The organism is Actinopolymorpha sp. NPDC004070, assembly GCF_040610475.1.
Taxonomy (GTDB): domain Bacteria; phylum Actinomycetota; class Actinomycetes; order Propionibacteriales; family Actinopolymorphaceae; genus Actinopolymorpha.
Genome location: NZ_JBEXMJ010000003.1, coordinates 224,044 through 280,591, shown reverse-complemented (window position 1 = coordinate 280,591; position 56,548 = coordinate 224,044). Strand labels below are relative to the sequence as shown.

General features: G+C 71.6%; 55 protein-coding genes (2 of these 55 running past the window's edge). 16 read left to right on the top strand and 39 right to left on the bottom strand.

The features are described from left to right. The 3 genes in view from ABZV93_RS07840 to ABZV93_RS07830 are tightly spaced (at most 9 nt apart) and all read left to right on the top strand, a layout consistent with a single transcriptional unit that may run on beyond the window. A protein-coding gene (locus tag ABZV93_RS07840; RefSeq protein ID WP_354932163.1) for an ABC transporter substrate-binding protein crosses the window boundary here: on the top strand, window positions 1–476 show its final stretch. The gene continues 481 nt to the left of window position 1, outside the view; 476 of the gene's 957 nt are visible here — the last part of the coding sequence; its start codon lies beyond the left edge, outside the window; the stop codon is at window positions 474–476. Window positions 477–485: 9 nt separating this feature from the next. Then, the gene (locus tag ABZV93_RS07835; protein WP_354932160.1) at window positions 486–1,400 is read left to right on the top strand and encodes an amino acid ABC transporter permease; all 915 of its coding nucleotides are present in this window, start codon (window positions 486–488) and stop codon (window positions 1,398–1,400) included. Continuing rightward, a complete protein-coding gene (locus tag ABZV93_RS07830) occupies window positions 1,397–2,155 on the top strand; it encodes an amino acid ABC transporter ATP-binding protein (protein ID WP_354932157.1) in 759 nt (252 codons plus the stop codon). Before ABZV93_RS07835 ends, ABZV93_RS07830 begins: the two co-directional genes overlap by 4 nt. A 56-nt stretch (window positions 2,156–2,211) precedes the next feature. Here ABZV93_RS07830 and ABZV93_RS07825 read toward each other — a convergent pair whose 3' ends face one another. The 4 genes from ABZV93_RS07825 to ABZV93_RS07810 all read right to left on the bottom strand — a co-directional run bounded on the left by ABZV93_RS07825 (window position 2,212) and on the right by ABZV93_RS07810 (window position 6,588). After that, entirely contained in the window at window positions 2,212–3,321 is a 1,110-nt protein-coding gene (locus ABZV93_RS07825) for a PLP-dependent aminotransferase family protein (RefSeq protein ID WP_354932154.1), read from the bottom strand. 267 nt (window positions 3,322–3,588) lie between these two features. Next, window positions 3,589–4,158: a histidine phosphatase family protein gene (locus tag ABZV93_RS07820; protein WP_354932151.1), complete on the bottom strand. Its 570-nt coding sequence runs from the start codon at window positions 4,156–4,158 to the stop codon at window positions 3,589–3,591. Between the two features lie 109 nt (window positions 4,159–4,267). Then, window positions 4,268–4,741: a DUF1203 domain-containing protein gene (locus ABZV93_RS07815; RefSeq protein WP_354932148.1), complete on the bottom strand. Its 474-nt coding sequence runs from the start codon at window positions 4,739–4,741 to the stop codon at window positions 4,268–4,270. A 134-nt stretch (window positions 4,742–4,875) separates the two neighbouring features. Continuing rightward, window positions 4,876–6,588 carry an ABC transporter substrate-binding protein gene (locus ABZV93_RS07810; RefSeq protein ID WP_354932145.1) on the bottom strand — a complete coding sequence of 571 codons (1,713 nt, stop codon included), beginning with the start codon at window positions 6,586–6,588 and terminating at the stop codon, window positions 4,876–4,878. Window positions 6,589–6,921: 333 nt separating this feature from the next. Between ABZV93_RS07810 and ABZV93_RS07805 the strand changes: the two genes are divergently transcribed. The 4 genes from ABZV93_RS07805 to ABZV93_RS07790 are packed head-to-tail and all read left to right on the top strand — an operon-like array spanning window position 6,922 to window position 11,572. Continuing rightward, window positions 6,922–8,814, top strand: a complete 1,893-nt coding sequence (locus ABZV93_RS07805; RefSeq protein WP_354932142.1) for a 2-oxoacid:acceptor oxidoreductase subunit alpha — start codon at window positions 6,922–6,924, stop codon at window positions 8,812–8,814. After that, window positions 8,811–9,914 (top strand): 2-oxoacid:ferredoxin oxidoreductase subunit beta, encoded by a 1,104-nt coding sequence (locus tag ABZV93_RS07800; protein ID WP_354932139.1) that lies wholly within the window; start codon window positions 8,811–8,813, stop codon window positions 9,912–9,914. The genes ABZV93_RS07805 and ABZV93_RS07800 overlap by 4 nt, the downstream gene beginning before the upstream one ends. Beyond that, on the top strand, window positions 9,911–10,924 hold the full coding sequence (gene rarD, locus ABZV93_RS07795; RefSeq protein WP_354932137.1) for an EamA family transporter RarD: 1,014 nt from the start codon (window positions 9,911–9,913) through the stop codon (window positions 10,922–10,924). Before ABZV93_RS07800 ends, rarD begins: the two co-directional genes overlap by 4 nt. Before the next feature lie 48 nt (window positions 10,925–10,972). Continuing rightward, window positions 10,973–11,572, top strand: coding sequence for an MOSC domain-containing protein (locus tag ABZV93_RS07790; protein ID WP_354932134.1), 600 nt, complete (start codon window positions 10,973–10,975; stop codon window positions 11,570–11,572). 78 nt (window positions 11,573–11,650) lie between these two features. On the opposite strand, the gene ABZV93_RS07785 is transcribed toward ABZV93_RS07790, so the two are convergent. Beyond that, window positions 11,651–12,352, bottom strand: a complete 702-nt coding sequence (locus ABZV93_RS07785; RefSeq protein ID WP_354932131.1) for an SDR family oxidoreductase — start codon at window positions 12,350–12,352, stop codon at window positions 11,651–11,653. Between the two features lie 190 nt (window positions 12,353–12,542). Then, window positions 12,543–13,241: a sulfotransferase family protein gene (locus ABZV93_RS07780; RefSeq protein WP_354932128.1), complete on the bottom strand. Its 699-nt coding sequence runs from the start codon at window positions 13,239–13,241 to the stop codon at window positions 12,543–12,545. A gap of 241 nt (window positions 13,242–13,482) precedes the next feature. Here ABZV93_RS07780 and ABZV93_RS07775 point away from each other — a divergent pair, with 241 nt between their 5' ends. From ABZV93_RS07775 to ABZV93_RS07760, 4 genes are all read left to right on the top strand, one after another. After that, entirely contained in the window at window positions 13,483–13,848 is a 366-nt protein-coding gene (locus ABZV93_RS07775; protein ID WP_354932125.1) for a DUF427 domain-containing protein, read from the top strand. A gap of 111 nt (window positions 13,849–13,959) precedes the next feature. Continuing rightward, complete coding sequence (locus ABZV93_RS07770) at window positions 13,960–14,877, top strand: alkaline phosphatase PhoX (RefSeq protein WP_354932122.1); 918 nt, start codon at window positions 13,960–13,962, stop codon at window positions 14,875–14,877. A gap of 4 nt (window positions 14,878–14,881) precedes the next feature. Further along, window positions 14,882–15,487 (top strand): nucleotidyltransferase family protein, encoded by a 606-nt coding sequence (locus tag ABZV93_RS07765; RefSeq protein ID WP_354932119.1) that lies wholly within the window; start codon window positions 14,882–14,884, stop codon window positions 15,485–15,487. Window positions 15,488–16,101: 614 nt separating this feature from the next. Then, window positions 16,102–18,288, top strand: coding sequence for a bifunctional polysaccharide deacetylase/glycosyltransferase family 2 protein (locus ABZV93_RS07760; protein WP_354932116.1), 2,187 nt, complete (start codon window positions 16,102–16,104; stop codon window positions 18,286–18,288). Window positions 18,289–18,319: 31 nt separating this feature from the next. Here the strand turns inward: ABZV93_RS07760 and ABZV93_RS07755 are convergent, their stop codons facing one another. The 19 genes from ABZV93_RS07755 to ABZV93_RS07665 all read right to left on the bottom strand — a co-directional run bounded on the left by ABZV93_RS07755 (window position 18,320) and on the right by ABZV93_RS07665 (window position 38,886). Next, the gene (locus tag ABZV93_RS07755) at window positions 18,320–19,321 is read right to left on the bottom strand and encodes a polyprenyl synthetase family protein (RefSeq protein WP_354932113.1); all 1,002 of its coding nucleotides are present in this window, start codon (window positions 19,319–19,321) and stop codon (window positions 18,320–18,322) included. Between the two features lie 58 nt (window positions 19,322–19,379). Then, complete coding sequence (gene nuoN, locus ABZV93_RS07750) at window positions 19,380–20,942, bottom strand: NADH-quinone oxidoreductase subunit NuoN (RefSeq protein WP_354932110.1); 1,563 nt, start codon at window positions 20,940–20,942, stop codon at window positions 19,380–19,382. Continuing rightward, on the bottom strand, window positions 20,939–22,567 hold the full coding sequence (locus tag ABZV93_RS07745) for an NADH-quinone oxidoreductase subunit M (RefSeq protein ID WP_354932107.1): 1,629 nt from the start codon (window positions 22,565–22,567) through the stop codon (window positions 20,939–20,941). Before ABZV93_RS07745 ends, nuoN begins: the two co-directional genes overlap by 4 nt. Beyond that, complete coding sequence (gene nuoL / locus ABZV93_RS07740) at window positions 22,564–24,477, bottom strand: NADH-quinone oxidoreductase subunit L (protein WP_354932575.1); 1,914 nt, start codon at window positions 24,475–24,477, stop codon at window positions 22,564–22,566. Before nuoL ends, ABZV93_RS07745 begins: the two co-directional genes overlap by 4 nt. An 82-nt stretch (window positions 24,478–24,559) precedes the next feature. Further along, complete coding sequence (gene nuoK / locus ABZV93_RS07735; protein ID WP_354932104.1) at window positions 24,560–24,859, bottom strand: NADH-quinone oxidoreductase subunit NuoK; 300 nt, start codon at window positions 24,857–24,859, stop codon at window positions 24,560–24,562. Beyond that, window positions 24,856–25,812, bottom strand: coding sequence for an NADH-quinone oxidoreductase subunit J (locus ABZV93_RS07730; RefSeq protein WP_354932101.1), 957 nt, complete (start codon window positions 25,810–25,812; stop codon window positions 24,856–24,858). Before ABZV93_RS07730 ends, nuoK begins: the two co-directional genes overlap by 4 nt. Next, window positions 25,809–26,408: an NADH-quinone oxidoreductase subunit NuoI gene (gene nuoI, locus ABZV93_RS07725; protein WP_354932098.1), complete on the bottom strand. Its 600-nt coding sequence runs from the start codon at window positions 26,406–26,408 to the stop codon at window positions 25,809–25,811. The genes ABZV93_RS07730 and nuoI overlap by 4 nt, the downstream gene beginning before the upstream one ends. Next, window positions 26,401–27,825 carry an NADH-quinone oxidoreductase subunit NuoH gene (gene nuoH / locus ABZV93_RS07720; RefSeq protein WP_354932095.1) on the bottom strand — a complete coding sequence of 475 codons (1,425 nt, stop codon included), beginning with the start codon at window positions 27,823–27,825 and terminating at the stop codon, window positions 26,401–26,403. The genes nuoI and nuoH overlap by 8 nt, the downstream gene beginning before the upstream one ends. Beyond that, window positions 27,822–30,353 carry an NADH-quinone oxidoreductase subunit G gene (locus ABZV93_RS07715; protein ID WP_354932092.1) on the bottom strand — a complete coding sequence of 844 codons (2,532 nt, stop codon included), beginning with the start codon at window positions 30,351–30,353 and terminating at the stop codon, window positions 27,822–27,824. The genes nuoH and ABZV93_RS07715 overlap by 4 nt, the downstream gene beginning before the upstream one ends. Next, on the bottom strand, window positions 30,350–31,672 hold the full coding sequence (nuoF, locus tag ABZV93_RS07710; protein ID WP_354932089.1) for an NADH-quinone oxidoreductase subunit NuoF: 1,323 nt from the start codon (window positions 31,670–31,672) through the stop codon (window positions 30,350–30,352). The genes ABZV93_RS07715 and nuoF overlap by 4 nt, the downstream gene beginning before the upstream one ends. Further along, window positions 31,669–32,544 carry an NADH-quinone oxidoreductase subunit NuoE gene (gene nuoE, locus ABZV93_RS07705; RefSeq protein ID WP_354932086.1) on the bottom strand — a complete coding sequence of 292 codons (876 nt, stop codon included), beginning with the start codon at window positions 32,542–32,544 and terminating at the stop codon, window positions 31,669–31,671. Before nuoE ends, nuoF begins: the two co-directional genes overlap by 4 nt. After that, window positions 32,541–33,911, bottom strand: a complete 1,371-nt coding sequence (locus ABZV93_RS07700) for an NADH-quinone oxidoreductase subunit D (protein ID WP_354932083.1) — start codon at window positions 33,909–33,911, stop codon at window positions 32,541–32,543. The genes nuoE and ABZV93_RS07700 overlap by 4 nt, the downstream gene beginning before the upstream one ends. Further along, window positions 33,911–34,657, bottom strand: a complete 747-nt coding sequence (locus ABZV93_RS07695) for an NADH-quinone oxidoreductase subunit C (RefSeq protein WP_354932080.1) — start codon at window positions 34,655–34,657, stop codon at window positions 33,911–33,913. Before ABZV93_RS07695 ends, ABZV93_RS07700 begins: the two co-directional genes overlap by 1 nt. Further along, entirely contained in the window at window positions 34,654–35,208 is a 555-nt protein-coding gene (locus ABZV93_RS07690; RefSeq protein ID WP_354932077.1) for an NADH-quinone oxidoreductase subunit B family protein, read from the bottom strand. The genes ABZV93_RS07695 and ABZV93_RS07690 overlap by 4 nt, the downstream gene beginning before the upstream one ends. Window positions 35,209–35,254: 46 nt before the next feature. Further along, on the bottom strand, window positions 35,255–35,614 hold the full coding sequence (locus ABZV93_RS07685; RefSeq protein WP_092652806.1) for an NADH-quinone oxidoreductase subunit A: 360 nt from the start codon (window positions 35,612–35,614) through the stop codon (window positions 35,255–35,257). Between the two features lie 146 nt (window positions 35,615–35,760). Continuing rightward, window positions 35,761–37,074, bottom strand: coding sequence for a geranylgeranyl reductase family protein (locus tag ABZV93_RS07680; RefSeq protein ID WP_354932074.1), 1,314 nt, complete (start codon window positions 37,072–37,074; stop codon window positions 35,761–35,763). Between the two features lie 321 nt (window positions 37,075–37,395). Continuing rightward, window positions 37,396–37,764: a DUF5615 family PIN-like protein gene (locus ABZV93_RS07675; protein ID WP_354932071.1), complete on the bottom strand. Its 369-nt coding sequence runs from the start codon at window positions 37,762–37,764 to the stop codon at window positions 37,396–37,398. Next, window positions 37,761–37,988, bottom strand: coding sequence for a DUF433 domain-containing protein (locus tag ABZV93_RS07670; RefSeq protein ID WP_354932068.1), 228 nt, complete (start codon window positions 37,986–37,988; stop codon window positions 37,761–37,763). Before ABZV93_RS07670 ends, ABZV93_RS07675 begins: the two co-directional genes overlap by 4 nt. 205 nt (window positions 37,989–38,193) lie before the next feature. After that, a complete protein-coding gene (locus ABZV93_RS07665; protein WP_354932066.1) occupies window positions 38,194–38,886 on the bottom strand; it encodes a demethylmenaquinone methyltransferase in 693 nt (230 codons plus the stop codon). Between the two features lie 63 nt (window positions 38,887–38,949). Between ABZV93_RS07665 and ABZV93_RS07660 the strand changes: the two genes are divergently transcribed. Next, window positions 38,950–40,272: an isochorismate synthase gene (locus tag ABZV93_RS07660; protein ID WP_354932063.1), complete on the top strand. Its 1,323-nt coding sequence runs from the start codon at window positions 38,950–38,952 to the stop codon at window positions 40,270–40,272. Between the two features lie 41 nt (window positions 40,273–40,313). Here ABZV93_RS07660 and ABZV93_RS07655 read toward each other — a convergent pair whose 3' ends face one another. From ABZV93_RS07655 to ABZV93_RS07630, 6 genes are all read right to left on the bottom strand, one after another. Continuing rightward, window positions 40,314–41,000, bottom strand: coding sequence for a hemolysin III family protein (locus ABZV93_RS07655; protein ID WP_354932060.1), 687 nt, complete (start codon window positions 40,998–41,000; stop codon window positions 40,314–40,316). 69 nt (window positions 41,001–41,069) lie between these two features. Further along, window positions 41,070–42,725, bottom strand: coding sequence for an ABC-F family ATP-binding cassette domain-containing protein (locus ABZV93_RS07650; protein ID WP_354932057.1), 1,656 nt, complete (start codon window positions 42,723–42,725; stop codon window positions 41,070–41,072). 192 nt (window positions 42,726–42,917) lie between these two features. Next, window positions 42,918–44,144: a DUF2207 domain-containing protein gene (locus ABZV93_RS07645; protein WP_354932054.1), complete on the bottom strand. Its 1,227-nt coding sequence runs from the start codon at window positions 44,142–44,144 to the stop codon at window positions 42,918–42,920. A gap of 47 nt (window positions 44,145–44,191) precedes the next feature. Continuing rightward, window positions 44,192–45,109, bottom strand: a complete 918-nt coding sequence (locus tag ABZV93_RS07640; RefSeq protein ID WP_354932051.1) for a GNAT family N-acetyltransferase — start codon at window positions 45,107–45,109, stop codon at window positions 44,192–44,194. 72 nt (window positions 45,110–45,181) lie between these two features. Continuing rightward, the gene (gene menD / locus ABZV93_RS07635; RefSeq protein WP_354932048.1) at window positions 45,182–46,957 is read right to left on the bottom strand and encodes a 2-succinyl-5-enolpyruvyl-6-hydroxy-3-cyclohexene-1-carboxylic-acid synthase; all 1,776 of its coding nucleotides are present in this window, start codon (window positions 46,955–46,957) and stop codon (window positions 45,182–45,184) included. Continuing rightward, a complete protein-coding gene (locus ABZV93_RS07630) occupies window positions 46,954–47,916 on the bottom strand; it encodes an o-succinylbenzoate synthase (RefSeq protein WP_354932045.1) in 963 nt (320 codons plus the stop codon). The genes menD and ABZV93_RS07630 overlap by 4 nt, the downstream gene beginning before the upstream one ends. A gap of 98 nt (window positions 47,917–48,014) precedes the next feature. Between ABZV93_RS07630 and ABZV93_RS07625 the strand changes: the two genes are divergently transcribed. Continuing rightward, complete coding sequence (locus ABZV93_RS07625; RefSeq protein ID WP_354932042.1) at window positions 48,015–49,259, top strand: AMP-binding protein; 1,245 nt, start codon at window positions 48,015–48,017, stop codon at window positions 49,257–49,259. A 22-nt stretch (window positions 49,260–49,281) separates the two neighbouring features. Here ABZV93_RS07625 and ABZV93_RS07620 read toward each other — a convergent pair whose 3' ends face one another. Beyond that, window positions 49,282–50,085, bottom strand: a complete 804-nt coding sequence (locus ABZV93_RS07620) for a GNAT family N-acetyltransferase (RefSeq protein WP_354932039.1) — start codon at window positions 50,083–50,085, stop codon at window positions 49,282–49,284. 80 nt (window positions 50,086–50,165) lie between these two features. Between ABZV93_RS07620 and ABZV93_RS07615 the strand changes: the two genes are divergently transcribed. Continuing rightward, window positions 50,166–51,038: a 1,4-dihydroxy-2-naphthoate polyprenyltransferase gene (locus ABZV93_RS07615; protein WP_354932036.1), complete on the top strand. Its 873-nt coding sequence runs from the start codon at window positions 50,166–50,168 to the stop codon at window positions 51,036–51,038. Window positions 51,039–51,059: 21 nt separating this feature from the next. Here ABZV93_RS07615 and ABZV93_RS07610 read toward each other — a convergent pair whose 3' ends face one another. The 7 genes from ABZV93_RS07610 to ABZV93_RS07580 all read right to left on the bottom strand — a co-directional run bounded on the left by ABZV93_RS07610 (window position 51,060) and on the right by ABZV93_RS07580 (window position 55,928). Further along, window positions 51,060–51,278: a hypothetical protein gene (locus ABZV93_RS07610; protein ID WP_354932034.1), complete on the bottom strand. Its 219-nt coding sequence runs from the start codon at window positions 51,276–51,278 to the stop codon at window positions 51,060–51,062. 84 nt (window positions 51,279–51,362) lie between these two features. Next, window positions 51,363–52,439 (bottom strand): PLP-dependent cysteine synthase family protein, encoded by a 1,077-nt coding sequence (locus ABZV93_RS07605; protein WP_354932573.1) that lies wholly within the window; start codon window positions 52,437–52,439, stop codon window positions 51,363–51,365. A 57-nt stretch (window positions 52,440–52,496) separates the two neighbouring features. Next, complete coding sequence (locus tag ABZV93_RS07600) at window positions 52,497–53,510, bottom strand: hypothetical protein (protein ID WP_354932031.1); 1,014 nt, start codon at window positions 53,508–53,510, stop codon at window positions 52,497–52,499. A gap of 65 nt (window positions 53,511–53,575) precedes the next feature. Further along, entirely contained in the window at window positions 53,576–54,103 is a 528-nt protein-coding gene (locus ABZV93_RS07595) for a TetR family transcriptional regulator (RefSeq protein ID WP_354932571.1), read from the bottom strand. An 80-nt stretch (window positions 54,104–54,183) separates the two neighbouring features. Next, on the bottom strand, window positions 54,184–54,507 hold the full coding sequence (locus ABZV93_RS07590; RefSeq protein ID WP_354932028.1) for a multidrug efflux SMR transporter: 324 nt from the start codon (window positions 54,505–54,507) through the stop codon (window positions 54,184–54,186). Window positions 54,508–54,693: 186 nt separating this feature from the next. Continuing rightward, window positions 54,694–54,948, bottom strand: coding sequence for a DUF4229 domain-containing protein (locus tag ABZV93_RS07585; RefSeq protein ID WP_354932025.1), 255 nt, complete (start codon window positions 54,946–54,948; stop codon window positions 54,694–54,696). Between the two features lie 17 nt (window positions 54,949–54,965). After that, window positions 54,966–55,928: a threonine/serine dehydratase gene (locus ABZV93_RS07580; RefSeq protein WP_354932022.1), complete on the bottom strand. Its 963-nt coding sequence runs from the start codon at window positions 55,926–55,928 to the stop codon at window positions 54,966–54,968. A 175-nt stretch (window positions 55,929–56,103) separates the two neighbouring features. Between ABZV93_RS07580 and ABZV93_RS07575 the strand changes: the two genes are divergently transcribed. Next, window positions 56,104–56,496: a PLD nuclease N-terminal domain-containing protein gene (locus ABZV93_RS07575; protein WP_354932019.1), complete on the top strand. Its 393-nt coding sequence runs from the start codon at window positions 56,104–56,106 to the stop codon at window positions 56,494–56,496. A gap of 50 nt (window positions 56,497–56,546) precedes the next feature. Beyond that, on the top strand, window positions 56,547–56,548 hold a 2-nt sliver of the coding sequence (locus ABZV93_RS07570; protein ID WP_354932016.1) for a hypothetical protein. Its footprint extends 1,324 nt past the window's final position; a 2-nt sliver of its 1,326-nt coding sequence is all that appears in the window; only part of the start codon is in view: it crosses the right edge, with 2 bases visible at window positions 56,547–56,548; its stop codon lies beyond the right edge, outside the window.

Genomic DNA, 56,548 nt, shown 5'->3' with positions numbered 1-56,548 from the left:
TCGACTTCAGTTCCTCCTACTACGACGCCACCCAGGCCGTGGTGGCGCTGAAGTCGTCCCCGATCGCGAACGCGAAGTCGGTCGCCGGGCTGAAGAGCGCCAAGCTCGGCGCCCAGGTCAACACCACCAGCTACGAGGTGATCAACGCCGTCGTGCAGCCCAGCAAGCAGGCCCAGGTGTTCCGCAGCAACGACGACGCCCGCCAGGCGCTGTCCAACGGCTCCATCGACGGGCTGGTCGTCGACCTGCCCACCGCGTTCTACATGACCGCCGCCCAGCTCAAGGGCGCCACGATCGTGGGCCAACTGGAGCAGAAGTCCGGTACGCCGGAGCAGTTCGGCCTGGTCCTGGACAAGGGCTCGCCGCTGACCGCCTGCGTCACCCGCGCCGTGGACGCACTGCGGGCCGACGGCACGCTGGACGACCTGGCGAAGACCTGGCTGGCCGACGTCGCCGGCGCACCGGTCCTGAACTGACGTACGCCCATGTCCTCCGCCACCTCCTCCGGCCGCGTGCCTGGCACCGGCCCGGATCCCCGCCGCGACGCCGGCCACACCGGCCACGTCCAGAGCCCTTTGCAGGTCCAGCGCGACCGCTACCGCTCCCGGCAGACCGTCCGGTCGGTACTGGTCGCCGCCGTCTCCACCGCGGTGCTCGGCGTGGTCCTCTACGTCGCCCTCACCGGCGCACCCGGCTGGGAGCGGGTCCGGGAGTCGTTCCTCGACCCGCAGGTGGCCCGGCAGGCGCTGCCGCACATCCTGTCCGGGCTGTGGCTCAACCTCCGGCTCCTGCTGGCCTGCGCGGCGTGCTCGCTGCTGCTGGGGTTGCTGATCGCGTTCCTGCGCACACTCCGCGGCCCGGTGGCCTTCCCGATCCGGGCACTGTCGACGGGCTACACCTACGCCTTCCGCGGCGTACCCCTCATCATCGTCATCTACGTCATGGCGCTCGGCGTCCCCGGCCTGCGACTGCACGGCACGCCCGGCGTCATCGTGCTCGGTGCGGCCGCCATCATCCTCACCTACAGCGCCTACCTCGCCGAGGTGTTCCGCGCGGGCATCGAGTCGGTGCACCCGAGCCAGCGGGCGGCCGCGCGTTCGCTCGGGCTGAGCTACCGGCAGACGATGCGGTACGTCGTACTCCCGCAGGCCGTGCGCCGGGTCAGCCCGCCCCTGCTGAACGACCTGGTGGCGATGCAGAAGGACGTCGGCCTGATCTCGCTGGCCGGGCCGATCGACGCGGTGCGCGCGGCGGAGATCTCCGTGGGCACGACGTACAACTTCACGCCGTATGTCGTGGCCGGTGCGTTGTTCGTCGCGCTGGCCATCCCGCTGGTCGCCGTCACCGACGCGGTGACCGTACGCGCCGCCCGACGGCAGTCCGCGGAGGGATCGGCATGAGCGCTGTGCTGGAGTGCCGCGACGTGTGGAAGGTGTTCGGCCGCCGGTCGGCCACCGTGGAGGTGCTGCGCGGCATCGACCTCACCGTCGCCGAGCACGAGGTCGTCGTCCTCATCGGCGCGTCCGGCTCGGGCAAGTCGACCCTGCTGCGCTGCGTCAACCTGCTCGAACGCGTCAGCGACGGGACGATCCACCTCGACGGCACCGACATCACCGACCCGCGCGTGGACGCCGACGCCTACCGGCAGCAGATCGGGATGGTGTTCCAGTCGTACAACCTGTTCCCGCATCTGACCGTGCTGGACAACGTGACCCTGGCGCCCCGCCGGGTGCACCGACGGTCGAAGGAGGACGCCGAGCAGGCTGCACTCGACCTCCTCGCCCGGGTGGGGCTGGCCGACAAGGCCCGCGAGTACCCCGACCGGCTGTCCGGCGGGCAACAGCAGCGTGCCGCGATCGTGCGCGCCCTGGTCAACTCGCCGCGGCTGATGCTGTTCGACGAGGTGACGTCCGCCCTCGACCCCGAACTCGTCGGCGAGGTGCTCGCACTGGTCGCCGACCTGTGCCGGGACGGGATGACGATGGTGATCGCCACCCACGAGATGGGCTTCGCCCGCCGGGTCGCGGACCGGGTGTGCTTCCTCGACCGCGGCGTCATCGCCGAGCAGGGACCGCCCGAGCAGGTGCTCGACGACCCGGTGGAGCCGCGCACCCGGCAGTTCCTGCACCGCCTGGTCGACGCCGACCAGACCTGACGCGCGGCCACACCGGCGGCGTCCCCGCGCCCTCCCGAAGCGCGCGGGGCCCGACGTCAGCGTGCGGGCACACCCTCTCTCACCTGGTCCAGCGCCTGGGCGAGCCGGGCCACCCCCTCCGCGACGTCGCTCGCCGGCACCGGCGCGAACGACAGGCGCAGGCTCGAGGATCCGCCCTCGAGCATGAAGTCGGGACCCGCCACGAACGTGACGCCCAGCATCCGGGCCTGGGCGAGCAACGCCTTGGAGTCGACCTTGCCTTCGCCGTTGAGGTCGAGCCAGAGGAAGTAGCCACCTGCCGGGACGACGAACTCCGCCTCGGGGATGTACTTGTGCAGAGCCTCCACCAGCGCGTCCCTGCGCTCGCGAAGCGCGGCGTTCACCACCTTGAGGTTCTCGTCGAGGCCACCCGACCGGCAGAACTCGAAGACGATCGACTCCGCCAGCATGTTCGGCGAGATGTACTGCTCGTTCGCCCTCTTCGCGAACGTCGCGATCTGGTCGGCCGGACCGACGAGGTAGCCGACCCGCACGCCCGGGCTGATCGACTTCGAGAACGAGGAGGCGTGGATCACCCGGTCCGCGCCGTCCAGGTCGAGCATCGTCGGCGCCTGCGCGTCGTCGAAGGAGATCAGCCGGTACGGGTCGTCCTCGAAGAGTATGAAGCCGTTGTCGGCCGCGAGCTTCACCAGCCTGGAGCGCTTCTCCGCCGAGAGCGTGCAGCCGGCGGGGTTGTGGAAGTTCGGGATCACGTGGGCCAGCCGGACCCCGCCCTCGGCGCAGGCGGCCTCGATCGTGGCCGGGTCGATGCCGTCGGACTCCAGCGGCGCGCCCACGAGTTCGGCGCCGGCCTGCTGGAGCAGGAGCAGCGTGCGGTCGTAGGTGGGCTGCTCGACCACGACGCGATCGCCGGCGGAGACGAGATGGCGGAAGAGGAGCGCCGCCCCTTCCATCGAGCCGTTGGTGATCATCACCTGCTCGGGCTGGACGCCGTGTCGCTCGGCGATCCACTCGCACAGTCCTGGGTGCCCCCGGCCTGTTCCGTAGCTGAGCGCGTTCTCCCAGTCCGACTCCAGGGCCCGCGTGGCCGCCTCGCGTACGCCCTCGTGCGGGAGGATGTCGGCGCTCGGCGCGCCGCGAGCAAAGCTGATCGTCCGTTCGGCCATTGGCGTGACACCTCGCTGTCGATGATTCGAGTTGACGGTCCAGTGTCGACTCTCGACGGCGTACGAGGAAAGTCCTTAACGCGGATCTTGCCGAGTGTGAGGTAGCGGCACACAATGCCCCGCAGTACTCGACCGATCATCGAGCAGGCCGACGAACTCGCCCGGCAATTCGAGGACTTCGAGCCTGACGCTGCCGGCCGCGAACACGCGGAGGCGTTGGCGTTGTTGCGGCGAAGCGCCCGCCCATAAGCGACGCGAGGCCCGTTCTCAGCCGGCCGATGTCGCTGCGCTGTGGTGACCGAGCATCGTCACGGTGCCGGTCGCGAACTCCAGCTGGTACCACCCACCGCGGCCGACGACTTCGGGCAACGGTCTGTCGTACATCCCGGCGACAAAGGACAGGAAAGCCGGGATGACGTCTCCGTGGGAACTCGCGACCACTCTCCCGCCAGGATGGTCGCGGGCCATCAGAGCAAGGGCCCGTACGACCCGTCCGGCCGACCACGCACCACCGATCGCCATTCCGACCGGCGTGTAGATCCCCTCGGTCCACCCGCTCGGTTCCCCGAACCCCGCCGCCTCGTCGAGTTCGGACAGTTCGGTGACCGCCAGCCCGGCCGCGTCGGCCAACGGCTGCACCGTCTGCCGGCACCTCAGCGCCGGGCTGCTGTAAACCGCGTCGACGCGTGTACCGAGGGCTTTGACCAGGGCACCGGCCTGCGCATGGCCTTCCTCGTTGAGCGGACGGACCCGATGCTCAGCGGTCCAGCCCTGCCGGCGCACCGACGAACAGTGCGGCACGAGCTCCAGCATGAAACCGTCGAGCGTGGGAACCATGCCGTGGATCGTACGACGGCCCGCGTACCGTCCACGACCACCGCAAGCGCGGGTTGCGCGGACGGTGATGCCGGTCCCGGCCGGAGCGTTGCCGGGACCGGCGGGTGCCTTATCGGGCTGGGCGCGCCTCGAAGGCGAGGCACCCCGCGGCGACGCTGCGCACGTGCACGAGCGCCACCTCGGGCCGGCCCAGCAGTTCGGCCAGCGTCTCCTCGTAGGAGTCACCGGGCGAGACGAACGTGATGTGGTCGTAGGCCCGGTTACCTGCTGAATCGAAGGTGTTGAACATGCACTTGCCGCGCGCCATGTTCTCCGGATAGCGATCCGGCGTCAGGTAGCCCGCGCACCGCTCGGCGTGCACGAACACCGGACCGGCCTCCATCCACGGGCTCGGCTCGGTCCACGGCGTGTAGCAGATCAGGGCGATCGCCTCACCCGGCTCGGACTTGCGCAGGCAGCACCGCAGCGGCTCCCAGCCCTCCGCGGGAAATGCCTTCCAGTCGTTGCCGAACTCGTCCTCGCCCTTCCCGCGCATCGCGCCCAGCCGCTCGGGGTCGATCGGAACGATCTCGAATGTGCTCATGCGGGCAATCGTGTCCCGGCACGGCCGCCGTCACCGGCGGGATTCGGACGTCGCGTACGGCGGTGCGGTGCGCAAGCCCGGCTTGCCCCGCGCCACGTCAACCAGCGCTTGCGCGCCGCCCGTCCCGCGTAGGCCTATCTCACGTAGATCTGGCTGAAGTCCGGCATGCCGCCCACCGAGTCGATGATGACGTTGCCCACCCGGGAGCCGTGCAGCACCGTCGTACCGCCCTCGCCGAGCGGAACCGCCGGGAGGTACTTCTCCATGATCGTCTTGTCCAGCCGGCCCCACTCGTTCAGCGCCTTCTGCGCCGGCAGGTCGCTGATCCGGTCGATCTCGTCGTTGACCGCGCTCACGTTGAGGAACGACGGAACCGGCGCACCCGGCAGGTCGGCCTTCTTGCCGTCCAGGATCGCCGGAAGCACCGAGTCTCCGCTGGCCCAGTCCATGCACCAGCTGCCCTGGCGCAGGTTGGCCGGACGGATCGAGTCGTCGGACAGGTCGCGCGACAGAGACGACGGCGCCGGCATCGCCTTGACGGTGAAGCCCGCCCCGGTAAGCGCCTTCTTCCGTACGGCGGCGATCCTGGACTCCAGCTCGTCGTCGGAGGAGTAGTAGAACGACAGCTCGAAGCCGAGCTGGCCCGCGTCGGTGAGCATCTTCTTCGCGGCCGCGGGGTCGCCGTTGCCCTCGCCCTTGTTGCCGATCACGTCGTAGTCCTGCCAGCCCGGGGTGGCCGACGGCATGATCGTCGTGGCGGGCCGCCAGGTCAGCCCGGGAATCTCGCCGCCGGCGCGGTTCTCCCCGGCCAGCGGCCACGCCTTGGCCACCGCCCGGCGTACCTCCAGCGGGATCTTCCGGGTGTCCATCCACATGTAGTTGCTGCACGGGCTGGGCCCGGTCACCAGTCGCTTGCGGGCGCCCGTGCCGCGGATCTCGTCGTAGTTGGACGCCAGGATGTCGGCATACGTCAGCGCGGTCTGGTCCTCGCCCTTGTCGGCGATGACCCGCCGCTGCACCTCGTTGGTGTCCAGTCCGAACTCGAACACCATCTGGTCGACGTACTGGTGGCGGTTCGGGTCGGTCTTCGGGTCCCATTCGGGATTCTTCACCAGCACGAGCTTCTTGCCCGGGTCGTAGCTGCCGAACTTGTAGGGCCCGGTGGCCAGCGGGTGGTTGCCGTAGGCGTCGCGGGTGTCCTTGGACGCAGGGATCGGCGCGAACGTCGGCAGCGAGGTGTAGTAGCGCATCGACGGAAAGGGCTTTCGCATCTTCACGACGACGGTCTTCTCGTCGGGGGTGTCCACCCCTTCGAAGTCGTCACCGCTCTTGTACGGGCCCTTGTAGGAGTCGCCGCCGAGGTAGTAGTCCAGGCCGTACGTCGGACCGCCGGACAGCTCGTCCTGCGCGAGCTGGCGTTTGATCGCGTACGCCACGTCGGCCGCCTTCACCGGCGAGCCGTCCTCGTACTTCACCCCGTCCCGCAGGGTGAACTCCCACCGGGTGAAGTCGGCGTTCGGCCGGCCGAGGTCGGTGGCGAGGTCGGGCACCAGCACCGGCTTGCCCTTGACGTACCGCGTCTGGGTGAGGCCACGGGTGACCATCCGCATGATGGCGAGCGTGTCCAGGTGATAGACCCGGGTCGGGTCGAACGTGTGCGGCGTCGCGGAGGACAGCACGTGCAGCGTCCCGCCGCTGCGCGCGTCCGGCACCGCCGGTGCGGGCGCCTTCGCCTTCTCGTCCTGCGCCTCGTCGTAGGTCGACACGCGCCGGGGTTTCGAGGACTCCTCGTCGGAGGATCCGCCGGGCAGCAGGCTGCACGCGGTCATCGCCGACGTCATCGCCATCGCGGCGACCGTGACCGCGCACGCCGTAAGATGACGTCGCGGACCGAATCCGGACATGGGTCGACGTGCGGCTCGGATGGGTCGTCGCATCGAGGGGTCCTCCCTGTCGCTGCCCGGGCGTGGGCCGCCGCGAACACCCGAGGTTGCCGATCCGGCACCCTTCCCGAACACCGAGAGTTACAGTCGATGCGCGCACTGCAAGGGTGTTCCACAGTGCGGTCGCCCCCACGGCACACCACGGCCCGGACGTAGCATAGAAGTACCAAATGGGATTGCGCCGCACAGGACGGCGGAGAACATTCCTGCGCGGGCGTCGAGGAGGTCGTTCACCCAGTGACCAAACAGGTCCTGCAGGTCGACCGTGTCATCATCCGATTTGCCGGTGACTCCGGAGATGGGATGCAGCTGGCCGGTGACCGGTTCACCCAGGAAACCGCGTCGTTCGGAAACGATCTTTCGACGCTCCCCAACTTCCCGGCCGAAATCCGGGCACCTGCCGGCACCCTGCCGGGAGTCTCGTCCTTCCAGATCCACTTCGCCGACCACGACATCCTGACCCCGGGCGACGCCCCGGACGTCCTGGTGGCGATGAACCCCGCGGCCCTCAAGGCAAACTTGCCGGAGCTGCCGCGCGGGGCCACGCTGATCGTCGACTCCGACGAGTTCACCAAGCGCAACCTCGCCCGGGTGGGCTACGACGCCAACCCGCTCGAGGACGGCTCACTGGACGCGTACCAAACGCACTCCTTCCCGCTGACCAGCGCGACCGCCGAGGCGGTCAAGGAGTTCGGGCTGACCCGCAAGGACGCGTCGCGGTCGAAGAACATGTACGCCCTGGGCCTGGTGTCCTGGCTCTACAACCGCCCGACCGAGTCGACCCTGTCGTTCCTGCATGCGAAGTTCGCCCGCAATCCCGCTGTCCGGGACGCGAACGTCGCGGCGTTCCGCGCGGGGTGGAACTTCGGCGAGACCGCGGAGGCGTTCGCCGTCTCCTACCAGGTCAAGCCGGCGGAGATGAAGTCCGGCCAGTACCGCAACATCTCCGGCAACCTCGCCCTGGCGTACGGCCTGATCGCCGGCGCCCGGCGGGCCGACCTGCCGATGTTCCTCGGCTCCTACCCGATCACCCCGGCCAGCGACGTCCTGCACGAGCTGAGCAAGCACAAGCGGTTCGGCGTCACGACGTTCCAGGCCGAGGACGAGATCGCCGGGGTGACCGCGGCCCTCGGTGCGGCGTTCGGCGGCTCCCTCGGCGTCACCACGACGTCCGGGCCGGGCATGGCGCTGAAGGCGGAGACCATCGGCCTCGCGGTGGCGCTGGAGCTGCCGCTGGTCGTGTGCGACATCCAGCGCGCCGGCCCGTCCACCGGCATGCCCACCAAGACCGAGCAGGCCGACCTGCTGCAGTCGATGTACGGCCGCAACGGCGAGGCGCCGCTGCCGATCGTGGCACCTCAGTCGCCGGCGGACTGCTTCGACGCCGCGATCGAGGCCGTCCGGATCGCGGTCACCTACCGCACGCCGGTGATCCTGCTGTCCGACGGCTACCTCGCCAACGGCTCCGAGCCGTGGCGGATCCCGAAGACCGCGGAGCTGCCGGAGATCCGGGTCGACTTCGCCACCGAGCCCAATCACCAGACCGAGAACGGCGACAGCACGTTCTGGCCGTACAAGCGTGATCCGGAGACCCTCGCCCGTCCCTGGGCGGTGCCCGGCACGCCCGGCCTCGAACACCGCGTCGGCGGACTGGAGAAGGCCGACGGCCACGGCAACATCTCCTACGACGCGGCCAACCACGAGCTGATGGTGCGCACCAGGCAGGCCAAGGTGGACGCCGTGGCCCGCTCGATCGCGCCGCTGGAGGTGGACGACCCCACCTCCGACGCGCGGATCCTGGTGCTCGGCTGGGGTTCGACGTACGGCCCGATCGGTGCCGCCTGCCGGGCGGTGCGCGAGCACGGCATCCCGGTCGCCCAGGCGCACCTGCGCCACCTGAACCCCTTCCCGCCCGACCTCGGTGAGGTCCTGCGCAGCTACGACCGCGTGCTGGTCCCGGAGATGAACCTCGGCCAGCTGTCCATGCTGCTGCGCGCCCGCTACCTCGTCGACGTCGTGAGCTACAACCGCGTGCGCGGCCTGCCGTTCAGCGCGAGCGAGCTCACCGGCGCCATCACCGAACTCGCGGGATCGCTCGACCTCGAGCACACGGAGGAGTCCCCCCGATGAGCGCAACCGAACTACCCGTTCCCGGTCTGCGCGGCGTCACCACCACCGACCTGCCGCAGAACCGCAAGGACTTCACCTCCGACCAGGAGGTGCGCTGGTGCCCCGGCTGCGGCGACTACGCCATCCTCGCCGCGGTACAGGGCTTCCTGCCCGAGCTGAACGTCCCCCGCGAGAACATCGTGTTCGTCTCCGGGATCGGCTGCTCCAGCAGGTTCCCGTACTACCTGAACACCTACGGCATGCACAGCATCCACGGTAGGGCGCCGGCAATCGCCACCGGTCTGGCGACGTCGCGGCCCGACCTGTCGGTGTGGGTGATCACCGGTGACGGCGACGGCCTGTCCATCGGCGGCAACCACCTGATCCACGCGCTGCGCCGCAACGTCAACCTCAACATCCTGCTGTTCAACAACCGCATCTACGGCCTCACCAAGGGGCAGTACTCCCCCACGTCCGAACGCGGCAAGATCACCAAGTCGACGCCGATGGGCTCGCTGGACTCGCCGTTCAACCCCGTCTCGCTGGCGCTCGGCGCCGAGGCGACGTTCGTGGGGCGGACGCTGGACACCGACCGCAAGCACCTCACCTCGGTGCTGCGCGCGGCCGTCGCCCACCGGGGCACGTCGCTGGTGGAGATCTACCAGAACTGCAACATCTACAACGACGGCGCGTTCGACCTGCTCAAGGACAAGGACACCCAGGACGAGTCGGTGATCCGGCTCGAGCACGGGCAGCCGATCAGGTTCGGCGCCGGTGGCGAGCTCGGGGTGGTACGCGACCCGGCGTCCGGGGCGCTCAAGGTGGTGCCGGTCGCCGAGGTCGGCACCGACGCGCTCCTCGTGCACGACGCGCACGCCGACGACCCGACGACCGCGTTCGCGCTGTCCCGGCTGTCCGACGCGCAGACGTTGGCGCGTACGCCGATCGGCATCTTCCGCGACGTGGACCGGCCGTCGTACGACGACCTCGCCCGCGAGCAGCTCCGGCTGGCCCGTGACCAGCACGGCACGCCCACCGACACCGGCTCCGAGGTCGGCAACGCAGACCTCGACCAGCTCCTGCGCGGGTCCGACACCTGGACCGTCGGCGCGGACGCGTGAGTACGGGCCTGTCGGAGGAGTCCGCAGGCGCGCCCTCCCACCGCACCGCGTCACCCACGTCACCCGCACCGGCCCCCGTCGACGAGAACCGCCGGGGGCTGGTCTTCGGGGCGGCCGCCTACGCCGCGTGGGGACTCTTCCCGCTCTACTGGCCGCTGCTGCAACCCGCCGGGTCGCTGGAGATCCTCGCCCACCGGATGGTGTGGTCGCTGCTGTTCGCGGTCGTCGTCCTGCTCGTCCGGCCCCGCAAGGGCTGGTGGACGCGGCTGCGGCAGACCCCGGCCACCATCGGCTACCTCGCCGTCGCCGGCCTGGTCATCACGGTCAACTGGGGCACCTACATCTGGGCGGTCAACCACGACCACGTGGTGGAGACCGCGCTCGGCTACTACATCAACCCGCTGGTGATCGTGCTGGTCGGCGTGGCGCTGCTCGGCGAACGCCTCAACCGCGTGCAGTGGACGGCGATCGGCCTGGCCGGCGTGGCGGTGGTCATCCTCACGGTGTCGCACGGGCGGCCGCCCTGGGTGGCGTTCATCCTGGCGCTGAGCTTCACGACGTACGCCTACTGCAAGAAGAAGGCGAACGTCGCCGCCATCGAGAGCCTGATGGTGGAGACCTCGGTGGTGACCCCGCTCGCCCTCGGCTACCTGCTCTGGCTCCAGGTGCAGGGGACGGCGGCGTTCGGGCACCACGGCGCCGGGCAGGCGGTGCTGCTCGCCGGAGCCGGAGTGGTGACGGCGATCCCGCTGCTGCTGTTCGCCGGCGCGGCCACCCGGGTGCCGATGACGCTGCTCGGCATCCTGCAGTACCTCGCGCCGACGCTGCAGTTCCTGCTCGGCGTGCTCGTGTTCCACGAGCCGATGCCGCCGGACCGGCTGGTGGGCTTCGGTTTCGTATGGTTGGCGGTGATCGTGTTCACCTGGGACGGGCTGCGCGGGCGGCGTCGTACGGCCGTCGAGAGGGCCGAACGCGCCGCGGTTCCGGTGCCGGTCACCGAGCCGGACTGAGCTCAAGTCAGTCCGACCGATCGAGAAAGCCGTGACGAGGGGACCGGAATGACGGACGGGAAGGCGGCGGGGATGCCCGCCGGGACGAGCACCGGAGCGAGCACAGCCGACGGTGTCGTACGGGCGGTCAGCAGCAGCGGGAAGCACACCTTCAGCAAGCCGGGCCGCGACCGCATCCGGCTGCTCGCCGGGCTGGGCGTGGAGGGCGACGCGCACCTGGGCACGACCGTGAAGCACTGCTCCCGGGTGGCCCGCGACCCCAGCCAGCCGAACCTCCGCCAGGTCCACCTCATCCACGCCGAGCTCCTCGCCGAGGTCAACCAGGAGGGGTACGACGTGGCGCCCGGCCAGCTCGGGGAGAACGTCACCACCGAGGGCATCGACCTGCTCGGCCTACCGACCGGGACGGTCCTCCGGCTGGGCGAGGAGGCGGAGGTCGAGGTGACCGGACTGCGCAACCCCTGCACCCAGATCGAGAACTTCCGCACCGGCCTGCTCGCCCGGGTGGTCGGCCGGGCCGAGGACGGGTCGATCGTCCGCCGGGCCGGCATCATGGGCATCGTGCGGACCGGCGGCGAGGTGGCGCCGGGCGACCCGATCGTGGTCACCCTTCCGCCGCCACCCCACCGCCCGCTGGAACGCGTCTGACCCGGCGCTGACCCGCCGCCCCCCTGAGCCCGAGGTGGCGGGGGGTCGCGGCCCGGGCAGGCGTCGGCCCGGTCCGGCTCATCTCGGCTGCCCGATCGGCCGGACGACGACCGTGTTGACATCGACGCCCGCCGGTTGGCCGACTGCCCACGCGATGGACTCGGCCACGTGGTCGGCAGTCAGCATCGGCCCTTCCGGCGCTGCGCCGTACCGATCCCAGAACGGCGTCTCCACCCGGCCTGGCGCGATCAGCGTCACGCCGATCCCGTCGCCGGTCACCATCCGTCTGGTGTTCTCCGCGAGTCCGGTGACCGCCCACTTGGTCGCGCCGTAGAGGCTGCCCGGGATGTGGATGAACCCCGCCACGCTGCCGACCAGCACGATCCGCCCGCGGGTCTCGCGCAGCGCGGGCAGGCCGGCCCGGACGAGCAGTGCAGGCCCCAGCACGTTGGTCAGGACCATGTCCCGCCACGCCGCCGGGTCACCGTCGGCCAGGCTTCCTCCGGGGGAGAAGCCCGCGTTCGCGACCGCGGTGTCCAGCCGTCCGAACGCCGAGACGGTCTCCCGGACCGCCCCGGCCACCTGGTCGTAGTCGCTCGCGTCCGCGACGAACGTACGGAGGCCGGCCGGTCGTCCGAGGGACTCCGCGGCCCGCTCCAGGCGGGCATGGTCCCGGCCGGTCACCGCGACCCGGTGGCCGCGGGCCAACAACAGACGGGCGGCCGCGGCGCCGATGCCGCTGGAACCGCCGGTGATCAAAGTCACAGGAGAGTCGGTCATGGCGCCGACCGTACGATGTGCAGCCGACTCCAGGTCAACTTTCCTGCCGGGCTCAAGGACAGATTCCCCGGCCCGGCCCGTCATCACCCACAAGGTGCGGGTGTACGAGGAGCACCTCGGTGCGGGGACCGCCGGCTCGCTGTGGACGTCTGCCCCCGCCGACGGATGAGCAGGCCCCGGCCCAGGGGCGTCACGTGCCGGGCTTGCGCATGTCCTCCAGGGTGAGCCCCGCCGGGAGGTCGCCGCTGCGGGCGCGTTCGGCCATCCGCCGCATGGTGTCCCCGTCGTTCAGGTGCGGGTAACCCGAGTCCGGTTCGGGCACGCCGAGGAAGTCGCACAGCGGCTCCCACCCGTCGCGGGCCTCGTGCACGAGCAGCCGGTCGGCGGGAACGGTCTCGCGTACCGTCGCGACGTGGCGTTCGAACACCGCCACCGCGTGGTCCTCGGCCGGCATCTCCTCCCCCATCTCCTCACCGAACGTCCCGGCCCACAGGCGCCCGAGGACCGGTCCGATCGGGTTCACCTGGGCCAGCCCGGCCGCCTCGGCCCGCGCGCCCTCACGGGCGAAGGTGAAGATCGTGTCGCGCACACTGGCGTACCACCGGTGCGGGTCGCGCACCGTCAACAGGACCTTGGCATCCGGGAACGCGGCCATCAGCTCCCGCCAGTAGTACGCGCTCGGCCAGTCCACCGACGACTGGTAGCCCTCCATCGCCCAGCCCCAGTCGACGGAGCCCTCGTTCTCGATGACCTGCCGCCACTTCCGGACCTGCTCCGGATGCTGGATCACCTCGAACATGTGGTGGCAGGGGCCGAAGCCCAACTGCTCCAGCGCGGCCTTCATCGACGTCGTGCCGGTCCGTGGAAACCCCGCACCGATGACCTTCATCGCCCACCTTCCCCGTACGTCGGCGTTGCCTGCTTCGCGACTGCTTCGCGATCGCTTCCGTCCGGACAACGAGATCAACTCGGGCCGGGTGCCCACCCAAAGGGATGATCCGGACCAGTGCCGGACATCCGGTCCGACCTTCCGATCGCCCCGGACCTACCCGCAGGCGCCCGTACGGTGGAGAGGAAGCCACCTGCCCCAAGCCACTCGACAAGGCGATCCACGCAGGACGGAGATCCCCATGGCCGTACGCAATCTGTTCCACAAGGTCAGCGTCGCGCCGACCACCCAGCACGTGCGGATCGAGCGCGGCGGCCAGGTCGTCGCGGAGACCGACCGGGCCCTGGTGCTGACCGAGACCGGTCTGGACGACCGTCTCTACCTGCCCACCGAGGACGTGCGGATGGACCTGATGGCGGCCACCGACTCCCACACGACCTGCCCCTTCAAGGGGGTCGCGTCGTACTGGGCGTTCGCCGACGACGAGTCGGCCAGGGACGTGGCGTGGGCCTATCCCGACCCCAAGGAGGACGTGGCGCAGATCAGGGACCACCTGTCGTTCTACGGCGAGGCGGTCGAGACCTACGTCGACGGGGTACGCCGGTAGCCGGAGTACGCCGGCACGACCCCGTCCGTTCAGCTTCCGGCCGTCGGCCGGCCGTCACGGACGCCTAGCGTCGCGATCGGTGTCACCCCGATCCGACCTGGAGGCGCCCGGATGAATCCCCTCTCGTCCCTGCTGCCGCGGCAGTTCTCCCGGGCGCCGCAGCCCGACTCCGCCGGTGACGGCACGTTCGTACTCCCCCTGGAGTGGTCCCGGGGCCGAAGCTGCCACCGCGGCGCCGGGCAGGGCCTGATGGTGGCGGGACGCGAGGCGGTCGACGCCTCCACCGGGACCCCGACCAACCTGTGCGAACTGTCGGTGGTGGCGGTCCGGCGGACCGGCTCCGGAGAGCCCTGGCAGGAGGTCGCCTCCGGCGGCCGCGCGTACGACCGCCGGTTCACCGAGACGGCGCCGTTCGTCCTCACCGGGCCGGCCGCCGGGCACCGCCTGCTGCGGACCGTCGCGGACCCCTCCGGCCGCCGCGTCCTGGGCACGTCGGCCCGTGCGTGCCTGGCCGTCACGCCGTGGGGTACGACGCTGCACGGTGAGCGGACCCTGCGCCCGAGCGCCGACCAGAGCGTCCGACGGGACCCGCACGAGGCCAACCGGTTCGGCTGGCTGGTCGAACTCGACCCCTACGACCCGGACGCGACGCCGCGCAAGCGCACCATGCCGGGACGGTTCGAGCGCGAGCGGATGGCGATCTCGCTCACCTCCGACGGGCGGGTCGCGATCGACATGGTCGGTGTGGGGGGCGCGGCCGGGACGGGCGCTGCCGAGCCGGGCGCCGCGCGGTACCGGTTCGTCTCCCGCGACCGGGTACGCCCGGGCACCACCGCCGCCGAGCACCGCCACAACATGGGCCTGCTCGACCACGGCACCTTGTACGCCGCGGGTGGTCCCGGTCGTACGGAAGGCTGGGTCCGGCTGTGCGACGACGAGCAGTCGTACGTGCCCGGCCGGTCGGTCACCGAGGTGCTGCTCGCTCCACGGTCGTCGGACCGGGCGGACGACGCGCTGCCGCTACTGTGACGGGATGACCGTTGCCGGGTTGCTGCTCGCTGCCGGTGAGGGGCGTCGGTTCGGCCGCCCCAAGGCGCTGGCCGACCTGGGCGGGCGACTGCTCGTCGAGCGCGGCCTGGACACGCTGGCCGCCGGCGGCTGCGCTCCGGTCCACGTGGTCCTGGGCGCGGCCCTCGACGAGGTGCTCGCCACCGCCGACCTGACCGGCGCGACTGTCGTACCCAACCCGGACTGGCGGGCCGGCCTGGCCTCGTCCCTGCGGGCCGGCCTCGCCTCGTTGCCACCGGACGTGGACGCCGTCGTCGTCGCCCTGGTGGACCAGCCGCTGGTCACCCCCGAGGTGGTCCGCCGGCTGCGGCAGGCGTACGACAGCGGAGCAGTCGCGGCGGTCGCGACGTACGAGGAAAAGCCGCGCAACCCGGTCCTGCTCGCCCGGACGACCTGGGCCGGCGTCGCCGCGCAGGCATCCGGCGACATCGGCGCCCGGGCCTACCTGCGCAGCCACGCCGACGTCACCACCGCGGTCCCCTGCGACGACGCGGGTGCGCCCGACGACGTGGACACCCCCGAGGACCTGGCCACGCTGCGGCGACGACTGCTGGCCCAGCGTCAACCCTGACCAGGTCCTGGAGTCCGACCGTGCCAAATCGGTCCAACCACTCCTACACTGGGCCGCCGTGCGAAACCATCCAGGCGGAAAACACGCGGTGTTCGTGGACGACTCCGGACGCCGGCGTCGTCGTGTCCGCACGGCTGGGCTGATCCTCGGCGGAGTCGTGGTGGTCTCGCTGGCCCTGTTGTGCATCAGTCTGGTGAGCGGGTCCGGGCTGCCGTCGACGCCGTGGAGCCTCGGCCGGCCCGCCTCCGTACCGGAGCAGAAGGCGAAGCCCACACCGTCCCCCTCGACGAGTTCGCGGATCTCCGAGCGCACCCGGAATGCGCGGACCCCCACGCCGGACGCGCGCCCCACCCGGGCCACCCGTACGGCCTCGCCGGTCCCGACGGCGGCCCGGCGAAGCCCGGCCCCCGCACCCACGCCCACCGTGACGAGGGCACCCACCACGCGGCCCGGACCGACCCCGACGCCCACCCGCACGTCCGCGCCCACACCGACCCCCACGCCTACCTCGGCGCCTCGCCGCAGCACCACCCCGACCGCGAAGCCGGAACCGCGCGGGCGAGCGTCGCACTCGCCCACCCCGACCCCCCGGCCGAAGCCGTAGCCCCACCGACATGGCCAGGCACCTCCGGATCCGCGAACCCCGCCACCACTGGCTGCTGGTCGGACTGCTGCTGGCCACGCTGGTCGGCGTCCTGCTGGTGCAGGGGTACGTCCAGCGCAGTTGGACCGACCTCACCGACGCGCCCCGGACGACCGGCGCGGGTGAGCGGGCTCCCCGCGAGGTCCTGGCGGACGGACGGCCGGTCCTCGACCTCAGCGGCGACCGTCCGACCACCGCCGCGATGCCGGACCGCACCGTCGCCCTCACCTTCGACGACGGGCCGGACCCGCGATGGACGCCGCGGATCCTGGAGGTTCTGCGGCGCCACCATGCCAGGGCGACGTTCTTCGTCCTCGGCTCCAAGGTCGCCGCCCATCCCCCGCTGGCCCGGCGGATCGTTGCCGAGGGGCACGAGATCGGCTCGCACACCTACACCCACGTCGACCTCGCCCGTACGCCCACCTGGCAACGCGGGCTGGAGCTCGGCCTGACCCAGAAGGCGCTCGCCGGCGCCCTCGGCCTGCACACACACCTGCTGCGGCCGCCGTACTCCGCCAAGCCGTCCGAACTCACCGCCGCCGACTACGCCGCGGCGCGCGACGCCGGTCGCGCCGGCTACCTCGTGGTGCTCGCCGACCACGACACCAAGGACTGGTCCGGCCTGACCGAGAAGCAGATCGTGGCGAGGGCGATGCCGTCCGGGCAGCGCGGTGCCGTCGTCCTGATGCACGACGGTGGCGGCGACCGGTCCACCACCGTCGCTGCCCTGGACCGGCTGCTGACCCGTCTGGACGACCGCGGATACCGCGCCACCACGGTCTCGGACGCGCTGCGGCTTCGGCACACGACCGTGCCGGTGAGCCTTCCGGAACGGATCGCGGGACGTACCGTCGTCGCCGCGCAACAGGTCGGCCGGATCGCCGCGGTCGGGCTCACGTACGCGCTCGCCGCCGCCGGGGTGCTCACGGTGGCGCGGGTGGTGATCCTGGCCGCCATCGCCCGGCTGCACGTGGGCCGGACCCGCCGCAGCCGCCGGCGGCGACGGCCGGAGAACGAGCCGGAGTGGTACTACCCGCCGGTCTCGGTCGTCGTGCCCGCGTACAACGAGGCGGCCGGCATCGCCGCGACCGTCGGCTCGCTCGTACGGACCACCTACCCCGGCCCGGTCGAGGTGATCGTGGTGGACGACGGCTCGACCGACGACACTGCCCGGATCGCCCGCGAGCTCGACCTGCCCGGGGTGACCGTCCTGTCCCAGGCCAACGCCGGCAAGCCGGCCGCGCTCAACACCGGCATCGCCTACGCCCGGCACGAGCTCCTGGTCCTGGTCGACGGCGACACGGTGTTCCAGCCGGACACCATCGCCCACCTGGTCGCACCGTTCGCCAATCCCACCGTCGGCGCGGTCAGCGGCAACACCAAGGTGGGCAACGCCGGCGGCATCCTGGGCCGCTGGCAGCACATCGAGTACGTCATCGGCTTCAACCTCGACCGGCGGATGTACGACGTTCTGGAGTGCATGCCGACCGTGCCGGGCGCGATCGGTGCCTTCCGGCGGCAGGCCCTGGCCGACGCGGCCGGCCCCGAGGGGCCTGGCAGCACGTACGCGATGGCCGGTCCGGTGAGCGTCGACACCCTGGCCGAGGACACCGACCTGACGATGGCGGTCTGCCGGGCCGGCTGGCGCGTGGTCTACGAGGAGTCCGCGCTGGCCTGGACGGAGGCGCCCAGCTCGCTGCGGCAGCTGTGGCGGCAGCGGTACCGCTGGTGCTACGGCACGTTGCAGTCGATGTGGAAGCACCGGCACGCGCTGGTCGAACGCGGCCCGTCCGGGCGGTTCGGCCGCCGGGCGCTTCCCTACCTCGCCGTCTTCCAGGTCGCGCTACCGCTGCTGGCGCCCGGGGTCGACATCTTCGCGCTGTACGGCCTGATCTTCGGGGAGCCGGCGCGGGTGATCGGGGTCTGGTCGGCGTTCGTGGCGGTGCAGGCCCTGGTGGGGGCGTACGCGCTCCACCTGGACGGTGAACGCCTCACGCCACTGTGGACGCTGCCGCTGCAGCAGTTCGTCTACCGCCAGCTGATGTACCTCGTGGTGATCCAGTCGGTGGTCACGGCGGTCGCGGGAGCGCCACTGCGCTGGCACGCGATCCGGCGGGAAGGTACGTTCGCGCGGCGTGACCCGGCCTCGGCGGTGTGAACCCCCCGCCGAGGCACGCGTTCGAGGCTGCTCAGCCAGTACGCGAGACCACGAGGTCGCACAGCCCGGCCAGCGCGTCCCGGGCGGGAATGTCGGGCAGGTAGCGCAGCGTCGCGCGGGCCTCGTCGGCCCACTGCTGCACGATCGCCCGCGCCTGGTCCATCGCCGGGTGCGCTCGCAGCAGGGACAGCGCCTCGGCATGCCGGGCGTCCTCGGGCAGCGGGCCGGACAACAGCTCCAGCAGCCCGGCGTCGGCCGGGTCGGTGGAACGCCGCGCCAGCAGCACCGGCAGCGTCGGGATGCCCTCGCGCAGGTCGGTGCCGGGCGTCTTGCCGGACTGGTCGGCGTCGCTGGCGATGTCGAGGACGTCGTCGGAGAGCTGGAACGCGATCCCGATCTTCTCGCCGTACTCCGTCATCACGCGTTCGATGTCACCCGGGGCGCCGGCGACCTTGGCCCCGAGCCGCGCCGAGGTGGCGATCAGCGAGCCGGTCTTGTCGGCCAGCACGGCGAGGTAGTGGTCGAGCTGGTCCTCGTCCTCGGTCGGCCCGAGCGTCTCCCGGATCTGCCCCTCGACCAGCCGGGCGAACGTCTGCGACTGGATGCGGACCGCCTCCAGGCCGAGGTCGACCATCCGGTCCGAGGCCCGGGCGAAAAGGTAGTCGCCGGTGAGGATCGCGACGGTGTTGTCCCACCGGGCGTTCGCGCTGGGGGCTCCGCGGCGCAGCGCCGCCTCGTCCATCACGTCGTCGTGGTGCAGGGTCGCCAGGTGGATCAGCTCCAGCGCGGTGGCCACCGCCACGACGTCACCCGAAGCCGAGGACGGCTTCCCGAACTCCGCGCCCAGCACCACCAGCAGCGGCCGGAACCGCTTGCCGCCGGCGTGGATCAGGTGCTGGGCCGCCTCGGTGACGAAGTCGAACTCGCTGGCCGCCACCCGGTCGAGCTCGTCCTCCACCTCGGCCAGTCGGCGGCGTACCCGAAGGTCGAGGTCGCCCTCGACCGAAGGCAACGTGAGACCGGCCATGCTCATCGACGTCCCCTCCCTCCGGGTGTCGCACTGCTCCAGGCAGAGCGGGTCGGCGCGGTGCTCAGCCCACCAGGTGGGCGGCACGCGCCGCGAGGTCCAGCAGCGGGCCGGGCAGCAGGCCGAGCACGACCGTGGCCGCGACACCGACCGCCACCGCCACGGACGTGAAGATGCTGGGCACCGCGATGGTCGGCCCCTCGGCGGCCGGCGCGGAGAAGAACATCACCACGATCACCCGGACGTAGAAGAACGCGGCCACGACGCTGGCCAGCACGCCGATCACGACCAGCGGCCACGCACCACCCTGCCACGCAGCGCTGAACACTGCCCACTTACCCATGAAACCGCTGGTCAGCGGGATCCCGGCGAACGCGAGCAGGAACAGCGCCATAGCACCGGCCAGCAGCGGGGACCGCCGGCCGAGCCCGGCCCAGCGGGAGAGGTGCGTCGCCTCGCCGCTCGCGTCGCGGACCAGGGTCACCAGGCCGAACGCGCCGATCGTGGCGAAGCCGTACGCGGCGAGGTAGAAGAGCACGCCGGACAGGTTGGCCGAGATCGCCTCGCGCACCCCGACGAACCCGACCAGCAGGAAGCCGGCGTGGGCGATCGAGGAGTACGCCAGCATCCGCTTGATGTCCGTCTGGGTGAGGGCCAGCACTGCGCCGACCGCCATGGTGAGGATGGCGACCACCCAGATCATCGGCTGCCAGTCCCAGCGGGCGGCACCGAGAGCGACGTAGAACAGCCGCAGCAGGGCACCGAACGCGGCGATCTTGGTGCAGGCCGCCATGAACGCGGTGATCGCCGTCGGCGCGCCCTGGTAGACGTCCGGCGTCCACATGTGGAACGGCGCCGCGCCGATCTTGAACAACAGCCCCACCGCGACGAGCGCGGTGCCGGCGAGCAGCAGGCCGTCGGTGCCGACCTTGGCGCCCACCGCGGTGGCGATGCCGGCGAAGCTGATCGTGCCGGCGAAGCCGTACAGCATGGCCATGCCGTAGAGGAAGAACGCCGAGGCGAACGCGCCGAGCAGGAAGTACTTCATCGCGGCTTCCTGCGACAGCAGCCGGCGCCGGCGGGCCAGCCCGCACAGCAGGTACAGCGGCAGCGACAGCACCTCGAGCGCGACGAACATCGTCAACAGGTCGTTGGCGGCCGGGAACAACAGCATGCCGCTGACCGCGAACAGGAAGAGCGGGAACACCTCGGTCTGCTCCAGCCGGCGGCCCAGCGACTCCCGCTCGGCCTCCGTCCCGGGCAGCGCCGAGGCCTGCGCGGCGAACGCGGTCACGCCGCCGTCGACGGCACGCTCGGCCAGCAGCAGCACCGAGATGATCGCCATCACCAGCACTGTGCCCCACAGGAACAGCGTGAAGCCGTCGACCGCGACCGCACCCTCGGCGGCCACCTGCGACGTGCCGGCCAGCCCGATGGTCGTCGCCAGCGCGGCGACCAGGGCGAGCAGTGTCACCGTCACCTGGGCGGGGTAGCGCAGCCGGCGTGGAAGGAACGCCTCGATGAGAACGCCGACGATCGCCACGCCGAAGATGATGAGCAGCGGCGCGATCTTGGCGTACTCGATCGTCGGGCTCTTGAACTCCTGGGCCAGGATGATCGGAGTCACTTCGTACCTTCCGAAGGAGCCGTGACGGGGACCTTGGGTGCCGGATCGGTGACACCGACCCGCTTCATCGTCGCGTCGACGGCGGGTGAGATGACATCGAGCGCCGGCTTGGGGAACACCCCGAGCGCGATGATCAGGACGACCAGCGGAGCGATCGCGAGTTTCTCCCGGCCACGCAGGTCGGGCATCTTCGCCACCGCCGCGGCGGTCGGGCCGGTCATCGTGCGCTGGAAGAGGATCAGCATGTACAGCGCAGCCAGGATGATGCTGCAGGTGGCGATGATCGCCGCCACCTCGTACCGCTTGAACGTGCCCGCCAGCGCCAGGAACTCACTGACGAACGGCGCCAGCCCGGGCAGCGCGAGCCCGGACAGGGCGGCGAACAGGAACGTGCCGGACAGCACCGGCGCCACCTTGTCCACCCCGCCGAAGTCGGCGATCCGCGACGAGCCGCGCCGGCTGATGAGGTAGCCGCCGACCAGGAACAGCGCCGCCGTGGACAACCCGTGGTTGAGCATGTAGAGCGTCGCGCCGGTCTGGCCCTGGCTGGTCATCGCGAAGATGCCGAGCACGATCACACCGAAGTGGGAGACCGAGCTGTAGGCGATCACCGTCTTGATGTCCCGCTGCCCGATCGCGAGGACCGCGCCGTAGATCACGCTGATCACGGCCAGCACGATGATCGCCGGGGTGGCCCACTGCGAGGCCTCCGGGAACAGCTGGAGGCACAGCCGGATCATCCCGAACGTGCCGATCTTGTCCAGGATCGACACCAGCAGCACCGAGGTGCCGGGGGTCGCCTCCCGGGCGGCGTCGGGCAGCCAGGTGTGCACCGGCCACATCGGCGCCTTGATCGCGAACGCGATGAAGAAGCCGGCGAACAGCCACTTCTGGGTGGCCGGGTCGATGTTCAGCTCGGTCAGCGAGTGCAGCAGGAACGACGGGTTGCCCTTGCTCTGCGACGCCGACAGGGCGTACAGGCCGACCACCGAGGCCAGCATGAGCAGACCGCCGACAAGGCTGTAGATCAGGAACTTCACCGCGGCGTAGCTGCGGCGCGGGCCGCCGAACCGGCCGATCAGGAAGTAGATCGGGATCAGCGTGGCCTCGAACAGCACGTAGAACAAGAACACGTCGGTGGCCGCGAACACCCCGAGTGCCAGCGTCTCCAGCGCCAGCATCAGCGCGAAGAACGTCTTCACCCCGCCCTGCCGCTGCTGCTGATCCGACTTGTCCGCGTCGGTGGGCTGACCGGTCGCGTCGACCGCCGCGCCCGCCGCCCGGGCCGGTGCGTCCGCGTCGTTCCACGACGCCAGGATCACCACCGGCGTGAGCAGCGCGGTGAGCAGGAACAGCACCAGGCCGATGCCGTCCAGGCCGAGGGCGTAGTGGACGCCGAACTGCGGGATCCAGCTGTGCTGCTCGGCGAACTGGAACCGACCCCCGCTCGAGCGCGCCGGGTCGAACCGCACCGCCATCACCACGGCGAGCACGAGCGCGACCGTGGAGAAGGCGAGCGCGGTCTGCTTCGCCAGCAGGTCGCGCCCCTTCGGGAGCAGCGCCACCACGAGCGCCCCGACGGCGGGGAGCACGCCGATGACGGTCAGCCAAGGGAAGTTGTTCACGACAGCCTCACCAACAGCATGGACACGACGACGAGGGCGGCGCCCCCGATCATGACGAGTGCGTACGAACGGACGAAGCCGGTCTGGACCCGCCGGACCCGGCCGGACACGCCACCGAAGAAGGCGGCGAGGCCGTTGACCACGCCGTCGACCCCGCGGTTGTCGAAGCCGACCAGCCCGCGGGTCACCTCCTGACCGGGACGCATGAGGACGACCTCGTTGAAGGCGTCGCCGTACAGGTCCCGGCGCGCCGCGGTGGTGATCGGCGACACCTTGGTCGGTGCGACGGTCGGCACCTCCCGGCGCGCCACGAACAGCCAGGCGACCGCGATGCCGAGCAGCACCACCAGCAGGGTGACGATGGTCAGCAGGATCAGCGGGAAGGGCAGGTGTGCTTCCTTCTCACCGACCACCGGCTCCAGCCACTTGACGATGCCGCCGCCGACGTAGGCCAGGCCGGCACCTCCCACGAGGCTGAGGAACGCCAGCAGGATCAGCGGGACGGTCATCACCAACGGCGACTCGTGCGGGTGCGCGTCCTTGGGCCAGCGCTTGTGACCGAGGAACGTCATGTACACCAGCCGGGTCATGTAGAACGCGGTCACGCCGGCGCCGAGCAGTGCGCACAGGCCGATCCAGAAGTTCGAGGCGAACGCCACCTCGATGATCTTGTCCTTGCTGAAGAACCCGGCGAACGGCGGGATGCCGATGATCGCGAGGTAGCCCACGAAGAACGTGCCGAAGGTGATCGGCATGACCTTGCGCAGCGCGCCGTACCGGCGCATGTTGACCTCGTCGTTCATGCCGTGCATCACCGAGCCGGCGCCGAGGAACATGTCGGCCTTGAAGAACCCGTGCGTCAGCAGGTGGAAGATCGCGAAGGCGTACCCCACCGGCCCGAGCCCGGCGGCCAGCATCATGTAGCCGATCTGGCTCATGGTGGAGCCGGCCAGCACCTTCTTGATGTCGTCCTTGGCGCAACCGATGATCGCACCCATCAGCAGCGTGATCGTGCCGACGGTCACCACCGCGGTCTGGGCGACCGGCGCCTGGTCGAAGATCGCGTTGGAGCGGGTGACGAGGTAGACCCCCGCGGTCACCATCGTCGCCGCGTGGATCAGCGCCGACACCGGGGTCGGGCCCTCCATCGCGTCCAGCAGCCAGGACTGCAGCGGGAACTGCGCGGACTTACCGCACGCACCGAGCAGGAGCAAGAACCCCAGCGCGGTGGCGATGCCGGTCCCGGCAGCACCCACGTGGGAGAAGACACCGGCGAAGGAGGAGGTGCCGAACGTCGCCAGCATCAGCATCACCGCCAGCGACAGGCCGACGTCACCGACGCGGTTGACGACGAACGCCTTCTTCGCCGCCGTGGCCGCGGAGTGCTTGTGCTGCCAGAAGCCGATCAGGAGGTACGACGCGAGGCCGACACCCTCCCAGCCGATGAAGACCACGAGGAAGTCGTTGGCCAGCACCAGCAGCAGCATCGCCGAGACGAACAGGTTGAGGTATCCGAAGAACCTCTTCCGCCGCTCGTCGTGGGCCATGTAGCCGAGGGAGTAGATGTGGATGATGCTGCCGACACCGGTGATCAGCAGCACGAAGCACACCGACAGCTGGTCCAGCAGCAGCCCCGCCTCGACGTGGTAGCCAGGCAGCGGGATGTACGTGTAGAGCTGCTGGGCCACCGCCCGGTCCTCCGGGCCGCGGCCGACCATGGAGAAGAACATGATCGCGCCGAGCACGAACGACGCGATCGGTGCCGCGCAGCCGAGGAGATGTCCCCAGGCGTTGCCGGCGCGTCCCGAAAGCAGGATCACCGCTGCCGAGACCGCCGGGATGGCGACGATCAGCCACAGCAGCGAGAAGACGCCGCTCGCGTGGGCCGCTTGCTCGCCGGCCAGCGCCAGGGCGCTCACAGGGGTGGTCACGTGGGTCTCGCCTCTCGGATCAGAACGGGCCGATTGGGGCTGGCATCAGGTGTCGGCCGCATCAGAACTTCAGCAGGCTCGCGTCGTCGACCGAGGCCGAGCGACGGGTCCGGAAGATGGTCATCAGGATCGCCAGACCGACGACGACCTCGGCCGCCGCCACCACCATCACGAAGAACGCCACGACCTGCCCGTCGAGGTTGCCGACCTGGCGGGCGAAGGCCACGAACGCCAGGTTGCCGGCGTTCAGCATCAGCTCGACGCACATGAACACGACGATCGCGTTGCGGCGTACGAGCACACCGAGCGCACCGACCGTGAACAGCAGCGCCGACAGCACGATGTAGGGACCGGCGGTCATGCGTCACCTCCGTTGTTGCCGCCACGGGAGGAACCGCCTTCGGGAGAACCGCCCTCGTGGGAGCCGGCCGTGCCGTTGCCGGCCGCGTCGCGGCCGGTGCCGGAGCCGTTGTGCGCCGAGCCCACGTAGTCGGTGCCGTTCGCCGCGGCGGCCGTGCCGTCGGCCGGGCGGCCGTCGGCACCGCGGGTCGCACGGGGCTGCGGCTTGCCGGTGTACGGCTCGAGGCCGGGCACCTGGTTGGCGTAGCGCTCGGGGTCGCGGACCGTGCCCCGGGCGATGAGCACCCGGGAGACCGAGGACTCCGCCGCGGTCCCGTCGGGCAGAAGCGCCGGGGTGTCGACCGCGTTGTGCCGGGCGAACGTGCCGGGAGCCGGGTGCTGACCGGGGTGGCGGCCCTGGTCGGCGTACGCCCGGAACCGCTGCTCGGCCAACTGCTTCTGGGTCACCTTCTCGGTGAGCCGCTCGCGGTGGGCGAGGATCATCGCGCCGACGGCGGCGGTGATCAGCAGGGCGCTGGTGACCTCGAACGCGAAGACGTACTTGGAGAACAGCAGCGACGCGAGGCCCGGGACGTTGCCGTCCGGCGTGGCCGCGGCCAGGCCGACCGGCTTGCCCAGGGTGACCTGGCCGAGCGCGACCAGGATCAGGATGCCGAACAGCAGGGCACCGCCGATCGCCATCCACCGCTGACCGCGCAGTGTCTCCACCACCGAGTCCGACGCGTCGACGCCGACCAGCATCAGGACGAAGAGGAACAGCATCAGGATGGCGCCGGTGTAGACGATCACCTGGACGGCGAACAGGAAGGGCGCGTCCAGGCTGGCGTACATGATGGCGAGGCACATCATCACCGCCGCCAGAAGCAACGCGCTGTGCACCGCCTTCCGGGCGAGCACCATGCCCAGGGCGGCGAGCACCGCGATCGGTGCCAGCACCCAGAAGGTCGCGGTCATGAGTGCGCTGCCTCGCTCTCCACGTTCGTGCCGTTCGCGCCGTTCGTGCCTGTTTCAGACCCGCCCCGGCGGGACCAGCCGGGCAGACCGGCGCCCATGTAGTAGTCCTTCTCGTCGTCACCGAGCCGCATCTCGTGCGGCGGCTCCTCCATGCCGGGCAGGAGCGGCGCGAGCAGGTCCTTCTTCTCGTAGATCAGGTCCGCGCGGTTGTCGTCGGCGAGCTCGTACTCGTTGGTCATCGTGAGCGCCCGGGTGGGGCACGCCTCGATGCACAGCCCGCAGAGGATGCAGCGCAGGTAGTTGATCTGGTAGACGCGGCCGTACCGCTCACCGGGCGAGAACCGCTCGCCCTCGGTGTTGTCCGCGCCCTCGACGTAGATCGCGTCGGCCGGGCAGGCCCACGCGCACAGCTCACAGCCGACGCACTTCTCCAGCCCGTCCGGGTGGCGGTTGAGCTGGTGCCGGCCGTGGAACCGCGGCGCGGTGGGCTTCTTCTCGAAGGGGTACTGCTCGGTGAAGACCTTCCGGAACATCGTCGTGAAGGTCACCCCGAACCCTGCGATCGGGTCCCAGAGCTGCTGCTTGAGACTAGCCACGGGAGTCCTCCTGGCCTGCGCTGTCTGTCGATCGGCCGGCGGTGCCCGAACCGCCTGCCCCGGTCTCACGGGCGCCCGCGGCGGCGGACACCGCCACTGCGGCGGGTTGCAGACCGGGCACCTTCTGTCCGGGCATCGGCGGGACAGGGTATCCACCGACGAACGGGTCGAACTCCGCCCGGTCCGCTTCCTCCCTCGCGGCCTCCTCCGCCTGCTCCTTGCGGGCCGCCCTCGCGTCGTAGACGAAGGACAGGGCCAGGACCACGAGGATGACCGCCCCGATGCCGTAGAAGAACTGACGCTGGTACCCCGCGCTCAGGGTGGCCCGGGCGGTCGCCACGAAGACCGTCCACACCAGCGCGATCGGGATCAGGAACTTCCAGCCCAGCCGCATGAACTGGTCGTAGCGGAGCCGCGGCAGGGTCCCCCGCAGCCAGATGAACACGAACATGAAGACGAGCACCTTGCCGATGAACCACACGAACGGCAGCCAGCCCTCGTTGGCGCCCGACCACAGCGACAGCGGCCACGGAGCCCGCCAGCCGCCGAGGAACAGCGTGGTGGCCAGGGCGGAGACCGTCACCATGTTGACGTACTCGGCGAGGAAGAACAGGAGGTACTTCATCGAGGCGTACTCGGTGGCGAAGCCCGCCACCAGCTCACCCTCGGCCTCCGGCAGGTCGAACGGCGCCCGGTTGGTCTCGCCCACCATCGACACGAGGTAGATGAGGAACGACGGGAGCAGCACGATGGCGTACCAGCTGGGCAGCTGGATCGTCAGCCCGAAGATGTGCGCCGCGCTGCCGTGTGCCTGCGCGGCGACGATCTCCGAGGTCGACATCGAGCCGGAGTAGAGGAACACCGCGACGAACGCGAGCCCCATCGCGACCTCGTAGGAGATCATCTGCGCCGACGAGCGAAGACCACCCAGCAGCGGGTACGTCGAGCCGGAGGACCAGCCGCCGAGCACGATGCCGTAGATGCCGAGCGAGGCCACCGCGAGCACCAGCAGTACCCCGACCGGAAGGTCGGTCAGCTGCAGCGGCGTGCGGTGCCCGAAGATGCTCACCTCGGGCCCGAGCGGGATGACCGAGAACGCCGTGAACGCCATCGCCGCGGAGATCACCGGCGCCATGACGTAGATCACGGTGTCGACGTTCTTCGGCTTGATGGTCTCCTTCAGCGACAGCTTGACGCCGTCGGCGAGGCTCTGCAGCAGACCGAAGGGGCCGTGCACCTTGGGGCCGGTGCGGTGCTGCATCCGGGCCACGACCTTGCGCTCGAACCACACGTTGAAGATCGTGAACACCAGCAGCAGCACCGTGATGCCGACCGCCTTGATGAGGACGATCCACCACGGGTCCTTGCCGAACGCCGCCAGCTCACCGGCGGCGAGTGGCAGCACAGCGGTGGTCATGCCGTACCTCCCTGACTGGCGGTCGAGCCGGCGGCCGACCCGTTCGGAGACTCGTTCGCTACCTGTGGCGCCCGCTCGGCCCGGGCGACGTCCACGAGCGCGCCGGCGTCGGCGCCGAGCGTGTCGTACACATGCGAGCCCTTGGAGTGGGTCGGGACCCACACCACCTGGTCGGGCAGGTCGGCCACCTCGACCGGCAGGTGCAGCCGGCCGTGTGCCGTGGAGACCACCACCGGGTCGCCCTCGACGACACCCAGCGCAGTCGCGGTCGTCGCGGACAGGCGCGCCCGCACCGGGCGGGCGGTGTCGGCGAGGTACGGCTCCCCGGTCAGCAGGGCGCCGTCGTCGATCAGCTGGGGCCAGGTCGCGAGGACCGCCTCACCCGCGCTCGGCTGGGCAGGCTCCGGTGCGGGCAGCCGCGGCGGCACCGCGCGGGTGCCGTCCCAGGCGCCCAGCTCGGCGAGCTCCGCGCGGGCGCCCTCGACGGTGGTGAAACCGAGCGGGGCGTCCAGCTCGTCGGCGAGGCCGGCCAGCACCCACAGGTCGGACTGGTGTCCGCTCTCCGCGAGCGCCCGCTCGAACGGGCGGGCACGGCCCTCCCAGTCGACGAACGAACCGGCCTTCTCGGCCACCGCGGCGACCGGGAACACCACGTCGGCGTACTTCGTGACCTCGCTCGGGGACAGCTCCAGGCTGACCACGAACCCGGCGCGCTCCAGCCCGGCGCGAGCGGCGGCCGGGTCGGGCAGGTCGTCGATCTCCACACCGCCGACCACCAGCGCACCCAGCTCGCCCTCGGCGGCCTCGGTGAGCATGGTCGAAGCGTCCCGGCCGGGCTCGATCGGCAGCTCGCCGACGCCCCAGGCCGCGGCCACGTCGACCCGGGCGGCCGCGTCGAAGCTCGGCCGTCCACCGGGCAGCAGGTGCGGGAGGCAGCCCGCGTCCACGGCGCCGCGCTCACCGGCCCGGCGGGGAACCCAGGCCAGGCGGGCACCGGTCTCCTCCGCCAGCCGGAGTACGGCCGACAGTGCACCGGAGGACCCGGCCAGGCGGGACCCGACGAGGATCACGGCGTTCTCACCGCGCAACGCCTCGGCGGCGGCCCGTCCGGCCTCGTCCAGACCGCTGTCGGCGCCGGCCACGCCGAGGGCGTCCAGGAACTCCGCCTCCGTGCCGGGCGCGGCCCGCAGCAGCGAGCCGGACAGCTTCTCCAGGCCGGAGGTGGTGTACGGCGCCATCGCGGTGACCTTGGTGCCGCCCTTGCTGACCGCCTTGCGCAACCGCAGGAAGACGATCGGCGCCTCTTCCTCGACCTCCAGGCCGACCAGCAGGACCGCACTCGCGTGCTCCAGGTCGCGGTAGGTCACGCCGAGGCCGGTGCCGGCGACGGCGGAGCTGAGGAAGTCGGCCTCCTCGTGGGAGTGCGGCCGGGAACGGAAGTCGACGTTGTTGGTGTTCAGCGCGACCCGGGCGAACTTGGAGTACGCGTAGGCGTCCTCCAGCGTCACCCGGCCGCCGGTCAGCACACCGGTGCGCCCGCGAGCGGCGGCCAGCCCCTCGGCGGCCACCCGGAACGCCTCCGACCACGACGCCGGGCGCAGCTCACCGTCGTCCTCGTCGCGGACCAGCGGGTGCGTGAGGCGGTCGGTCGTGGCGGCGTACCGGAACGCGAACCGGCCCTTGTCGCAGATCCACTCCTCGTTGACCTCGGGGTCATCGCCTGCCAGCCGGCGCATGACCTTGCCGCGCCGGTGGTCGGTGCGGATCGAGCAGCCGTTGGAGCAGTGCTCGCAGGTGCCCGGCGTGGACACCAGGTCGAACGGGCGCGAGCGGAAGCGGTACTGGGCGCTGGTGAGCGCGCCGACCGGGCAGATCTGGATGGTGTTGCCGGAGAAGTAGCTGGAGAACGGCTCCTTCTCGTAGATGCCGACCTGCTGCAGCGCGCCGCGCTCGAGGAGCTCGATGAACGGGTCGCCGGCCACCTGCTTGGAGAAGCGGGTGCACCGCGCGCACAGGACGCAGCGCTCGCGGTCGAGCAGCACCTGGCTGGAGATGTTGATCGGCTTGGGGTAGGTGCGCTTCACCTCGGTGAAGCGGCTCTCCGGCCGGCCGTTGCTCATCGCCTGGTTCTGCAGCGGGCACTCACCGCCCTTGTCGCAGACCGGGCAGTCCAGCGGGTGGTTGATCAGCAGGAACTCCATGATTCCCTGCTGCGCCTTGTCCGCCGTACCGGACGTCAACTGGGTCTTGACGACCATGCCCTCGGCGGCCTCGATCGTGCAGGACGCCTGCGGCTTGGGGAACCCGCGGCCGTTGCCCGCGTCGGGGATGTCGACCAGGCACTGCCGGCAGGCACCCACCGGGTCCAGCAGCGGGTGGTCGCAGAACCTCGGGATCTGCACCCCGATCATCTCCGCGGCCCGGATCACCAGGGTGCCCTTCGGCACACTCACCTTGACGTCGTCGATGGTGAGCGTGACGAGGTTCTCCACCTCGGCCGACGTCTTGTCGGACGCCTGCACTGTCATACGCCAACTCCTGCGGTCGCAGTCTCGGCCCCGAACAACGTGGATGCGGCCGGGTCGAACGGGCACCCGCCGTGTTCGAAGTGCGCGACGTAATCGTCGCGGAAGAACTTGATGGACGACATGATCGGCGCGACGGCTCCGTCGGCCAGGGCGCAGAACGACCGGCCGGCGATGTTGTCGCACAGGTCGAGCAGCGTCTCCAGGTCGTCGGTGCTCCCCTCGCCCCGCTCCAGGCGTTCGAGGATCTGCACCAGCCACCAGGTGCCCTCCCGGCAGGGAGTGCACTTGCCGCACGACTCGTGCTTGTAGAACTCCGTCCACCGCAGCACCGCCCGCACCGCGCAGGTGGTGTCGTCGAACATCTGCAGAGCGCGGGTGCCGAGCATGCTGCCGGCGCCCATCATCCCCTCGTAGTCGAGCGGCACGTCGAGGTGTTCGTCGGTGAGCATCGGCGTGGAGGACCCGCCCGGCGTCCAGAACTTGAGCTTGTGCCCGGCGCGGATCCCGCCGGCCAGGTCGAGCAGCTCGCGCAGGGTGATGCCCAGCGGGCCTTCGTACTGTCCCGGCCGCTCGACGTGCCCGGACAGGGAGTAGATGACGTGGCCCTTGCTCTTCTCGGTCCCCATGCCGGCGAACCATTCCGGTCCGTTGGCGACGATTGCCGGAACCGAGGCGATGGACTCGACGTTGTTGATGACAGTGGGCGAGGCGTACAGACCCGCGACGGCCGGGAAGGGCGGCCGCAGCCGAGGCTGACCCCGACGACCCTCCAGGGAGTCGAGCAGGGCGGTCTCCTCACCACAGATGTAGGCGCCCGCGCCCGCGTGCACCACGACGTCCAGGTCGTAGCCGGTGTCGAGGATGTTGCGGCCGATGTAGCCCGCGGCGTAGGCCTCCTGCACCGCCTGCTGCAGCCGGCGGATGACGTGCAGCACCTCACCGCGGACGTAGATGAACGCCTGCCGCGCGCGAATGGCGTACGCCGAGATGATGACGCCCTCCACCAGCGTGTGCGGGCTGGCCATCATCAGCGGGATGTCCTTGCAGGTGCCCGGCTCGGACTCGTCGGCGTTGACGACGAGGTAGCGCGGCTTGTCACCGAGCGGCGGCAGGAAGCCCCACTTCATCCCGGTGGGGAAGCCCGCGCCCCCGCGGCCGCGCAGGCCGGAGTCCTTGACCATGGCCACGATCTCTTCGGGCTCGCGGCCGAACGCCTGCTTGAGCGCTTCGTACCCGCCCTGGTCGGCGTAGGCACGCATGGTCCACGAACCCTGCCGGCCCCAGTTGGCCGTGAGGACCGGCGCAAGCGGATCGGTCATCGCTGTCCCTTCTCACCGTCGGCGCTGCCGTTGCCCGAGTTGCGGGCGTCGGCGTTCTCCGCACCGCTGTCCGGCGTCTCGGGCCGGTTGCCCGGGCCCTGGCCGCCTCTGCCCACGCCGGCCTCCGCGGCCCGCGACTCGCTCTCGGCGCGGGTCGTGTCGGTCTCGGCCGCGGTCCGGGCCGCCTCGCCCGGCGTGCTCGCGCGGGTGGTCAGGTCGGGTCCGGCCGTGGCGACGTTCCCGCCGGCGGTCCAGCCGCGCTCGTGCGCCAACCGCAGCCCGGCCAGCGACGCCTCACCGGCCGACGGACCCTCGTCCGCGCGGCCGTCGGGGAAGCCGGCCAGCACCCGCTCGGCCTGCCGCCAGGTGCACACCCGCGCACCCCGGTCGGCCTCCACCTCGGCGCCGGCCCTCAGGTCGTCGACGAGCTTGCGGGCCCGGTCGGGGGTCATGTTGTCGAAGAACTCCCAGTTGACCATCACCACGGGGGCGAAGTCGCAGGCGGCGTTGCACTCGACGTGTTCGAGGGTGACCTTGCCGTCCTCGGTGGTCTCGTCGTTGCCGATCCCGAGGTGTTCCTTCAGCCCGGCCATGATCTGGTCGCCGCCCATCACCGCGCACAGCGTGTTGGTGCACACGCCGACGTGGTAGTCGCCGACCGGACGGCGCTTGTACATCGTGTAGAAGGTCGCCACAGCCGCGACCTCGGCCGCGGTGATGTCGAGGAGCTCGGCACACACCTCGATGCCCTCGGGGCTGACGAAGCCCTCCTCGCTCTGGACGAGGTGCAGCATCGGCAGCAGCGCCGACCGCGGCTGGGGGTAGCGCGCGATGATCTCCCGCATCTCCGCACGCGTCTTCTCGGTGATCAACGGTCCACTCCACCCATCACGGGGTCGATGCTCGCGACCGCGACGATGACGTCGGCCACCATGCCGCCCTCACACATGGCCGCCGCGGTCTGCAGGTTGACGAAGGACGGGTCGCGGAAGTGGGCCCGGAACGGCCGGGTCCCACCGTCGGACACCGCGTGGCAGGCCAGCTCGCCGCGGGGGGACTCCACCGCGAAGTAGGCCTGGCCGGCCGGCACCCGGAAGCCCTCGGTCACCAGCTTGAAGTGGTGGATGAGCGCTTCCATCGACTCGCCCATGATGTGCTTGATGTGGTCGAGGGAGTTGCCCAGGCCGTCGGAGCCGATCGCCAGCTGGCTGGGCCAGGCGACCTTCTTGTCGGCGACCATCACCGGGCCGGGCGTCTCCAGGCGTTCCACACACTGCTCCACGATCTTCAGGCTCTCGTGCATCTCGTCCAGCCGGATGCGGAACCGGCCGTAGGAGTCACAGGTGTCCCACGTCTTCACCTCGAAGTCGTAGGTCTCGTAACCCCAGTACGGCTGGGTCTTTCGCAGGTCCCACGGGTAACCGGTCGCCCGCAGCACCGGCCCGCTGGCGCCGAGCGCCATACAGCCGGTGAGGTCGAGGTAGCCGTTGCCGGCCAGGCGGCCCTTGAAGATGGGGTTCTCGTTGCACAGCGCGGCGTACTCGGGCAGGTGCTTGCGCATCCACACGATGTAGTCGCGGATGGCGTCCAGGGCGCCGTCGGGCAGGTCCTGGGACACCCCACCCGGCCGGATGTACGCGTGGTTCATCCGCAGGCCGGTGATCAGCTCGAACAGGTCGAGCGTCTTCTCCCGCTCGCGGAAACCGATCGTCATCACGGTGAGGGCGCCGATCTCCATGCCGCCGGTGGCGATCGCCACCAGGTGGGAGGAGATGCGGTTGAGCTCCATCATCAGGACGCGGAGGACCTTCGCCCGCTCGGGGATGTCGTCCTCGATGCCGAGGAGCTTCTCCACCGCGCCGACGTAGGCGGCCTCGTTGTAGAACGGCGAGAGATAGTCCATCCGGGTACAGAACGTGACGCCCTGCGTCCACGTCCGGTATTCCATGTTCTTCTCGATACCGGTGTGGAGATAGCCGATCCCGCACCGCATGTCCTTCACGGTCTCGCCGTCCAGCTCCAGGATCAGCCGGAGGACGCCGTGCGTGGACGGGTGCTGCGGGCCCATGTTGACCACGACGCGCTCGTCGTCGGCCTCCGCGGCTCCCTGCACCACGGAGTCCCAGTCCTGACCGGTGACGGTGAAGACCTGGCCCTCGGTGGTGTCCCGGCTGCCGGCGTACGGGTCCTGCTGCCCGGTGTGCTGGGTGTGCTGGGTGTGCTCTTGTTGCGTAGTCATCAGCTGTATGACCTCCGCTCGTCCGGAGGCGGAATGGTCGCGCCCTTGTACTCGACGGGAATGCCGCCCAACGGGTAATCCTTGCGCTGCGGGTGCCCCGGCCAGTCGTCGGGCATCTCGATCCGGGTCAGGCCCGGGTGCCCGTCGTAGACGATGCCGAAGAAGTCGTAGGTCTCGCGCTCGTGCCAGTCGGCGGTGGGGTAGACCTCGACGACCGACGGGACGTGCGGGTCGGCGTCGGGGCAGCTCACCTCGAGCCGGATCCGGCGGTTGTGGGTCATGGACAACAGGTGGTAGACGGAGTGCAGCTCGCGCCCGGTGTCGCCCGGGTAGTGCACGCCGGAGACCCCGCTGCAGAACTCGTACCGCAGTGCCGGGTCGTCGCGGAGGGTGCGCACCACACTCAGCAGGTGCGTACGCCGGACGTGGAACGTGATCTCGCCCCGGTCGACGACGACCTTCTCGATCGCCTCCTCGAACGCCGGGCCGCCGTGGTCGGGCAGCGCGGAGTCCAGCCGCTCGGCCAGCTCGTCGAACCAGCCGCCGTAGGGCGGTGCGGTCCCGCCGGGCAGCGCGACCGTGCGCACCAGCCGGCCGTAGCCGGAGGTGTCACCGGTGCCGCGCGCGCCGAAGGAACCGCGGCGTACGCCGATCACCTCCGGCGGGCTCGGCTCCCTGCGGCTCGGCAGGTTGTCCTGCGCGTCGCCGGGCTGCTGCCCGTCGGCAGGCCGTCGTTCGTCGCTCACCGGAGCAGCCCCTTCATCTGCGAGGTCGGCGCGGCCTCCAGCGCGAGGCTCTCCTGCTCCTCGAGCTGCTGCCGCTTGTGCACGCCGAGCTTCCCGGCCTGGATCTTCTCGTGCAGCTTGATGATCGCGTCCAGCAGCATCTCCGGCCGCGGCGGGCAGCCGGGCAGGTAGATGTCGACCGGGACGACGTGGTCGACGCCCTGCACGATCGCGTAGTTGTTGAACATGCCGCCGCTGGAGGCGCACACGCCCATCGCCAGCACCCACTTGGGCTCGGGCATCTGGTCATAGATCTGGCGCAGCACCGGGGCCATCTTCTGGCTCACCCGGCCGGCCACGATCATCAGGTCGGCCTGCCGCGGCGAGGCGCGGAAGACCTCCATGCCCCAGCGAGCGGTGTCGTAGCGGGGACCGCCGGTGGTCATCATTTCGATGGCGCAGCAGGCCAGGCCGAACGTGGCGGGCCACACCGACGCCTTGCGGAAGTAGCCCACGATGCCCTCGACCGTGGTCAGGGCGACCCCGGCGGGCAGCTTCTCTTCGATGCCCATGGCTCTCAGCTCTCTTCCGTACGGCGGACCAGGTGCGGGATGCGGCTCAGTCCCATTCCAGGCCCCCGCGGCGCCAGACGTACGCGTAGGCGACGAACACGGTCAGGATGAACAAGACCATCTCCACCAGGCCGAACAGCGCCATCGAGTCGAAGGCGACCGCCCAGGGGTAGAGGAAGATGATCTCGATGTCGAAGACGATGAACAGCATCGCGGTGATGTAGTACTTCACCGGGAAGCGGCCACCGCCGGCCGGCTGCGGGGTGGGTTCGATCCCACACTCGTACGACTCGACCTTGGCCCGGTTGTAGCGCTTCGGTCCCATGACGGAGCCGGCCACGGCGGAGACAACCGCGAAGCCGCCGCCGAGCAGAAGCAGAATGAGAATCGGCACATAGGGGTTCACGCCGACCTGCTCCCCTTTCTGGCTGTTGTCGTACCGGCCCCCGGGGTGGTCATCCTAGGACTCCCTCGCCCGGTGGGTTTCGGCCGGCCGTGCCGGTTGGCCGGCCGGATGTCTCGGTGGAACGTGGTGTGGAGCTCGCATGATCACTACGCCGCCGGGGCGACCTTGCCGAGCGCGTTGATGAGCCGGTCCATGGCGTCACCTCCGCGCGGGTCGGTCAGGTTGGCCAGCAGCTTGATCGTGAAGCGCATCAGCACCGGGTGTGGCAGGCCGTGGCGGGTGGCGATCTTCATCACCTGTGGGTTTCCGATCGCCTTCACGAAGATCCGGCCCATTGTGTAGTAGCCGCCGTACCTCGCCGAAAGCGCCCGCGGGTAACTCTCCAGCACCCGCTCGCGCCCGGGACCTTCGGGGCGGGCCAGAGCCTGGGCGACGACCTCGGCGGCCATCTCCCCCGACTCCATCGCGTAGGCGATCCCTTCGCCGTTGAAGGGGTTGACCATGCCGGCGGCGTCGCCGACCAGCATCAGTCCGGAAGCGTAGTGGGGCTTGCGGTTGAAGCCCATCGGGAGTGCCGCTCCGCGGACGGGGCCGACCTGCCGGTCGTCGACGAAGCCCCACTCCGGCGGCATCCCCGACAGCCACGCCTTCAGCAGGCCGCGGTAGTCGGCGTTCTGGAAGCCGGTGGCGGTGTTGAGCATGCCGAGGCCGACGTTGCTGGTGCCGTCGCCCATGCCGAAGATCCAGCCGTAGCCGGGAAGCAGGTTGCTCTGGCCCGGCTTGCCGTCCCACAGCTCCAGCCAGGACTCCAGCCAGTCGTCGTCGTGCCGGGGGCTTTCGAAGTACGTACGGACGGCCACGCCCATCGGGCGGTTCTCGCGGCGCATCCGGCCGGCCGAGACCGACAGCCGGGAGGAGTTTCCGTCGGCCGCGATCACCACCGGCGCGCGGTAGGTGACCTCGGTGCCGGCACCTCCACCGGAGCCTTCGGAGCCGGCCTCACGGACCGCCTTGGCGGTGACGCCGACGATCCGGCCGGTGCGCTCGTCGGTGACCGGGCCGGTGACGCTGGTGCGTTCGACCAGCCGGGCGCCGGCCTTCTGGGCCTGGCGGGCGAGGGTCTCGTCGAAGTCGGTGCGCTTGCGGACCAGGCCGTACGGCGGGTACTCCGCGAGGTCGGGCCAGGGCAGCTCCAGCCGCATGCCGCCGCCGTAGATGCGCAGGCCCTTGTTCTGCAGCCAGCCGGCCTCGGCCGAGGTGTCGATGCCCATCGCCACGAGCGACTTCACCGCGCGCGGGGTGAGTCCGTCGCCGCAGACCTTCTCGCGCGGGAACGCCGTCTTCTCCAGCACCAGGACGTCGAGCCCGGTGCGGGCGAGGTGGTAGGCGGTCGTAGCGCCCGCCGGACCGGCTCCGACGACGATGACGTCGGCGTCGTGATCAGCGCTGTTGCGGCTCATGGCCCTTGCCTGGGAAGAGAGATTCGGGACCTGATGCGGTGGTGGTGCGTGGTACTGCGATGGTGCCGAGGTGTTCTGCCGTGCGAACTTGTGAACACCTTCACGAGTCCGTGACGGTCACAGTCTACGAGGTTCCTCGCCATCCGCACGCAAGCCCCCATGGCCGGGCTGACCTGGGGATTTAAGCGACGATTCGGTTGTCAAAAACCTGCTGGCCGGTGCCGGACAAAAGATCGCCGCCCACCTGCCGTTCAGCCGCTGCTCGGCCGCTGGTCGGCCGCCGCTCAGGCTCCTGCTCAGTGCCGGCTCACCCGCGGTCCGTCAGCCCAGCGGGAGGCGCCGCACCCGGATCCCGTTGGTCCCGAACGCCACGATCGCCCCCTCCCGCAGGTCGTGCGCGACGAGGTCCAGGTGGGTGAGGAGGTAGTCGGCGAGTACGGCCGCCGGCGCGATGCTGATCTCCCTGGTCAGCAGCACCGACGGGCCGAACGCGCGCTCGGCGGCCAGCAGCAGGCCGAAGTCGGTGAACGCGGAGACGACGATCCGCTGGTCGAAGCGCGCGTGCTCGAGCAGGTCGGCGTCGGCGGCGTCGTACAGGCCGACATGGTCCACGTGGACCGCGTCGTGGCCGGCCGCCCGGAGGTGGTCGCACAGCCGGACGGAGATGTTCTTGTCGGCGAGGAACCTCACGCGGACTCCCGCAGCGCCATCGTCGTCACCTCGCTGGCGTCCGCGGCGTACAGCAGGGCCTGCCGCAGGTCCTCCGCCTCGACGAAGGCGTACTCCCGCTGGATCTGCTCAAGGGTCCAGCCGGCCGCGGCGAGACGGATCAGCTGGGCCACAGTGAACCGCAGTCCGCGGATGCAGGGCCGGCCCTCCATCTTGCCGGGCTCGACCGTGATCCGGTCCCACACCTGGTCGCTCCTTCGCCTGGTCAGCGCCGGCCGGGCCGGAGTTTCGGGCTGATGTCGCAGAGGTGGCGCCCGGGATGCGTCGACGATGCGTCGACGCAGTGCGGGGCCGGTTCGGAAAGCGGGCGTTTCGGAGCGTACGGGACGCCAGGGGCGTTCGGGCTCGATCATGGCCCGGTCTGGGCTGATCAGGGCTGATCAGGGCCGATCAGGGGCGGTACGCGCGGTGCAGCGCGACGATCCCGCCGCTCAGGTTGCGCCACTCCACCCGGCCCCACCCGGCGGTGGCGAACTCGGCGGCGAGGGCCGCCTGGCCTGGCCAGGTCTGGATCGTCTCGGCGAGGTAGACGTACGACTCGGGTTCGGCCGCCACGCGGCGGGCGATTCCGGGCACGGCGCGCATGAGGTACTCGACGTACACCCGGCGGAACGGCTCCCACACCGGCTGGCTGAACTCGCACACCACGACCCGCCCGCCCGGCCGGGTGACGCGCAGCAACTCGGCCAGCCCGGCGCGCCGGTCGACCAGGTTGCGCAGGCCGAACGACATGGTGACCGCGTCGAAGCTCCCATCGGCGAACGGCAGCGCCAGCGCGTCACCACCGACGAACGGCAACTCCGGCCGCAGCCGCTTGCCGCGGCCCAGCATTCCGACGGAGAAGTCGCACGGAACGACGAACGCGCCGTCGCGTTCCATCGGCTCACTGGAGGTGCCCGTGCCGGCGGCGAGGTCGAGGACGCGTTCGCCCACCCGCGGGTCGACGGCCTTCACCACCGCCCGCCGCCACCAGCGGTCCTGCCCCAGTGACAGAAGGTCGTTGACCAGGTCGTAACGTTCGGCGATCTCGTCGAACATCGCCGCCACTTCGGCCGGCTGCTTTGCCAGGGATGCACGTGCCACGTGTCCAACCTCTCACGGCCGCGCCCGCGCCTTAACCTCGGCCGACACCTACTCTGGTGAGCCGTGACGGAATCATCGGCCATCCCCGCGGACGAGTTCGCGACCCCTGACGTGCCCCGGCTGGTCGTACGCACCACCGAGCTCGACCCCGACGTGCACGCCGGACTCGATCTCCTGCAGACCCTGCCCACCGAGGACGCGACCGCCTGGGTGCGGCGCGGCGAGGGGCTGGTCGGACACGGCGAGGCGGCCCGGTTGGACGTGTCCGGCCCCGACCGGTTCGCGACCGCGGTGCAGTGGTGGGACAAGCTGGCCGAGTCCGCCGCCGTACGGGACGAGATCGGCGAACCCGGCACCGGCCTGGTGGGGTTCGGCTCCTTCGCGTTCGCCGACGATCCCGGGCACTCCACCCTCGTCGTACCCCGCGTCGTCCTCGGCCGCCGCGGCGACCGCCGCTGGCTCACCACCATCGCGGTCGAGCCCGCCCTGCCGACGGTGCCGTCGCTGCCCGCGCTGTTCGGCACGCCCCCGCCGGAGCGGCCACAGGGAGTGGTGTTCGCCGACGGGGCGCTGACCGGTGCGCAGTGGGCGAGCGCCGTGGCCGATGCCGTACGCCGGATCGACGCCGGCGACCTGGACAAGGTGGTGCTGGCCCGCGACCTGGTCGCCGTCGCGGAGAAGCCGGTCGACTTCCGGTGGCCGCTGGCCCGGATCGCGCGCGACTACCCGGCGTGCTGGACCTACGCCGTGCGCGGACTCATCGGCGCGACGCCGGAGATGCTGGTCCGGCTGGAGAACGGCCTGGTCACCTCCCGGGTGCTCGCCGGGACGATCCGCCGCAGCAACGACGACGCGCGCGACCTTGCCCTCGCCGCCTCGCTGGCGCGGTCGAGCAAGGACCTGGAGGAGCACGAGTACGCCGTGCGCTCGGTGGCGGACGCGCTGGCGCCGCACTGCACGAGCATGAACGTGCCGGAGTCGCCGTTCGTACTCCACCTGCCGAACGTCATGCACCTCGCGACCGACCTCGCCGGCGTGCTGGCGGACGGCTCGAGTTCGCTGGAGCTCGCGGCGGCGCTGCACCCCTCCGCGGCGGTGTGCGGAACCCCCACCCCGGTCGCGTTGCAGCTGATCGCCGAGCTGGAACACATGGACCGTGGGCGCTACGCCGGGCCGGTCGGCTGGGTGGACGCCTCCGGGAACGGCGAGTGGGGCATCGCGTTGCGGTGCGCGCAGGTGGACACCCAGGATCCGCGACGGCTTCGGCTGTACGCCGGGTGCGGCATCGTGGCCGACTCCGTACCCGAGTCCGAACTCGCCGAGGCCCAGGCGAAGCTGGTGCCGGTCCGCGACGCGCTCACTCCGGACCCCACCGAGACGCCGTAGCTCCCGGGCGCCCGCGTTCTTTCGCTGCGGCTGGCGAGCGATCAGGAGTACACGGTCAGTGACACGCCGACGTAGTGGGCGATGAACGCCAGGACCGTGAACGCGTGGAAGACCTCGTGGAACCCGAACCACCGCGGCGAGGGGTTCGGCTTCTTCGTGGCGTACACGATCGCGCCCGCGGAGTAGAGCAGCCCGCCGGTGAGGATCATCGCGAAGACCGCGCCCCGGCCGTGGGCGAAGAAGTCCGGCAGCCAGAACGCCGCCGCCCAGCCGACCGCGACGTACACCGGGACGTACAACCAGCGTGGCGCACCCAGCCACAGCACCCGGAACGCCACCCCGAGCAGCGCGCCGCCCCACACGATGGCGAGCAGCACCTTGGCGTTCTGCCTGTCCAGCAACAGCAGCGTGAACGGCGTGTAGGTGCCGGCGATGATCAGGAAGATGTTGGCGTGGTCCAGCCGCCGCAGCACCCCCGCCGCGCGCGGCGACCAGGTCCCGCGGTGGTAGAGCGCGCTCACCCCGAACAGCAGGCTGGCCGTGAGGGCGAAGATCCCGGTCGCGATCCTGGCCACCGTACTCGGCGCCAGGATCACGATGACGATGCCCGCCGCCACCGAGAGTGGGAACGTCCCGGCGTGCAGCCAGCCCCGCAACTTCGGCTTGACGGTCTGGGCGACGTCGTGGACGGCCTCCTGCACGGGGTTTCCGAGGTCAGGAACGTGCATGGGCCCTCCACTGTGCGGATCCGTTGGATCGAGTCCCGGTCAGCTACGGGTGAGTAACGAACTCTAGTCTTACGGGCGTTCCACGCTGATGTGCCCGTCCAGCACGTGAACTATGTGCGTCGGGTGGACGGCTTCGACCAATTTTCGGTCATGGCTGGCCAGCACGAGCGTTCCGTCGTAGTCCGCGAGCGCCTGTTCCAGCTGTTCGACCGCGGGCAGGTCGAGGTGGTTGGTCGGCTCGTCCAGCACCAGCAGGTTGGCCTGCCGCGCGACGAGGAGTGCCAGGTCGGCGCGGGTCCGCTCCCCGGGCGAGAGCGAGCCGGTCTGTCGTACGACATCGTCCGCGCCGAGCCCGAACTTCGCCAGCAGAGTGCGCGCCTCGGTCTCGTCCTGCCCGGACGCCTGCCGGAAAGCGTCCAGCAGTACGACGTCGGCGGCCACGCCCCGGCGCACCTGGTCGATCTGCCCCAGCACCACGCCGTGCCCGATCCACCGCTCCCCCGCCGTCGGCTCCAACTGGCCGAGCAGGACCGAGATCAGGCTGGACTTGCCGGCGCCGTTCGGCCCGACCACCACCATCCGGTCGGCGTAGCGCAGGTCCAGGTCGACCGGCCCCAGCCGGAAGGACCCCCGCTGCACGACCACGCCGGCGAGCCCGGCGACCCGCGCACCGCTGCGGGATCCCTGGTCCAGCTTCAGCCGAAGCTCCCACGGCGTCCGCGGCTCCTCGACCTCGGTCAGCCGATCGGCCGCGCGCTGCGCACGGGCCGCGCCGGCACCGGTGCCCTGCGCCTTCTGGATGTGGAAGTGCCGGACGAACTTGTCGTTGTCGGCGGGCTTGCGGGCGGAGCGCTGGGCACCCGAGCGAGCCCATTCCTGCTTGCGTTTCGCCTGTTCCAGGAGGGTGTCGCGTTGGGAGGCGTAGGTGTCGTACGCCTCCTGCGCGGCGGCGTGCGCGCGCTCGCGTTCGGCCCGGTAGGAGGCGAACCCGCCGCCGTAGGTCCGCCCCAGCCGGGCGAACTCGTCGATCTCCAGCACGTCGGTGGCAACCCGCTCCAGGAACGCCCGGTCGTGCGAGACCACCACCAGCGCACCGGACCGGCTGGTCAGGAACTCCTCCAGCCTGGCCAGCCCGGCCAGGTCGAGGTCGTTGGTGGGTTCGTCGAGCAGGAGTACGTCGAACCTCGCCAGCAGCACCGACGCCAGCGCCAGCCGGGCGAGCTGCCCGCCCGACAGGGACAGCACCGGGTCGTCCAGCCGGTCCGGCGGCAGGCCCAGGTCGGCGAGGACGGCGGGCGCGCGGGTGTCGAGGTCCGCGGCACCGAGGGCGAGGTAGCGGTCCAGGGCGAGTGCGTACCGGTCGTCCGCGCCCTTCACGCCCTCGGCCAGCGCCGTGGTCGCGTCGGTGAGCTCGGCCTCCGCCGCGGTGACACCGGTACGCCGGCCGAGGTAGCCGGCGAGCGTCTCACCCCCTCGGGCGTCCCGCTCCTGCGGGAGCAGGCCGACCGTGGCCGCGGCGGGCTGGCGTTCGACCGAGCCCTGGTCAGGGGCGAGCGCGCCGAGCATCACCCGCAACAGCGTGGTCTTGCCGACGCCGTTGGGCCCGACGACGGCGTAGCGGTCACCGGGTGCGACGGTGGCGGAGATGCCCCCGAGCACGAGCTGGGGACCGAGGTGAAGCTGAACGTCGCGAACGACGAGGGTGGACGAAGCCGAGACGGACATGGCTGCTCCGGGGGCGACGTGGCCAGAGGCTGGCCGGCATGGTGCGCGGGCTGTTCAGCGGAGAAAGCACGCGCGAGGGCCGAACGTCGGCGGACTCCCGGGTGGAACGAAGGCGTTCCACACAACGGACGAAGTCCGCGGATCAGCTGCGCATCGGTCGGATCACTCCCGGATCGAGGGGACGGGCCAACCCTACCCGGCGGGGGCAACCGGTTTGGGACCGCTCGGCTCCGAGGCCGTACGGGACGCGCCGGCAAGCCTGCTCGCCCCGTCGGACGGCAGGGTCAGGCTCATCACGACCAGGGCGGCACCGAAGCAGACCACCGGCAGTGCCCACCACACCAGGTCGAACCTCGCCAGGAAGTACGCCAGGACCAGCCCGGCGATCGCGACCAGAGCACCGCTGTCCCGCACCGCCGCCCTGGGCAGGCGCGGCCGGCGGGCGACCAGCACCAGACCGACGATCAACGCCGCCATCGCCAGCGCGGCCACTGCCCACACGGCACCGGCGGGCAGGCCTGCCATCGCGCCGGGGCCGGCGAGGTTGCTGCGCAGGGTCGCCTTCACGCCCGGCAGGATCGCCGTGGAGTTCTCCGCGTGCACGCCGGGGAGTTCGGCGTAGGTGGTCACCGCGCTGCTGCCCGGCAGGCCGGCGGCGGTGAAGGTGACGGTGGACCCGCTGACGCTCGACGTACAGGGCGTGGTGTTGCCGCCGACCGTGCACGACACCCGGGTCGGCGTCCCGGGCGCGGTCACCGTCAGCCGCACCCGGTCGATCGGCTCGTCGTGGGCGCTGATCGCGTTCCACCACATGGCAGCCGGGGCCACACCGGAGTCCCCGGATCCGCTCGCCTGCTGGTCGCGCGGTCCGGTGACCAGTCCGCGCAGGACGTAGCGGACCTCGTAGCTGTGCCGGCCGGCCGGCGTGGTGCCGTCGGGTCCGATCCACACGGAGTACCACCAGGCCTGGTGATCGTGGTAGGTGCGCACCGGACGGCCGTCCATGCGTACAGCCAGGTCGTGCACCGACACCACCTGGCCGGTCGCCTGGTCGCGGCCGTCCGTACTGTCGCCGGCCGAGGTGAACCGGATCGGCACCGCCCAGTTCAGCGGGGTGGGCCGGGGCGCCGCCAGGTCGTAGGTGAACCGCTCACGCACGGCGACCGAGCCGTCGGTGCCGACCCGGGCGGTGAGGTCGTACGCCGGGATGCGGTCACCCCCGGCAGCCCCGGCAGCCCCGGCAGCTCCGCCAGCCCTGGCAGCCCTGGCTGCTTCGGCAGCCCCGGCGGTCTTCGCCACCGCCGCGTGGGCGGGCGCGGGGTGCGCCAGTCCGAGGCCGGCCAGCACCAGCCCCGCGAGGAGCGGGGCGAGCAGGAGCGCGACCGGGAACCGGTTCCGGCCGCCGTTCGCCGTCGTCATGACCGCTCAGCCTGCCAGCACACCCTGTGTCCTCATCTCCTACGTCCTCACTCGGGCCCGGAAACCGGCTCGAACCGGTAGGCCGTGACGTCGCGCACCGGCCGGTAGCCGACCGCGGCGTAGATCTTGTTCGAGGTCGGGTTGGCCAGGTCGGTGAACAACGAGCACGTCTTCGCACCGGCCTCCAGCGCGTGCCGGCTGACGGCGGCGACCAGCGCACTGGCGTACCCGCGCCCGCGCCGCTCGCGCGGCGTGTAGACGGGGCCGATCCGGACCACGCCGTGCACCGGCGTGGTGACACCCAGGTGCGAAACCGGCCCGTCGTGGTCCCACACCCACGAACGCCCTTCGGCCAGCCGCAGGTCGACCGCCTCGGTCACGCGGTGCCGCTCCACCTCCGTCGGCGCCTGCACCAGCCGGCCGGCGGCCTCCGCGGCGTCCGCCTCGAAGGCGAGGCACCACGCCAGCAGCGTGTCCCGGTCGGCGGCGGTGGCCGGTCTCAGGACGCCGGGGACCGCCATCGGCGGCGGCGTCACCGCGTCCAGCGCGTGCAGGCGCTCGGCCATCTCAGGTACGGCCTTCGCGGCGGTGAGGCGTTCCCAGGTCCGGACGAAGGCGGCGACGTACGGGTGGGTGCCGACCACGCCCGCCGCGTCCGGGCAGGCGCCGACCAGGACTTCCGCGGCCAGTTCGGCGGCCGGGCCGGACTCCGCGGACAGCCACACTCGCTGCGGCGGGGTCCGCATGGCGGCGGCCACCACCTCGCCGCCGCCCCTGCCGGCGTCGGCCGCGTCGGCATCGGTTCGCACCGTGAGGTACGTCGCCGGTGCGGGATCGGTGATCACGCCGGTCGCCCGGCCGGTGACGTTGGTGACCAGCACGTTGTTGACCACCGGATCCGCCGCGAAGTAGTCCGCGGCGGAGGTCAGGAAGGCGGCCGGGTCGTCGGTGAGTTCGCCGTGCACCGGCCGATCATCCCACCGAAACCACCGTCCGCGGGGGGACCTACAAGACCGCCGGGCCGCCGGGCCCCCGGCTCAGCGCACCCCGTCGTACGAGGCGGCCGACACCGCCTCGCGCAGCCGGGCGTGCAGGTCCCGGGTGCGCGACCGGTCGACCGGCACCTCGACCACGCGCAGACCCCGCGACCGGGACAGCGCCCCGCGCAGTTCCGCCCGGGTGGTCGCCCGGGTGAACGGCGTGTGGGTCGCCGCGGTGAGGGAGCCGAGGTCGACGCCGTGCGGCGTACCGAAGATCCGCTCGAACGCCTCGGCGTGGTCGGGCCCGCCCTGTTCGAGGGTGCAGAAGATGCCGCCACCGTCGTCGTTGACCACCACGATCGTGAGGTCGGGCCGGGCTTCGTACGGGCCGCGGACGAGCGCGTTCGCGTCGTGCAGGAACGTGAGGTCGCCGACCAGCGCGTACGCCGGACCGGACCGGTGCACCAGCGCCGCCCCGATCGCGGTGGACAGGGTGCCGTCGATGCCGGCCAGACCACGGTTGCTCAGTACGCGCCGGTGGTCACGCGGGTCGATCCGGCCGGACTCGTCGACCAGCCGGTTGTTCCACGGCGCGCCGGCGAGGTCGAGGTCGCGGATCGGGTTGGAGGAGCCGGCCACCAGCAGGCCGCCGCCGGGCAGGACGCCGGCGACCTCCCGGGCGACGTGCAGGCCGGTGAACTCCGGCTCACCGGCGAGTACGTCGTCGACGGCGGCGCGGGCGGCCCGGTCCGCGGCCAGCCAGGCGGCCAGCCACTCGTCCGGCTCGCGCCGGCCGGCACCCTCGACGGTCCCCTCCGGCGCCGCGGTCGTGGTGACGCGGTACGCCTGGTGACCGGCGTCCGGCCAGGACGGCCGACGGGACACCACGACCACCTCGACGTCCGGGCGGGCCAGCAGCCGGGTCACCGGACGGGACAGCGTGGGCCAGCCGTGCACGACCACGCGCTCGATGCCGGCCTCGAGGTCGGGCCGGGTGTCCAGCAGCAGGCGGTAGGGGCCGAGCGCGTTCGGCCCGGACCGCGCGCCGCTGGACGGCTCGGCGAGCAGCGGCCAGCCGCCCGTCTCGGCCAGCCAGCGCGCCTGCGCGTCGGCACCGTCACCGGCGACCACCACCGTGCGCGGGCCTTCCTCCAGCCAGGCGATGTGCTCGGTGGACAGCCGCTCGATCCGCGTCCACCGGCCGTGCCCGGACCGGCCGGCGAGGGACTCCGGCCAGTCGTCGCCCAGGCGAGGGTCGTCCAGGTCCACCGGGTCGGCCGGGTCGGGTACCAGTGGGTCGCGGAACGCGAGGTTGAGGTGCACCGGCCCTGGGTTGCGGTCGCGGAACCCGCGGGCCACCGCGGTGGCCCGGCCGGCGAGCTCGCGCCAGTAGGCGTTCTGGCCGGGCCTGCGCTCGGGTACGCCGACCTCGTGGAAGAGCCGCACCGCGTCGCCGTACAGCTTGATCTGGTCCGTCGTCTGGCTGGCGCCCACGCCGCGCAGGTCCGGCGGCCGGTCGGCGGTGAGCACCAGCAGGGGCACGCCCGCGTGGTTGGCCTCGAGCACGGCCGGGTGCAGGTTGGCCGCGGCGGTCCCGGACGTGCACACGACCGGGACCGGGCGGCGGCCGGCCTTGGCCAGCCCGAGCGCGAGGAACCCGGCGGTCCGCTCGTCGACGCGGACGTGCAGCCGGATCCGGCCCTGGGCGTCGGCGGCGTGCAGGGCGAAGGCGAGCGCGGCGTTGCGCGATCCGGGCGCGAGCACCGCCTCACGTACGCCACACCGCCACAGCTCGTCGACGATCACCCGGGCCAGTGCGGTGGACGGGTTCACGCGAGGCCCTCCACCCGGTCCAGGCGCTCCAGCCACCGCTGCCGGGTCGCCTCGTCGGCGGCCGCGGCGGCGAGGTGGGCGGGTTCGGGTTCGGGGCGGACGACCGGTAAGGCGCCGTCCACGGGGACCAGCGGGTCGGCCACCACGTCGGCGGTCAGCATCGAGACGGTGGCCAGGCCGCAGGCGTACGGCAGCTCCGGCAACGCCGCGGCCAGCGCGACGCCGGCGGCGATCCCGATCGAGGTCTCCAGCGCGCTCGACACCACCACCGGGAGCCCGATCTGCTCGGCGATCCGCAGCGAGGCCAGCACCCCGCCGAGCGGCTGGACCTTCAGCACGGCGATGTCGGCGGCCTCGTGCCGGACGACGCGATAGGGGTCGGCGGCCTGCCGGATCGACTCGTCGGCGGCGATGGGCACGTCCACCCGGCGGCGTACCTGGGCGAGCTCCTCGACCGTGGCGCAGGGTTGCTCGGCGTACTCCAGACCGCCGGCGGCCTTGTCCAGCCATGTGATCATCCGGACCGCGGTGTCGACGTCCCAGCTACCGTTGGCGTCGACCCGGATCCGGCCCTCCGGACCGAGGGCGTCGCGGACCGCCTCCACCCGCGCCAGGTCGTCGGACTCGGGCCGGCCGGGCTCGGCGACCTTCACCTTGGCCGTACGGCAGCCGGCGCTGCGGCACACCACCGCGTGCGCCCGCTCGGGCCCGACGGCAGGGACGGTGCAGTTGACCGGGATCGCGTCGCGGACGGGGGTCGGCCACACGTCGTACGCGGCCTCGCGGGCGGCTCGCAGCCAGGGGACGCAGGTGACGTCGTCGTAGTCGAGGAACGGGCTGAACTCGGCCCAGCCGGCCGGGCCGCGGACCAGGATCCCTTCACGGAGGGTGATGCCCCGGAAGCGGTTGCGCATGGCCACCGCGAAGACGTGGAGATCGCCGTCCGCCCGGATGATCATGGCCGCATCCTCCGTCTCTTCCCCCGCACCGTCCCCGTCGGGGGTCCCCCGCACGTCCGTGACACAGTGTCACGAAACCGGGCTCGTAGCCTAGTCAGGTGCCCACCGAATCCCACCGCCGACTGGTCGCCGTCGAACTCGTGGACGAGCCCCCTCCCGACAACCCGGGCGGCGGCTCGCGGGCCCTAGTCGATCATGCCGACCACGGCGTCGCGCGAGCCGGTGTCGACGGACTGCTGGCGCTGCTCGCGGACCGGCTCGGGAGCGACGGTCCGGCGCTGGCGCCGCTCGCGCCGGGACCCGAGCGCGAACAGATCCTGACCATACTCCGGACCGATCTTCCGCTGGAACGCGACGACATCGCCGTCGTACTGCCCACGTCCGGCTCCACCGGTGAGCCGAAGGGCGCCCTGCTGCCCGCGGACGCGCTGCTGCACTCGGCCCGGGCGACGCTGGACGCCCTCGGCGGCCCCGGCCGGTGGTTGCTGGCGCTGCCGCCGACCCGGGTGGCCGGCCTGCAGGTCCTGGTGCGCTCGCTGGTCGCCGCTACGACGCCGGTGATGATGCCGGGCCGGTTCACGGTGGAGGCGTTCACGGCGGCGACCGAAAGGCTGACCGACGGCTGGTCCGGTCGCCGGTACACCGCGGTGGTGCCGACCCAGCTCGGGCGGCTGCTCGACGGGGGCACCGCGGCGGTGGACGCGCTCAGGTCGTACGACGCGGTGCTGGCCGGCGGCGGGGCGAGTTCCGCCGCGCTGCTGGAGCGGGCCCGCTCGGCCGGGGTCCGGGTGGTCACGACGTACGGCATGACCGAGACGTGCGGCGGGTGCGTCTACGACGGCCGCCCGCTGGCCGGAGTCGACCTGGACGTCGACGAGGCGAGCGGCCTGGTCCGGATCGGCGGCGCGACGGTGTTCGCCGGCTACCGGCGGCGGCCCGACCTCACCGCGAAGGCCCTGGTGGACGGCCGGCACCTGACCAGCGACCTCGGCCGGCTAGGCCCCGACGGGACGCTGGAGATCCTCGGCCGGGCCGACGACGTGGTGGTTTCCGGCGGTGTCAACGTGCCCTTGCTCGCGGTGGAGCGGGCGGTCGCGTCCTGTCCCGGGGTGGCCGAGGCGGCGGCGGTGGGGGTCCCGGACCCCGAGTGGGGTTCCCGGGTCCGGGCGTACGTCGTGCTCCGGCCCGGGGCGGACGCGCCCGCGCTGGCCGACGTCCGCGACCACGTGAGCACCGCACACCCGCGGGCGTACGCACCACGCGAGGTGGTCGTGGTCGACGCGCTGCCGCTGCTGCCCTCCGGAAAGGTCGACCGCTCGGCACTACGAGCCGCCGCCGGCTGAGCCACCGGCCGTCGCCGGGGAGTCAGCACGCGCCCGGTCCGCAACCGGGAGCACCGTCCACGGCGGCCGCGGCGAGCGGCCGCCAGGACAGCCCGCACCGGCGGTAGAGGCCGACGGCCGCGGTGTTCGCGGTCTCCACCATCAGCCCGGCCCGCCCGTGCTCGGCGACGAGCGTGTCGAGGACGAGCCCGAACGCCGCCGCGGCGTATCCGCGTCCACGCAGCGCCGACCGCGCGCCGACGCCGGCGACGTAGCCCACCTCCGGCGCCGACCAGGCGTCCGCCGCCACCGCGGCCAGAGTGCGGCCTTCCGAGGTCTCCGCCCACGCCCCTGCCCACCGGCGTACGCCGGGCACACCGGGTGTGGCGTACGACTCAGGATGGGCCTCGGCGAGCAGGTCGGTGACCGTCGTCGCGAGGCCCGACCGGCCCAACTCCAGCCAGCCCGCGCCGTCCGGTCGCGGAGACGGCGACGGACGGGACGTCTGCATCCACCCGAACCCCTTCCCGGCAAGCGACAGGCCGGGCACCTGGCCGGCGACCGCCTCGACGAGGGCGGCGGACCCGATCGGCCGGTACGTCGGGCCGACCTCCGTCAGCACCTCCGCGACAAGTGGGACCACCAGGTCGGGCGGGCCGTGCACGGCGAGCCGGTCGCGGCGGGAGAGGCCCGGCGAGGCCACCGCCACGGCGTCGCCGCGGCGCCAGCCGCGCACTCCCGGCCCGAACCCCTGCGCCGCCCACAGCACCAGCGTGTCGTCGTCGGCGCAGGAGCGCAGCTCCCCTGTGCTTCGAACCTCGTACAGCCGCATCTGTACGTTGTGCACCAAGGCGGCCGTGGATCGCCAGCGACTTTCGGTGCCGACCCGGGCGCGGTGAACCGCACCGTCGTTGAAAGAATCCGGCCGTGGCAACTCCCGCACAGTGGTTGGACGGCGCCCGTCCGCGCACGTTGTCCGCGTCGATCTCACCGGTCGTCGCCGGATCCGGCGCGGCCGCGGCCGCCGGCTCGTTCGTCGCCTGGAAGGCCGCGCTCGCGCTCGTCGTGGCGGTAGCTTTGCAGGTCGGCTCCAACTACGCCAACGACTACTCCGACGGCATCCGCGGCACCGACGACAACCGCGTCGGGCCGCAGCGCCTGGTCGGTTCGGGTGCGGCGCGACCGAAGACGGTGAAGGCCGTCGCCTTCGGCTGCTTCGCGGTCGCCGCGGTCTGCGGTCTGGTCCTCGCGCTCACCACCGCGTGGTGGCTGCTGCTGGTCGGCGTGGCCGCGGTCGCCGCCGCGTGGTTCTACACCGGTGGCAGCAGGCCGTACGGCTACTACGCACTCGGCGAGATCAGCGTGTTCGTGTTCTTCGGGCTGGTCGCGGTGATCGGCACGACGTACGTCCAGGCCGGCCGGGTGACCTGGCCTGCCGTCGCGTGCGCGTTCGGTGTCGGTGCGCTCACCTGCGCACTGCTGGTGGCCAACAACCTGCGCGACATCCCCACCGACCGGGAGAGCGGCAAGCGCACCCTCGCCGTCGTGATGGGCGACCGCGCGTCCCGGCTGCTGTACGCCGGGCTGCAGGTCGTGGCGTACGTCGTGGTGGTGCTGCTCGCGGTGACGGTGACGCCGTGGACGCTGCTGGCGCTGCTCTCGCTGCCGCTGGCGGTCCGGCCGGTGGCCACGGTCCTTCGCGGGACCACCGGCCGGGCGCTCATTCCGGTACTCCGCGACAACGGCGTGGCCGAACTCGCCTACGCCGTGCTGCTCGCGGTCGGGCTCGTCCTCGCCTGAGCCGCCGAGGTGCGTGCCGAGTCAGGTGCGCTCGGTGGGGTCGTCCGTGGTGGACGACGTACCCATCTCGTCCTCGGGTTCCGGCTGGGCGTGGGTCACCTGCCGGCGTTCCTGGAGCCGTCGGACGTACTCCGGGGTGATCTGCTCCTCGTCGATGTCGCGCGGATCCTCGCCTGGCGTTGCGCCTTCTTTGGCCCAGCGAGACTTGTCGTGCGAGTCGCGGCGCGGTTCGTCGGTCATAACTGCCCGCTACCCAGGTGCACCGCCCGGAAACTCCGGAGCGGCCGACGGGGAGCCTCAGGGGGACCGCCCGTCAGGCCGCGACTACCGAACGTCGTCGGATTCGAGGGTTCCGGTGGTGGTGAACGCCTTGAGCCGGTCGGCGTACGGCGCGAGGTCGAGGCCCTGCGCGGCCACCCAGGCGTCGTCGTAGTAGGTGTGGGCGTACCGGTCGCCGCCGTCGCAGATCAGCGTCACCACGCTCCCCCGTTCACCGGCCGCCCGCATCCGGCCGACCAGGGTGAGCGCGCCCCACAGGTTGGTGCCGGTAGACCCCCCGGCGCGCTGGCCGGTCACCCCGAGCAGGTGCCGCATCGCCGCCACCGACGCCGCGTCCGGCACCCGCAGCATGGTGTCGACGACGCTGGGGACGAACGACGGCTCGACCCGCGGCCGGCCGATGCCCTCGATCCGGGACCCGACCGCGGTCACCTCGCTGTCGCCGCGTGACCAGCCCTCGTAGAACGCCGAGCCGTCCGGGTCGACGACGCACAGCCTGGTCTCGTGCCGGCGATAGCGGACGTACCGGCCGATGGTGGCGCTGGTGCCACCGGTCCCGGCACCGACCACGACCCACCAGGGCACCGGATGCCGTTCCAGGCGTAGCTGCTCGAAGATGCTCTCGGCGATGTTGTTGTTGCCGCGCCAGTCGGTGGCGCGTTCGGCGTAGGTGAACTGGTCCATGAAGTGCCCGCCGGTCTCCTCGGCGAGCCGGTGGGACTCCGCGTAGATCCCGCGCGGGTCGTCGATCAGGTGACAGCGGCCGCCGTAGAACTCGATCAGCGCGATCTTCTCCGGGCTCGTGCACGCCGGCATCACCGCCACGAACGGCAGCCCCAGCAGCCGCGCGAAGTACGCCTCGCTGACCGCGGTGGAGCCGCTGGACGCCTCGATCACCGGCGTGTCCGGGCCGAGCCAGCCGCTGGTCAGCGCGTACAGGAACAGCGACCGCGCCAGTCGGTGCTTGAGGCTGCCGGTCGGGTGCACCGACTCGTCCTTGAGGTAGAGGTCGATCCCCCACCGCGCCGGCAGCGGGAACACGTGCAGGTGGGTGTCGGCGCTGCGGTTGGCGTCGGCTTCCACCCGTCGGACCGCCTCGGCCACCCAGTCGCGCTCGGGCATCGGCCGCGGCGGCGTGGGCAGTGCGGGCACGTGGGTCGACGCTGGCATGGCCGCACCCTAGCCCTGCCCCGGCAGCGGTTCCGGTGGCGACGCCGTGTCAACCCGGGCTTGCCGCTGCCGTACGACCCAGAACACGACCGTGGACAGCACCGCCCAACCGGTCAGCACGAGGAACGGCTGGGCGTGCAGGTGGCCGGGAAAGTAGACCTCGGTGTGGATCGCGGCGATCGCGGCGCCGGACGGGAGCCAGGGGCCGATGATCCGCAGGAACAACGGGAGCAGCGGCCAGGAGACCACGCCGCCGGACGCGGGGTTTCCGAGCAGGACGATGATCGCCCAGGTGGGGATGATGGCCCACGGCCCGATCAGCACCAGGAACATCAGGAACACCGCGCTGGCGACGTACATCGCGAGCGCCAGCGTCAGCCAGACCGGCACGAAAGGCAGGTGGAGCGCGCCGAGGAGCCAGTCCACGACCGCCACGATCGCGAACGCCCCCAGCAGTGAGTACGCCACGGTGAACGCGATCCGCGGCCCGGGGCCGAGCCCGCTCGCGTGCATCCACAGCTGGGCTGCCCCGACGAAGCCGACCACGACCGCCGCCAAGGTGACATAGAAGATCACCAGGCCTCTCGGATCGCCCTTCTGCGTCGGGTTGAGGTCCCGTACGACGACCTTCACCCCGACCGCCCGGCCCACGGCCGGCGCCGCCTGCTCGAGGACAGTGGCCACCGAGGCCCCGGACGCCGAGGACACGTCCACGGTCACCTGCCGAGCCTGCCGAAGGTCGAAGATCGCGAAGTCCGTCTGCTCCTCGATCGCGTCGACGGCCCGCGCGTAGCTGGACACCGGGTGAGGCACCAACGCTCCGTCCAGCGCCTTGTCCATCCCGGTCAGGAAGGCGCGGTGGTCCGTCCCCTCGCCCCCGACCACGGCGACCGGGACCTCCTGCGGGCCGGGGTTGGCGAACGCGTAGGTGTAGGACCAGGCGAAGAAGCCCGCCGCGGCAGCGATGAGAACCACCAGGCCCGCCGCCGTGAGCGAGGGGGAGCTCCGGTTTCCCTCGGCCATGGGTACGAGGCTAGGTCAACCCAGCGTGCGCGTACGGGGACTCGCCGCACCTGTACTGTCGGCGGTCACCGTTCGCCGAGGAGCTGGGTGAGGAGGTCGGTGGCCACGTCGCGGGCGTCGCCGCGGCCCTCCGACAGCGCGCTCACCGCCGCGCCGTCGACGAGGGCGAGGACCACGTCGGCACTCACCCGGCCGGACCAGCCGGTGCGGGCGAGCAGGCCGTCGATCACGTCCAGGAACGCCGGCCGCATCCCCCGCAGGACCGCGGCAACCGCGGGATGGCGGGCGGCGGCGAGCAGTTGTTCGTACTGCGCGAGGACCGCGGCACGCCCGGCCGGCAGCACCGCGCGGGCCAGCCGCCGGGCGGTCTCGCGTTCGCCGTAGCTGCCCTCGGGGACCGCGGCCGCGGAGCGGGCGGCCCGGCGTATCCAGCGCTGCGCGAGGGCGCCGGCCGCGGTGGCGCGCAGGTCGTCCAGTGAGGCGAAGTAGTACGTCGTGGAGCCGAGGGGCACGCCGGCCTGGCGGGCCACCGCGCGGTGGCTCACCGCGTCCACCCCGGCGTCCTGGAGCAGGTCGGCGGCCGCGGCGACCAGTGCGTCCCGGCGCCGCTGGCCACGCTCCTGTCGGGGCGCCCGGGCGTCCCGGCCCTCGCCCCGGGGCGCCGGTCGGGCGGTCAGTGTCCCGCTCCGGACAGGTTGAGCCCGATCACCCCGGCGATGATCAGCGCCAGCGAGACGAGCTTCAGGACGGAGAAGCCGTCGCCCAGGAACACCATGCCGATCACGGCGGTCACCGACGCGCCGATGCCGGTCCAGGCGGCGTACGCCGGCCCGACCGGGATCTGCTTCATCGCCCAGGCAAGCCCGCCCAGGCTCGCGAGTGCGCACACGGCGAACACCACCGACGGCACCAGCCGGGTGAAGCCGTTGGACAACTTCAGCGAAATCGCCCAGCCCGCTTCGAGGAACCCCGATCCGACCAACACCAGCCACGCCATCCCGCACTCTCCTCGACCAGGGCCGAAAGCTGTACGTCCGTACAACTTAATCTGTACGACAGTACACGTTCGTGGGGGCGCGGCGGGACGACGCGACGACAGGCGGAGCGAGAGACGCGGGAGCGGAATCACCCGGCGAAGTGGCGGGCGATCAGGAGGTCCTCGGGGAGTCCCCAGGACGCCGGGTCAGCGTTCGGCGTCTTCCCGGCGGGTGGACGCGTCCAGGCGCCCGCGCACGGACCTCACGGCGGAGGTGAGCGCCGCGCCGGCCTCGACGCCGCGCTGGCGCAGCAGCAACCAGGACAGACCGGACGTGAGGAGCACGGCGGGCAGCGCGATCAGCCACCCCGACACGTGGTTGCCGAACAGCAGGTACAGCACTCCGAAGCACGCCAGGAAGATGACGAGCCGGAGCACCGTGTAGACGAGGAAGGTACGCACGACGTTGGCAGCGTACGTCAGGAGCCCAGCAGCTTGACCAGCAGGTCCGGCTCGATGTTGCCGCCGGAGACCACGGCCACGACCGGGCCGGCGGGCAGGTCGCCCGCGTGGCTGAGGTAGGCGGCGGTGGTCACCGCGCCGCCGGGCTCGGCCACCAGCCGGGACCGGGTGGCCAGCACCCGCACCGCGTCGGCGATGGCGTCCTCGGTGACGGTGAGGATGCCGTCCACGCGTTCGTGAACGTGCGCCCAGGTGAGCTCTGAGAGGCACACCCGCAGCGAGTCGGCGATCGTGCGGTAGGTCTGCTCGACCGGCCACACCTGGCGTTCGCCGAGGCGCATGCTCTCAGCGGCGTCCCCGGCCAGCTCCGGCTCACAGCCGAGCACCGTGACGTTGGGCCGCAGCGCCTTGACCGCGGTGGCCACCCCCGACAGCAGGCCCCCGCCGCCGACCGGCACCAGGACGGTCGCCACGTCGGGCAGGTCGGCGAGGATCTCCAGCCCGATCGTGCCCTGACCGGCGATCACGTCCGCATGGTCGTACGGCGGAATGTAGGCGTAGCCGTGCTCGGCGACAAGCTCGGCGGTGCGCGACTCCCGCTCCGCGGCCGGAACCATCACCACCTCCGCTCCCAGGGCTCGGGTGGCGGCGACCTTCACCTCGGGCGCGGTGTCCGGCATCACCACGGTCACCGGCGCGGCGTACTCCCGTCCGGCCAGCGCCACGGCCTGCGCGTGGTTGCCGGAGGAGTGCGTGACGATGCCGTGCGCGCGTTCCTGCTCGGTCAGCGCGCCGACGGCGTTCAGCGCGCCCCGGACCTTGAAGGCCCCGATGACCTGGAGGTTCTCCGGCTTGAGCCACAACGGCCGGTCGGCCTCGCCCCAGGACGTCGCGACCAGCGGGGTGCGCAGCACCCCCTCCGCGATCCGGTTGGCGGCGGTGCGTACGTCGTCCAGTGTCACCAGTGCGCTCTCGGCCATGTGCGAAACGCTACCCGGCGCCGGTTTCGTCACCGGCGTCCGCGTCCGCGTCGGGCGCGGCGCTCGCGCCCCGCAGTCGCGTCGGCACGGTCACCGGAGGAGCACGGGCCTGGAACCTCCCGGACGGCTACGCTCGGGGACAACTTCACCCCACAGCCGTCCGGGAGGGGGTTCGGTGCTCCGCGTACTACCCGTCCTGATCGCCCTCGTCCTGCTCGTCTACTGCCTGGTCGATCTCGCGCAGAGCCGATCCGACAGGGTCCGGGCGATGCCCCGGTGGGCGTGGGCGCTGGTCATCACGTTCCTTCCGTACGCCGGACCGGTCGGCTGGCTCACACTCGGCCGGCCCGTCGAGGGCGGCTCGTCCGGGCGGCCCGCACTCCGGCCCGACCAGCCGCTGGCGCCCGACGACGACCCGGAGTTCCTCGCCCGGCTCGCCCGGATGCGGCAGAAGTCCGAGGACGACCGGCTGCGGCAGTGGCAGGCCGACCTCGAACGCCGCGAACGCGAACTCGGCGGCGACGAAGGTGAGGGGTCAGGCGGTCCCGCCGGCAGCAGTCGCGCCTGAGACGTCGATTCCGCTACCGCTCGGGGGCTCGCGGGGCCTACTCTGCGGCGAT

Coding starts and splice junctions, on each gene's coding strand:
- ABZV93_RS07835 (WP_354932160.1), top strand. CDS start 486: ATGTCCTCCGCCACCTCCTCCGGCCGCGTGCCTGGCACCGGCCCGGAT.
- ABZV93_RS07830 (WP_354932157.1), top strand. CDS start 1,397: ATGAGCGCTGTGCTGGAGTGCCGCGACGTGTGGAAGGTGTTCGGCCGC.
- ABZV93_RS07825 (WP_354932154.1), bottom strand. CDS start 3,321: ATGGCCGAACGGACGATCAGCTTTGCTCGCGGCGCGCCGAGCGCCGAC.
- ABZV93_RS07820 (WP_354932151.1), bottom strand. CDS start 4,158: ATGGTTCCCACGCTCGACGGTTTCATGCTGGAGCTCGTGCCGCACTGT.
- ABZV93_RS07815 (WP_354932148.1), bottom strand. CDS start 4,741: ATGAGCACATTCGAGATCGTTCCGATCGACCCCGAGCGGCTGGGCGCG.
- ABZV93_RS07810 (WP_354932145.1), bottom strand. CDS start 6,588: ATGGCGATGACGTCGGCGATGACCGCGTGCAGCCTGCTGCCCGGCGGA.
- ABZV93_RS07800 (WP_354932139.1), top strand. CDS start 8,811: ATGAGCGCAACCGAACTACCCGTTCCCGGTCTGCGCGGCGTCACCACC.
- ABZV93_RS07790 (WP_354932134.1), top strand. CDS start 10,973: ATGACGGACGGGAAGGCGGCGGGGATGCCCGCCGGGACGAGCACCGGA.
- ABZV93_RS07785 (WP_354932131.1), bottom strand. CDS start 12,352: ATGACCGACTCTCCTGTGACTTTGATCACCGGCGGTTCCAGCGGCATC.
- ABZV93_RS07780 (WP_354932128.1), bottom strand. CDS start 13,241: ATGAAGGTCATCGGTGCGGGGTTTCCACGGACCGGCACGACGTCGATG.
- ABZV93_RS07775 (WP_354932125.1), top strand. CDS start 13,483: ATGGCCGTACGCAATCTGTTCCACAAGGTCAGCGTCGCGCCGACCACC.
- ABZV93_RS07770 (WP_354932122.1), top strand. CDS start 13,960: ATGAATCCCCTCTCGTCCCTGCTGCCGCGGCAGTTCTCCCGGGCGCCG.
- ABZV93_RS07765 (WP_354932119.1), top strand. CDS start 14,882: ATGACCGTTGCCGGGTTGCTGCTCGCTGCCGGTGAGGGGCGTCGGTTC.
- ABZV93_RS07760 (WP_354932116.1), top strand. CDS start 16,102: ATGGCCAGGCACCTCCGGATCCGCGAACCCCGCCACCACTGGCTGCTG.
- ABZV93_RS07755 (WP_354932113.1), bottom strand. CDS start 19,321: ATGAGCATGGCCGGTCTCACGTTGCCTTCGGTCGAGGGCGACCTCGAC.
- nuoK (WP_354932104.1), bottom strand. CDS start 24,859: ATGACCGCCGGTCCCTACATCGTGCTGTCGGCGCTGCTGTTCACGGTC.
- ABZV93_RS07730 (WP_354932101.1), bottom strand. CDS start 25,812: ATGACCGCGACCTTCTGGGTGCTGGCACCGATCGCGGTGCTCGCCGCC.
- nuoH (WP_354932095.1), bottom strand. CDS start 27,825: ATGACCACCGCTGTGCTGCCACTCGCCGCCGGTGAGCTGGCGGCGTTC.
- ABZV93_RS07715 (WP_354932092.1), bottom strand. CDS start 30,353: ATGACAGTGCAGGCGTCCGACAAGACGTCGGCCGAGGTGGAGAACCTC.
- nuoF (WP_354932089.1), bottom strand. CDS start 31,672: ATGACCGATCCGCTTGCGCCGGTCCTCACGGCCAACTGGGGCCGGCAG.
- ABZV93_RS07700 (WP_354932083.1), bottom strand. CDS start 33,911: ATGACTACGCAACAAGAGCACACCCAGCACACCCAGCACACCGGGCAG.
- ABZV93_RS07690 (WP_354932077.1), bottom strand. CDS start 35,208: ATGGGCATCGAAGAGAAGCTGCCCGCCGGGGTCGCCCTGACCACGGTC.
- ABZV93_RS07680 (WP_354932074.1), bottom strand. CDS start 37,074: ATGAGCCGCAACAGCGCTGATCACGACGCCGACGTCATCGTCGTCGGA.
- ABZV93_RS07655 (WP_354932060.1), bottom strand. CDS start 41,000: ATGCACGTTCCTGACCTCGGAAACCCCGTGCAGGAGGCCGTCCACGAC.
- ABZV93_RS07650 (WP_354932057.1), bottom strand. CDS start 42,725: ATGTCCGTCTCGGCTTCGTCCACCCTCGTCGTTCGCGACGTTCAGCTT.
- ABZV93_RS07645 (WP_354932054.1), bottom strand. CDS start 44,144: ATGACGACGGCGAACGGCGGCCGGAACCGGTTCCCGGTCGCGCTCCTG.
- ABZV93_RS07630 (WP_354932045.1), bottom strand. CDS start 47,916: ATGATCATCCGGGCGGACGGCGATCTCCACGTCTTCGCGGTGGCCATG.
- ABZV93_RS07610 (WP_354932034.1), bottom strand. CDS start 51,278: ATGACCGACGAACCGCGCCGCGACTCGCACGACAAGTCTCGCTGGGCC.
- ABZV93_RS07605 (WP_354932573.1), bottom strand. CDS start 52,439: ATGCCCGAGCGCGACTGGGTGGCCGAGGCGGTCCGACGGGTGGAAGCC.
- ABZV93_RS07600 (WP_354932031.1), bottom strand. CDS start 53,510: ATGGCCGAGGGAAACCGGAGCTCCCCCTCGCTCACGGCGGCGGGCCTG.
- ABZV93_RS07590 (WP_354932028.1), bottom strand. CDS start 54,507: ATGGCGTGGCTGGTGTTGGTCGGATCGGGGTTCCTCGAAGCGGGCTGG.
- ABZV93_RS07580 (WP_354932022.1), bottom strand. CDS start 55,928: ATGGCCGAGAGCGCACTGGTGACACTGGACGACGTACGCACCGCCGCC.